The sequence below is a fragment of the Streptomyces sp. NPDC051105 genome (assembly GCF_040682795.1).
GTDB lineage: Bacteria > Actinomycetota > Actinomycetes > Streptomycetales > Streptomycetaceae > Streptomyces.
In genome coordinates, this window is record NZ_JBFBBR010000005.1 from 443,521 (window position 1) to 498,474 (window position 54,954).

General features: G+C 71.1%; 54 protein-coding genes (2 of these 54 cut by a window edge). 28 read left to right on the forward strand and 26 right to left on the reverse strand.

Features of this window, described 5'->3' with window-relative positions; all coding sequences use genetic code 11:
• Together AB0N16_RS15675 and AB0N16_RS15680 are read right to left on the reverse strand one after the other, a co-directional pair.
• A protein-coding gene (locus tag AB0N16_RS15675; protein WP_365796889.1) for an AMP-binding protein crosses the window boundary here: on the reverse strand, positions 1-396 show its beginning. Its footprint begins 1,281 nt before the window's first position; only the first 396 of its 1,677 coding nucleotides appear in the window; its start codon is at positions 394-396; its stop codon lies beyond the left edge, outside the window.
• Entirely contained in the window at positions 393-1,157 is a 765-nt protein-coding gene (locus AB0N16_RS15680) for an SDR family oxidoreductase (protein WP_365796891.1), read from the reverse strand. Before AB0N16_RS15680 ends, AB0N16_RS15675 begins: the two co-directional genes overlap by 4 nt.
• Positions 1,158-1,338: 181 nt before the next feature.
• Between AB0N16_RS15680 and AB0N16_RS15685 the strand changes: the two genes are divergently transcribed.
• Together AB0N16_RS15685 and AB0N16_RS15690 are read left to right on the forward strand one after the other, a co-directional pair.
• Positions 1,339-2,586 carry a DUF1343 domain-containing protein gene (locus AB0N16_RS15685; RefSeq protein ID WP_365796893.1) on the forward strand — a complete coding sequence of 416 codons (1,248 nt, stop codon included), beginning with the start codon at positions 1,339-1,341 and terminating at the stop codon, positions 2,584-2,586.
• An 80-nt stretch (positions 2,587-2,666) separates the two neighbouring features.
• Positions 2,667-3,986, forward strand: a complete 1,320-nt coding sequence (locus AB0N16_RS15690; RefSeq protein WP_365796895.1) for a serine-threonine protein kinase — start codon at positions 2,667-2,669, stop codon at positions 3,984-3,986.
• Between the two features lie 24 nt (positions 3,987-4,010).
• Here AB0N16_RS15690 and AB0N16_RS15695 read toward each other — a convergent pair whose 3' ends face one another.
• A complete protein-coding gene (locus AB0N16_RS15695; protein ID WP_365796897.1) occupies positions 4,011-6,800 on the reverse strand; it encodes a penicillin acylase family protein in 2,790 nt (929 codons plus the stop codon).
• 268 nt (positions 6,801-7,068) lie between these two features.
• Here AB0N16_RS15695 and AB0N16_RS15700 point away from each other — a divergent pair, with 268 nt between their 5' ends.
• Positions 7,069-7,671, forward strand: a complete 603-nt coding sequence (locus tag AB0N16_RS15700) for a hypothetical protein (protein WP_365796899.1) — start codon at positions 7,069-7,071, stop codon at positions 7,669-7,671.
• 103 nt (positions 7,672-7,774) lie between these two features.
• Here the strand turns inward: AB0N16_RS15700 and soxR are convergent, their stop codons facing one another.
• Positions 7,775-8,233, reverse strand: coding sequence for a redox-sensitive transcriptional activator SoxR (gene soxR / locus AB0N16_RS15705; RefSeq protein WP_365796901.1), 459 nt, complete (start codon positions 8,231-8,233; stop codon positions 7,775-7,777).
• A gap of 113 nt (positions 8,234-8,346) precedes the next feature.
• On the opposite strand from soxR, the gene AB0N16_RS15710 reads away from it, so the two are divergent.
• Positions 8,347-8,808 (forward strand): MaoC family dehydratase, encoded by a 462-nt coding sequence (locus AB0N16_RS15710; RefSeq protein ID WP_365796903.1) that lies wholly within the window; start codon positions 8,347-8,349, stop codon positions 8,806-8,808.
• Positions 8,809-8,851: 43 nt separating this feature from the next.
• Here the strand turns inward: AB0N16_RS15710 and AB0N16_RS15715 are convergent, their stop codons facing one another.
• The 3 genes from AB0N16_RS15715 to AB0N16_RS15725 form a co-directional block, all read right to left on the reverse strand.
• Positions 8,852-9,478 carry a TetR/AcrR family transcriptional regulator gene (locus AB0N16_RS15715; RefSeq protein ID WP_365796905.1) on the reverse strand — a complete coding sequence of 209 codons (627 nt, stop codon included), beginning with the start codon at positions 9,476-9,478 and terminating at the stop codon, positions 8,852-8,854.
• 91 nt (positions 9,479-9,569) lie between these two features.
• A complete protein-coding gene (locus tag AB0N16_RS15720; protein WP_351699797.1) occupies positions 9,570-9,857 on the reverse strand; it encodes a YiaA/YiaB family inner membrane protein in 288 nt (95 codons plus the stop codon).
• Between the two features lie 59 nt (positions 9,858-9,916).
• Complete coding sequence (locus AB0N16_RS15725) at positions 9,917-11,068, reverse strand: acyl-CoA dehydrogenase family protein (RefSeq protein WP_365797137.1); 1,152 nt, start codon at positions 11,066-11,068, stop codon at positions 9,917-9,919.
• A gap of 65 nt (positions 11,069-11,133) precedes the next feature.
• Here AB0N16_RS15725 and AB0N16_RS15730 point away from each other — a divergent pair, with 65 nt between their 5' ends.
• Together AB0N16_RS15730 and AB0N16_RS15735 are read left to right on the forward strand one after the other, a co-directional pair.
• Positions 11,134-11,781 (forward strand): TetR/AcrR family transcriptional regulator, encoded by a 648-nt coding sequence (locus tag AB0N16_RS15730; protein ID WP_365796907.1) that lies wholly within the window; start codon positions 11,134-11,136, stop codon positions 11,779-11,781.
• 140 nt (positions 11,782-11,921) lie between these two features.
• Positions 11,922-12,854, forward strand: a complete 933-nt coding sequence (locus AB0N16_RS15735) for a DMT family transporter (protein WP_365796909.1) — start codon at positions 11,922-11,924, stop codon at positions 12,852-12,854.
• Positions 12,855-12,868: 14 nt separating this feature from the next.
• On the opposite strand, the gene AB0N16_RS15740 is transcribed toward AB0N16_RS15735, so the two are convergent.
• The 9 genes from AB0N16_RS15740 to AB0N16_RS15780 form a co-directional block, all read right to left on the reverse strand.
• Positions 12,869-13,957 (reverse strand): Zn-dependent alcohol dehydrogenase, encoded by a 1,089-nt coding sequence (locus tag AB0N16_RS15740; protein ID WP_365796911.1) that lies wholly within the window; start codon positions 13,955-13,957, stop codon positions 12,869-12,871.
• A gap of 13 nt (positions 13,958-13,970) precedes the next feature.
• Positions 13,971-15,359: an aldehyde dehydrogenase family protein gene (locus AB0N16_RS15745; RefSeq protein ID WP_365796913.1), complete on the reverse strand. Its 1,389-nt coding sequence runs from the start codon at positions 15,357-15,359 to the stop codon at positions 13,971-13,973.
• Between the two features lie 102 nt (positions 15,360-15,461).
• Complete coding sequence (locus AB0N16_RS15750; protein WP_365796915.1) at positions 15,462-15,914, reverse strand: DUF3574 domain-containing protein; 453 nt, start codon at positions 15,912-15,914, stop codon at positions 15,462-15,464.
• A 165-nt stretch (positions 15,915-16,079) separates the two neighbouring features.
• Complete coding sequence (locus AB0N16_RS15755; protein WP_365796917.1) at positions 16,080-16,724, reverse strand: class F sortase; 645 nt, start codon at positions 16,722-16,724, stop codon at positions 16,080-16,082.
• Positions 16,711-17,442 (reverse strand): hypothetical protein, encoded by a 732-nt coding sequence (locus AB0N16_RS15760; protein WP_365796919.1) that lies wholly within the window; start codon positions 17,440-17,442, stop codon positions 16,711-16,713. The genes AB0N16_RS15755 and AB0N16_RS15760 overlap by 14 nt, the downstream gene beginning before the upstream one ends.
• A 101-nt stretch (positions 17,443-17,543) precedes the next feature.
• Entirely contained in the window at positions 17,544-18,788 is a 1,245-nt protein-coding gene (locus AB0N16_RS15765; RefSeq protein WP_365796921.1) for an MFS transporter, read from the reverse strand.
• Positions 18,789-18,811: 23 nt separating this feature from the next.
• Entirely contained in the window at positions 18,812-20,266 is a 1,455-nt protein-coding gene (locus tag AB0N16_RS15770) for a citrate:proton symporter (RefSeq protein ID WP_365796923.1), read from the reverse strand.
• A 184-nt stretch (positions 20,267-20,450) separates the two neighbouring features.
• A complete protein-coding gene (locus tag AB0N16_RS15775; protein ID WP_365796926.1) occupies positions 20,451-21,068 on the reverse strand; it encodes a TetR/AcrR family transcriptional regulator in 618 nt (205 codons plus the stop codon).
• 64 nt (positions 21,069-21,132) lie between these two features.
• Positions 21,133-21,750, reverse strand: coding sequence for a hypothetical protein (locus tag AB0N16_RS15780; RefSeq protein ID WP_365796928.1), 618 nt, complete (start codon positions 21,748-21,750; stop codon positions 21,133-21,135).
• A gap of 157 nt (positions 21,751-21,907) precedes the next feature.
• On the opposite strand from AB0N16_RS15780, the gene hmgA reads away from it, so the two are divergent.
• Genes hmgA through AB0N16_RS15795 form a run of 3 tightly spaced genes read left to right on the forward strand, consistent with a single transcriptional unit; the run spans position 21,908 to position 25,203 of the window.
• Entirely contained in the window at positions 21,908-23,263 is a 1,356-nt protein-coding gene (hmgA, locus tag AB0N16_RS15785; protein WP_365796930.1) for a homogentisate 1,2-dioxygenase, read from the forward strand.
• Positions 23,264-23,289: 26 nt separating this feature from the next.
• On the forward strand, positions 23,290-24,039 hold the full coding sequence (locus AB0N16_RS15790) for a GntR family transcriptional regulator (RefSeq protein ID WP_365796932.1): 750 nt from the start codon (positions 23,290-23,292) through the stop codon (positions 24,037-24,039).
• Positions 24,040-24,051: 12 nt separating this feature from the next.
• Positions 24,052-25,203 carry a type ISP restriction/modification enzyme gene (locus AB0N16_RS15795; RefSeq protein WP_365796934.1) on the forward strand — a complete coding sequence of 384 codons (1,152 nt, stop codon included), beginning with the start codon at positions 24,052-24,054 and terminating at the stop codon, positions 25,201-25,203.
• 19 nt (positions 25,204-25,222) lie between these two features.
• Here AB0N16_RS15795 and AB0N16_RS15800 read toward each other — a convergent pair whose 3' ends face one another.
• The gene (locus AB0N16_RS15800) at positions 25,223-25,933 is read right to left on the reverse strand and encodes a TetR/AcrR family transcriptional regulator (RefSeq protein ID WP_365796936.1); all 711 of its coding nucleotides are present in this window, start codon (positions 25,931-25,933) and stop codon (positions 25,223-25,225) included.
• Positions 25,934-25,996: 63 nt separating this feature from the next.
• Between AB0N16_RS15800 and AB0N16_RS15805 the strand changes: the two genes are divergently transcribed.
• From AB0N16_RS15805 to AB0N16_RS15815, 3 genes are all read left to right on the forward strand, one after another.
• A complete protein-coding gene (locus tag AB0N16_RS15805) occupies positions 25,997-26,932 on the forward strand; it encodes an ATP-binding cassette domain-containing protein (RefSeq protein ID WP_365796938.1) in 936 nt (311 codons plus the stop codon).
• A complete protein-coding gene (locus tag AB0N16_RS15810) occupies positions 26,929-27,705 on the forward strand; it encodes an ABC transporter permease (protein ID WP_365796940.1) in 777 nt (258 codons plus the stop codon). Before AB0N16_RS15805 ends, AB0N16_RS15810 begins: the two co-directional genes overlap by 4 nt.
• Positions 27,706-27,798: 93 nt before the next feature.
• Complete coding sequence (locus tag AB0N16_RS15815; RefSeq protein WP_365796942.1) at positions 27,799-28,995, forward strand: CaiB/BaiF CoA-transferase family protein; 1,197 nt, start codon at positions 27,799-27,801, stop codon at positions 28,993-28,995.
• A 15-nt stretch (positions 28,996-29,010) separates the two neighbouring features.
• Here AB0N16_RS15815 and AB0N16_RS15820 read toward each other — a convergent pair whose 3' ends face one another.
• The 3 genes from AB0N16_RS15820 to AB0N16_RS15830 form a co-directional block, all read right to left on the reverse strand.
• The gene (locus AB0N16_RS15820) at positions 29,011-29,280 is read right to left on the reverse strand and encodes a hypothetical protein (protein WP_352220104.1); all 270 of its coding nucleotides are present in this window, start codon (positions 29,278-29,280) and stop codon (positions 29,011-29,013) included.
• A gap of 126 nt (positions 29,281-29,406) precedes the next feature.
• Positions 29,407-30,210 (reverse strand): anti-sigma factor, encoded by an 804-nt coding sequence (locus AB0N16_RS15825; protein ID WP_365796944.1) that lies wholly within the window; start codon positions 30,208-30,210, stop codon positions 29,407-29,409.
• The gene (locus AB0N16_RS15830; RefSeq protein ID WP_365796946.1) at positions 30,207-30,749 is read right to left on the reverse strand and encodes a sigma-70 family RNA polymerase sigma factor; all 543 of its coding nucleotides are present in this window, start codon (positions 30,747-30,749) and stop codon (positions 30,207-30,209) included. The genes AB0N16_RS15825 and AB0N16_RS15830 overlap by 4 nt, the downstream gene beginning before the upstream one ends.
• Before the next feature lie 206 nt (positions 30,750-30,955).
• Between AB0N16_RS15830 and AB0N16_RS15835 the strand changes: the two genes are divergently transcribed.
• The 4 genes from AB0N16_RS15835 (at position 30,956) to AB0N16_RS15850 (ending at position 37,610) form a co-directional block, all read left to right on the forward strand.
• Positions 30,956-32,479: a DUF4331 domain-containing protein gene (locus tag AB0N16_RS15835; RefSeq protein WP_365796948.1), complete on the forward strand. Its 1,524-nt coding sequence runs from the start codon at positions 30,956-30,958 to the stop codon at positions 32,477-32,479.
• Positions 32,480-32,665: 186 nt separating this feature from the next.
• Positions 32,666-34,072: a tetratricopeptide repeat protein gene (locus AB0N16_RS15840; protein WP_365796950.1), complete on the forward strand. Its 1,407-nt coding sequence runs from the start codon at positions 32,666-32,668 to the stop codon at positions 34,070-34,072.
• Between the two features lie 29 nt (positions 34,073-34,101).
• Positions 34,102-35,955 carry a nickel transporter gene (locus AB0N16_RS15845; RefSeq protein ID WP_365797139.1) on the forward strand — a complete coding sequence of 618 codons (1,854 nt, stop codon included), beginning with the start codon at positions 34,102-34,104 and terminating at the stop codon, positions 35,953-35,955.
• A 44-nt stretch (positions 35,956-35,999) separates the two neighbouring features.
• A complete protein-coding gene (locus tag AB0N16_RS15850; protein WP_365796952.1) occupies positions 36,000-37,610 on the forward strand; it encodes a serine/threonine-protein kinase in 1,611 nt (536 codons plus the stop codon).
• A gap of 32 nt (positions 37,611-37,642) precedes the next feature.
• On the opposite strand, the gene AB0N16_RS15855 is transcribed toward AB0N16_RS15850, so the two are convergent.
• A complete protein-coding gene (locus tag AB0N16_RS15855) occupies positions 37,643-38,440 on the reverse strand; it encodes an SGNH/GDSL hydrolase family protein (RefSeq protein WP_365796954.1) in 798 nt (265 codons plus the stop codon).
• A gap of 330 nt (positions 38,441-38,770) precedes the next feature.
• Here AB0N16_RS15855 and AB0N16_RS15860 point away from each other — a divergent pair, with 330 nt between their 5' ends.
• From AB0N16_RS15860 to AB0N16_RS15885, 6 genes are all read left to right on the forward strand, one after another.
• On the forward strand, positions 38,771-39,979 hold the full coding sequence (locus AB0N16_RS15860; protein WP_365796956.1) for a S8 family peptidase: 1,209 nt from the start codon (positions 38,771-38,773) through the stop codon (positions 39,977-39,979).
• A 139-nt stretch (positions 39,980-40,118) separates the two neighbouring features.
• On the forward strand, positions 40,119-40,565 hold the full coding sequence (locus tag AB0N16_RS15865) for a hypothetical protein (protein ID WP_365796958.1): 447 nt from the start codon (positions 40,119-40,121) through the stop codon (positions 40,563-40,565).
• A gap of 422 nt (positions 40,566-40,987) precedes the next feature.
• Complete coding sequence (locus tag AB0N16_RS15870) at positions 40,988-41,809, forward strand: glycosyltransferase family 2 protein (RefSeq protein ID WP_365796960.1); 822 nt, start codon at positions 40,988-40,990, stop codon at positions 41,807-41,809.
• Positions 41,806-42,819 (forward strand): glycosyltransferase family 2 protein, encoded by a 1,014-nt coding sequence (locus AB0N16_RS15875; protein WP_365796962.1) that lies wholly within the window; start codon positions 41,806-41,808, stop codon positions 42,817-42,819. The genes AB0N16_RS15870 and AB0N16_RS15875 overlap by 4 nt, the downstream gene beginning before the upstream one ends.
• Positions 42,812-43,609 (forward strand): polysaccharide deacetylase family protein, encoded by a 798-nt coding sequence (locus tag AB0N16_RS15880; protein ID WP_365796964.1) that lies wholly within the window; start codon positions 42,812-42,814, stop codon positions 43,607-43,609. The genes AB0N16_RS15875 and AB0N16_RS15880 overlap by 8 nt, the downstream gene beginning before the upstream one ends.
• Entirely contained in the window at positions 43,602-47,414 is a 3,813-nt protein-coding gene (locus AB0N16_RS15885) for a lipopolysaccharide biosynthesis protein (RefSeq protein ID WP_365796966.1), read from the forward strand. The genes AB0N16_RS15880 and AB0N16_RS15885 overlap by 8 nt, the downstream gene beginning before the upstream one ends.
• Before the next feature lie 60 nt (positions 47,415-47,474).
• Here AB0N16_RS15885 and AB0N16_RS15890 read toward each other — a convergent pair whose 3' ends face one another.
• Positions 47,475-48,896, reverse strand: coding sequence for a xylan 1,4-beta-xylosidase (locus tag AB0N16_RS15890; protein ID WP_365796968.1), 1,422 nt, complete (start codon positions 48,894-48,896; stop codon positions 47,475-47,477).
• Positions 48,897-49,070: 174 nt separating this feature from the next.
• Between AB0N16_RS15890 and AB0N16_RS15895 the strand changes: the two genes are divergently transcribed.
• The gene (locus AB0N16_RS15895) at positions 49,071-50,165 is read left to right on the forward strand and encodes a DUF5925 domain-containing protein (protein ID WP_365796970.1); all 1,095 of its coding nucleotides are present in this window, start codon (positions 49,071-49,073) and stop codon (positions 50,163-50,165) included.
• Between the two features lie 15 nt (positions 50,166-50,180).
• Entirely contained in the window at positions 50,181-50,951 is a 771-nt protein-coding gene (locus AB0N16_RS15900) for a DUF72 domain-containing protein (RefSeq protein ID WP_365796972.1), read from the forward strand.
• Positions 50,952-51,048: 97 nt separating this feature from the next.
• On the opposite strand, the gene AB0N16_RS15905 is transcribed toward AB0N16_RS15900, so the two are convergent.
• Complete coding sequence (locus AB0N16_RS15905; protein ID WP_365796974.1) at positions 51,049-51,417, reverse strand: GntR family transcriptional regulator; 369 nt, start codon at positions 51,415-51,417, stop codon at positions 51,049-51,051.
• 70 nt (positions 51,418-51,487) lie between these two features.
• On the opposite strand from AB0N16_RS15905, the gene AB0N16_RS15910 reads away from it, so the two are divergent.
• Together AB0N16_RS15910 and AB0N16_RS15915 are read left to right on the forward strand one after the other, a co-directional pair.
• Positions 51,488-52,417, forward strand: a complete 930-nt coding sequence (locus AB0N16_RS15910; protein WP_365796976.1) for a GNAT family N-acetyltransferase — start codon at positions 51,488-51,490, stop codon at positions 52,415-52,417.
• Entirely contained in the window at positions 52,398-52,898 is a 501-nt protein-coding gene (locus AB0N16_RS15915; RefSeq protein WP_365796978.1) for a DUF402 domain-containing protein, read from the forward strand. Before AB0N16_RS15910 ends, AB0N16_RS15915 begins: the two co-directional genes overlap by 20 nt.
• An 82-nt stretch (positions 52,899-52,980) precedes the next feature.
• Here AB0N16_RS15915 and AB0N16_RS15920 read toward each other — a convergent pair whose 3' ends face one another.
• Positions 52,981-53,595, reverse strand: a complete 615-nt coding sequence (locus AB0N16_RS15920; RefSeq protein ID WP_365796980.1) for a class I SAM-dependent methyltransferase — start codon at positions 53,593-53,595, stop codon at positions 52,981-52,983.
• Positions 53,596-53,735: 140 nt separating this feature from the next.
• On the opposite strand from AB0N16_RS15920, the gene AB0N16_RS15925 reads away from it, so the two are divergent.
• Positions 53,736-53,870: a hypothetical protein gene (locus tag AB0N16_RS15925; protein WP_089102986.1), complete on the forward strand. Its 135-nt coding sequence runs from the start codon at positions 53,736-53,738 to the stop codon at positions 53,868-53,870.
• A 25-nt stretch (positions 53,871-53,895) separates the two neighbouring features.
• Here the strand turns inward: AB0N16_RS15925 and AB0N16_RS15930 are convergent, their stop codons facing one another.
• Positions 53,896-54,345: an N-acetyltransferase gene (locus AB0N16_RS15930; protein ID WP_365796982.1), complete on the reverse strand. Its 450-nt coding sequence runs from the start codon at positions 54,343-54,345 to the stop codon at positions 53,896-53,898.
• A gap of 213 nt (positions 54,346-54,558) precedes the next feature.
• Here AB0N16_RS15930 and AB0N16_RS15935 point away from each other — a divergent pair, with 213 nt between their 5' ends.
• Positions 54,559-54,690, forward strand: a complete 132-nt coding sequence (locus AB0N16_RS15935) for a hypothetical protein (protein WP_365796984.1) — start codon at positions 54,559-54,561, stop codon at positions 54,688-54,690.
• A 75-nt stretch (positions 54,691-54,765) separates the two neighbouring features.
• Here the strand turns inward: AB0N16_RS15935 and AB0N16_RS15940 are convergent, their stop codons facing one another.
• Positions 54,766-54,954 carry the final stretch of an alpha/beta fold hydrolase gene (locus AB0N16_RS15940; protein ID WP_365796986.1) on the reverse strand. 672 nt of this gene lie beyond the right edge of the window, so only the last 189 of its 861 coding nucleotides appear in the window; its start codon lies off the right edge, out of view; the stop codon is at positions 54,766-54,768.

The window sequence follows — 54,954 nt, forward strand, 5'->3', positions numbered from 1 at the left end:
CAGCGCGGTCACCTCGCCGTCCCGCAGGACATGGGAGACCTCCCCCGACTTGTACATCGGGTTGACGGGCACGACGGTCGCGCCCGCCTTCCAGGCGCCGAGCAGCGCCAGTACGAAGTGCGGCGAGTTCTGCAGGATGACGGCCACCCGGTCGCCGCGCTCCAGGCCGCGCTCGGCGAGGTGGGCGGCGACCGAGTCGCTCAGCTCGTCGACCTCGCGGAAGCTGAGGCGGGCGTCGAAGTAGGCGAGACAGGTGCGGTCGGGTGCCTCGGCCACGGCGGTGCGCAGGGCGTGCACCAGGGAGTCCGGGGGGTCGACCGGACCGCGCTGGGCGTCGTTGAGCAGTGCCACCCAGGGCCGGGCGGCGTAACTGGACTCGGTCTCCGACTGGGTCACCGGGTGGCCTCCCACTTCTGCTGGATGTGGTTCATGTTCGTCAGCCAGCGGTCCGGGTCGGCGGCCCGCGCCTGGTAGAAGTCGGCGACCTCGGGATGCGGCAGGATCAGGAACCGGTCCTCCGCCATCCCCTTGAACAGCGCGTCAGCGACGGCGTCCGGCTCGATGGCGGTCGGCTGGAGCACCAGGTCGCCCGCGGTGCCGGTGGCGGCGAGCATGTCGGTCCGGACGCCCTGCGGGCAGATCGCGTGCACCTTGAGCCCGCGGTGCCGGTACGTCAGCGACAGCCACTCGGCGAAGGCGTAGGCGGCGTGCTTGGTGACGCTGTACGGCGCGGCCCCGATCATGGTGAGCAGCCCGGCGGCGGACACGGTGGACACGAACCGCCCGCTCCCCCGCTCCAGCCAGCCCGGCAGCAGTTCCTGCGCGGCCCGCACGTGAGCCATCACGTTGACGTCCCAGGCGGAGGACCAGACGGCGTCCTCGGCCGCCTCGGACCCGCCGGAGCCGAGGCCGGCGTTGGCGCAGTAGACGTCGACACTCCCGCCGAGCGCGTCCCGGGCGGCGCCGACGATGCCGGACGCGTCCCCCGGAACGGCGATCCCGCCGATCTCCTCGGCGACGGCGGCCGCCTTGTCCCCGTCCAGGTCGTTCACGACGACGCGGGCGCCTTCGGCGGCGAACCGCCGGGCGAGGGCGGCTCCGATACCGCCTCCCGCCCCGGTGACGACGACTCGGGCATCTTGCACGGCTCCCACCATCGGTCTCCTTCGACACGACGCGACCAGACTCGGCTCAGCACGGACACACTAACCGGTCGGTATGTTTGAGAAAAGGGCAGCTGTCGCACCCCCTAAGCTGCAGCGCGCCCCAAAGGGGCGCGGGGAACTGCGCGACCAGCCCCATCCGGCCCGCACCCGGACGACCACGGAGGCCACCCCCATGCGCCCGTCCAGACGAAGTCTGCTCACCGCGGCCACGACAGCGGCCGTGACAGCGGCCGTGACAGCCGTCCCCACGGCAACCACAGCCGACGCCCACGGCAGCCTCAAGACCGGTTTCGACCGCCTCTCCGCCGACGGCTACGCCCTCCTCGCCGCCCAAAAGGCCGGCATCGTCACCAACCCCACCGGCATCACCACCGACGTCCGCCACATCGTCGACGTCATGCACGCCGACCCCCGGGTCGAGCTGACGGCGGTCTTCGGCCCCGAGCACGGATTCCGCGGCACCGCCCAGGCCGGCGGCTCCGAGGGCCGCTACGACGACCCGGCGACCGGCCTCCCCGTCTACGACACCTACCTCAAGAGCGGACAGCCCCTCGCCGACGTCTTCACCGCTTCCGGCGTGGACACGGTCGTCTTCGACATCCAGGACGTCGGCGCCCGCTTCTACACGTACATCTGGACGCTGTACGACTGCATGGAGGCCGCCCGGCTGGCGGGCCGGCGCTTCGTCGTGCTCGACCGCCCCAACCCGGTGACCGGCCGCACGGCCCTGGGCCCGGTCCTGCACAAGGAGTTCGCCAGCTTCGTCGGCCGGCAGCCGATCGCGCAGGCGCACGGGATGACGGTCGCCGAGCTGGCGAAGCTGTTCAACGCGGAGTACCTGACCGCCCCGGTCGAGCTGGACGTCGTGACGATGACGGGCTGGCGGCGCGACCGCTTCTACGACGCCTACGGACTGCCCTGGGTGCCGCCGAGCCCCAACATGCCCACCCCGGACACCGCCCTCGTGTACTCGGGAACCTGTCTGTTCGAGGGCACGAACCTGTCCGAGGGGCGCGGCACGACCCGCCCCTTCGAACTGCTGGGCGCGGAGGGCGTCGACGCGCGATGGGCGGCCGCCGTCAACGGGCTCGGGCTGCCGGGCGTGCGGTTCCGGGAGGCGTACTTCGCGCCCACGTTCTCGAAGTTCCAGGGCAGGACAGTCGGCGGGGTGCAGCTCCACGTGCACGACCGGGCCGTCTACGACCCCGTACGGACCGGGATCGCGCTCCTGGTCACCGCCAAGAAGGTGTGGGGCGGCTTCGCCTGGCGGCCGGACAACTGGATCGACAAGCTCACCGGATCCACGACCGTGCGCACGATGACCGACGCGGGCGCGGGCACGGACGAGATCGTCGGTGCCTGGCAGGACGAACTCGCCGCTTTCCGCCGTATCCGAAAGGAATTTCTGCTCTACAGGTGAGGCGCGTTGTATGGCCAACCTTGCCCTGCGGCGGGACGATGCGCGCACATCGCACCGGTTCGCGGGACGAGGAGCCTGGCATGGCGGACTCTGGGACGAGCGTGGCTCCCTACTGGGAGTTGACCTTCGACGCCGACGGCGACCCGGACGGCGCCGAACGCGACCGGCTGCTGGGCGAGGTCGCGGCTCACGGCCTCCATGACCTGATCGTCTTCGCGCACGGCTGGAACAACGACCGTTCGGGCGCGACCTCCCTGTACCGGCGCTTCTTCGCGCCGATCCCGAAGGTCGCGCCGAAGGCGAGGATCGGGTACGTCGGGGTGGTGTGGCCGTCGATGCGGTTCTGCGACGAGCCGATCCCGGACTTCCCGAAGTCCGTGGTGGCCACGGAGGCGGAGGAGAGACCGGCCCCCGTCCTCGACAAGGACACCCGGCACGCGCTCTTCGACGCGTTCCCGGGGCGGGCCACCGTGGTCGACCAGATCGCCCGGATGCTGGACCAGCGCCCGGGTGGCGAGTTGGAAGAGTTCGGCCGCCTTGTACGGCTGCTCGTCGAGGTCCTGCCGGGCGGGCCGCAGCCCCTGTTCGCGGCGGACACGGTCGCGGAGGGCGTCCCGCAGAGCGAGCCGGTGCTGTTCACCGGGGACACCACGGCCCTGTGCGCGGAATTCGCGCAGACGCTGGCCTCCCTCCGGCCGGGCCCCGGCACGGCGGAGTTCACACCGCCCAACCCCTGGGACGGCGCGAAGGAGCTGCTGCGGCAGGCGACGTACTACGCGATGAAGCGGCGCGCCGGGACCGTCGGGGAGCGCGGGCTCGGGCGGGTGGTCGGGCAGTTGGCCGGCGTCGCCCCGGGGCTGCGGGTGCATCTGGTCGGGCACAGCTTCGGCGGCCGGCTGGTGTCGTTCGCGCTGCGCGGGCTGCCGGACGGGGTGCGCACGGTGAAGTCGGTGACGCTGCTGCAAGGAGCCTTCTCGCATTACGCGTTCGCCGCCCGGCTGCCCCACGACCCGCGCGCCGGCGGGGTGCTGCAGGGCCAGGAGAACCGGATCGACGGTCCGCTGGTGTGCTGCTACTCCCGCTTCGACGGGGCGCTCGGCACGATGTATCCGCTGGCCTCTCGGATGGCGGACGACTGCGAGTCGGTGCTGGGCGTGGACGTGGGCGGGGCGCTGGGCGCCAGGTGGGGTGCGATGGGGCACGACGGGGTGCAGGCGGTGCCGGGCACCCGGTCGCTGGACCTGGCGGCGGCCCTGCGCGGCCCGCTCGCCGCGTCGGGCTGCGTGAACGTCGACGCGGCGGCGGTCGTGAAGCGGGGCGACCCGCCGTCCGGGGCGCACAGTGACATCGTGCACCCCGAACTGGCGCGGGTGGTGCTGGCGGCGGGGCGCATCGCGTGACCCCGCCGCCGTGGACGTATCAGCTCAGCGGTGTGACGTGAACTCCACGACCTGCTGGAAGGTCGGGCGGTTCTGCCAGCTGATGTTGTAGTGCTTGATGCCGCCCAGGGTGCGCTGGACGATCGAGTCGGCACACCACTGGTCGCCGGCCGAGCACAGGGAGTCCCCGGGGTAGACCGTGGACGCGCTGGTACCGGCCGCCGTCTTCAGCGTGCTGATCAGGATGTCCCGGCAGGAGCTGAGACTGCCGCCGCCGCAGTACTGCTCGGCCAGCGGCCCCGACACGCTCTGTCCGAGCACCGAGCGGATGTCCTTGTCGACATAGCTCCACCAGCCGTACTGGAAGGAGCTGCCGGCGTGCGAGCCGGTCGGTCCGTGTGCGGCCGACGGGGTCTCGTCGATGTACAGGTTGTTGGTGAACGCGGTGTACAGGTCGGCACCGAGGCCGGGCTGGAACTCGGCCTTCACCAGGAGCGGCCACCAGGCGTCCAGGATCCGGACGGCGTCGGCGTTGGCGTAGGTCTTCGAACCTGCCGACGTCTCCGTGCGCTTGCCGCCCGCGGTCAGCCAGGTCTGGAGCTTGGTGACGGCGGCGGCGGCCGTGGAGTCGGTCACCGTACTGCTGTTGACGACCTTCAGCAGGTCCGGCAGCACGTCCTCGGCCCGCAGGTCGGTGAGCGACGCGTCTGCCATGGCCTTGACGAGCGAAGAGCGGGTGACTCCCCCGGCCGCGACGAGTTTCTTCACCCGGTCGTCGAGCAGGTTGCCGCGGTGGACGGAACCGTCACCCCAACTCGCCGTCGTGTAGTTCAGCGCCTGTTTGTTGTTCCAGGAGATGTAGTAGTCCTGGTCGATGGAGTTGGGGTGGGCGGAGGCCGGGGTGTAGTCGGCCGTGTTGGTGGTCGGGTTCCAGTTCTGCCACTCGTAGGCCGCCTGGCCCCAGACCGGGAACTCGGGGTCGACCCCGCTCGCCCGTACCGGGTTGTTGCCGCTGTTGTAGTACGCGGTGTGCGAGGAGTCGGCGTAGAACCAGTTGAACGTGAAGTTGATGTGCTGGACCGCGCTCTGGAAGGTCGCCGGGCTCTTCACGTAGTCAGGGTCGTTGAGCATCTGGAAGCCGATGATCGAGTCGGCCTCGTGCATGTAGGAGGAACGCAGGGTGGTGTAGGCGACCTTCTTCCCGCCGACGGTCGCGCGGTATTGGACGGGTCCGTACTTCGTCTTCCACACGCGCATGGTGTACGAGCCGGCGGCCGTGCCGTCGGCGGTCGTCGGCTTCCAGGAGTTCTTCTGCTCGACCTCGTCCATGGCCGTGCAGGTGCCGTGGTACAGGTAGTGGTAGTCGTCCTGGCAGAGCTCGACGGCGTAGCTGTCGATGATGTCCTGACCGGAGGTGGTGGCGGACCAGGCGTAGTCCTGGCCGCGGCCCAGTTCGACGTACATGCTCAGGCCGGCGAAGGAGGCGCCGCGGGCGCTGATGCCCGGGCCCTGGATCTCCTGGAGCATGAGCAGTTGCGGGGCGAAGTAGCCGGTCTGCGGTCCGAACACGGCGATCGGGTGGCCGCTCGCGGTGTACTTGCCGCTGACCACCAGCGCGTTGGACATCCCGCGCTTGGCCGAGCTGAGGGCGGTCGCGGTCGCCGCGGCGGAGGCCGCGCTGGCGCTCTGGTCGGCGCCGGTGCCGGTGGCGTCGTAGACCAGTGGCTCGGTCGTCACCGAACCGGAGTCCGGCAGTGCCTCGCCCTGCGGGTCGGACGGCTTGGTGCCGTACGGGAAGCTCTCGCCGTTGTGGACGGTGAGCGCGGCCTCGGGGTCGTTGCGCTCACGGAACGACTCCCAGACCTTGGTGCCCTCGGTCACCCCGTACTTCTCCTGGGCGGCGAGCAGCGAGATCGCGTTGTTGACCTCGCCGCCGCCGCCGGAGCCGAACAGCGTGCCGATCACGGAGGCCAGCGCCACCAGGTCGGTGATCTTGAAGTGGTCGATGGTGCCGGCGTTGGTGATCGAGTCCTTGTGACCGGTCAGGACGTACTCGCCGGGGAAGTAACGGCCGCTGTCGGAGGCGTCTATGTAGGAGTTGATGCCGGCGAGGTAGGCGTTGGCGTCGGCGAGGGCCTGCTGGCCGCGGGCGCCGTTGCTGGCGACGGCGTTGTCGATCTGCGCCTGGAGGTCGGCCTCGGTGTACGGGGCGTTGCGGTAGAACTCCTGCTCAAGCCCCTGGTTGGAGGCGACGCCCCCGGCGAAGGTGGTGAGCTGGCCGCGGCCGACGTGCCGGAACACGTCCATCAGCCACAGCCGGTCCTCAGCGGCGGCATATCCCGCGCCGAACTCGGTGCCGTATCTGGTGGTACCGGTGATGTGCGGTACGCCCGTCTTCTTGTCGCGGACGATCGTCACATCGCTGCGACCCGCCGGACTCTCCGTGGAGGCGACTTGATCGGAAGCGACCCCGAACGACGAGTCGTTGAAGAACGTGTTGATCTTCGCGTCGGTGAGGCTGGAGTAACCCGTGGCCAGGTTGTTGTAGGGGCCGAGCTGGTCCTCGGCGTGGTCGGGCTGGATGCCGAAGGCCTGGTTGAGCAGGACCTGGGCGAGCGTGGCGTTGCCGTTCTCACCGGGCGGCAGGATGTCCGAACACTGGCCGCCGCAGTAGTCGTTGGAGGCCGTGGCCGCCGCGGCCGGGGTCGCCTGGGCCAGCGGGGAGAGCAGACCGGCGACGAGGACGCATACGGATGCCGCTTTCAGGAACCCGGGGAGCTTGCGGGGAGTTCTCAGTTTGTCGAACAACGCGTGATGTCTGGTACGCCGGGGCATGGCGACTCCTCACGACGGGGGTGGTGCCGGACGTTACCGCCGGTATCCCCGAGATTGAAGATGAACATGCGTCAAGTTTTGGAGTGGTCCCCCGCGTCGGCGGTGTCACCGGCCGTCGGTCAAGGCGGGCGGCCTTATGGACGGCATCGGAAATCGGATGGAGCCGATTCGAGTGTCGATACGTCTATACGGCAACGCCGCGCGAAGTCCGTGCGACGCCGCCGAAGTGACCGAAGTACAGGTGCAGGTGTGACGGAGGTGCAGGGCGATGGCCGGTTTCCGGAGTCTGGCGAGACAGGTGCGAGACCCACGGTGCGATCTGGCGCTACGGCGTTATTCACTGCGCAAGTGCCTGGAGCGGTTCGCCCCTTACGGGCACCGTGCGACCTGGGACCATCTCTGCTCGCGGGCCGGGTTCGGTCCTGAGGACCGGTCCCCCGATCCAGCGCGTCTCGTGGGCGCACTGGAGGAGTTGGAAGAGGCGCGGACGGTCTGGCTGGCCTACGAGGTCGAGTTCGCCGAGCGCCGCAAGAAGGAGAAGCACGACGGGCTGCGCCGCCCGGGCAGCGTGGACGACTGGCACCGGCTGACCTGGGGCGGATTCGGAGTGGCCTGGTGCGACGACCCACGGGTCCACCCCGACGAACCGCTGGCCGAGGTGCTGCGACGGCTGATCGCCGCCCTGGAGCGCGAACCGGGCGCGGTCTGCCCGGTGTGCGCGGGGGAGCGCCTCATCTGGAAGTACGACCTGGACCACGAGCCCTCCGCCGGTCCGGTCTGCGCGGACTGCGGGATTCTGGTGCCGCGTCCGGTGCTCACCCCCGAGGCCCTGGCCTACGCCAGGCGCGGGCGGCTGCTCATGTCGGCCTGACCACATGGGGGTGCGCAGGGGATGCCGCACCCCCCAACTGCCGGATGGACCGGCCGCTGCCAGAGACGGCCGCCACCCTCACGCATGCCGTCGCAGGCCAGGTTCAGGGACGCTCCGGCAAGAGACGTGAACCCGCCCGGCGTTGACCGAAGGCGTCGTCCGGGTTGGACAGCACGCAGGTGTCCAGCGAGAGACAGCCGCAGCCGATGCAGTCGGTGAGGTGATCGCGCAGCCGGTTGAGGTGCTTGATGCGTTCGTCCAGTTCGGCCCGCCACGTCTGCGAGAGACGGGCCCAGTCCTCCCGGGTCGGGGTGCGTTCCTCGGGGAGTTCGGAGAGGGCCTCGCGAATGGTGGCCAGGGGGATGCCGACGCGTTGTGCCGCCCGGACGAAGGCCACCCGGCGCAGCGTGTCGCGGGTGTAGCGGCGCTGGTTGCCGGTGGTCCGCCGACTGCTGATGAGACCCTTGGCCTCGTAGAAGTGGAGTGCGGAGACGGCGGCGCCGCTGCGCGCGGACAACTGGCCGACGCTCAGCTCTTGGATCTTCTCGGGAATCTGCGGCACCCCGCAGAGCCTACCGACCCACGCGGGCCGTGCTCCGTTGACAGGGAGCCCGCACCCGACCATGCTAAGCAGTTGCTTAGATATGGACGCGCGACCGCGAGAGGGCCGGGAACATGGCAGAACCGAGGATCTTCACCTCCCCCGACGAGCTGAAGACGGCCGTGGGCGAGCAGCTGGGCCACACCGACTGGCTGGAGGTCGACCAGAAGCGGATCGATCTGTTCGCGGAGGCGACGGGCGACCACCAGTGGATCCACGTCGACCCGGAGAAGGCGGCCACGGGCCCGTTCGGGACGACCATCGCGCACGGTTATCTGACGCTGTCGCTGCTCCCGCTCTTCGGCCCGCAGCTGATCAAGGTCGAGGGCGTGAAGATGGGCGTGAACTACGGCACCAACAAGGTCCGTTTCCCCGCTCCCGTCCCGGTCGGCTCCCGGCTGCGCGCCACCGCCACGATCACCGACGTGGCGGACGTCACGGGCGGCGTCCAGGTGAGCGTCGCCTTCACCGTGGAGCGCGAGGGCGGCGACAAGCCGGTCTGTGTGGCGGAGTCGGTGTCCCGGTACTACCTGTAGGACGACCTGCAGGTGCACCTGTAGGACGACTCGGCCCGCAGGGCTACTTGGCGGCTCCCACCATCCGCAGCACGAGGTCGGCGTAGAGCGCGCCGACCTGCTCGGGTGTGCGGGGGCCGTCCACGTTGAACCACCGGGCGACGTCGATGCAGAGGGAGAGCACCGCGAGGGTGGTGCCGTGGATGTCGATGACGTCGAACTCCCCTGCCTCGACGCCCTCCTGGATGATCCCGCGCACCTCGGCGTCGACCTGGCGGCGCAGCCCGAGGATCTCGGCGCGGGCGTCGGGGCCGAGTGCGTCCAGTTCGTACTGCACCACCCGGGCGGTGGTGCGCCGCCCGGCGTGCCAGCGGACGAAGGAGCTGACGCCGTCGGCGAGCCGCTCGGCGGCGGTGCCCTCGCGCCGGGCCGCCGTCTGGAGGATCTCCAGGGCCTTGTCGTGACCGATGCGGCTGATCCGGTGGAGCAGCTCTTCCTTGGTCTTGTAGTGGATGTAGAGGGCGGCGGGGCTCATACCCGCGCGGCCCGCGATGTCCCGGGTGGTGGTGGCGTGGTAGCCGCGCTCGGCGAAGGCCTCCACGGCGGCGACCAGCAGCCGCCGGGCCGCGTCAGGGGTGACCTCTTCCCACGGCTCGACCTCGCCGCCGGTCGTCTCCTCCGCCGTACTCATCGCTCGCTCGCCCCTCTCGATACCGGAGCTCCACCATACCGCCGAAGCTGAGCGAGCGCTTAGTGTGCCCGCTCAGAGGTTGTCCCGCAGCTCAGAGCTTCTCGAAGGGGTCGTGTTCGGCGAGCAGCTTCTCCAGCCGGGCCTGGTCGACGCGGCTGACGATCTGCCCGGCCTCCTGGCGGTCGCGGATGACCTTCGCGAGCGTGAAGGCGGAGGTGACGAGGTAGAGGACGGCGATGCCCAGGAAGCCGCGCACCCAGGCGTCGGCGTGCAGCCGGAAGATGCCGATGACGGTGGCCGTCATGGCGATGGCGAAGGAGGCGACGGCCTGGCCGTAGTAGGCGGCCGTGTTCTGCTGTCTGACCGGTGTGTCATTCATGGTTCGATCATCGGCGGACGTGGCCCGCGCCACATCCGTCCGGATACTCAGGGACCTACTCAGAACGCCGAAACGCCTGTCAGCGCCCGCCCGATGAGCAGTTTCTGGATCTGGCTGGTGCCCTCATAGAGGGTCATCACCCGGGCGTCGCGCAGGAGTTTGCCGACCGGGTACTCGTCGATGTAGCCGTAGCCGCCGAAGACCTGGAGGGCGTTGTTGGCGGCGCGCACGGCGGCCTCGGAGGCGAAGAGCTTGGCCTTCGAGGACTCGGTGGCGAACGGCAGGCCGCGGTCGATCAGATCGGCGACCCGCCAGGTCAGCAGCCGGGCCGCGTCCACGTCGACGGCGATGTCGCTGATGAGCTCCTGGACCAGCTGGTGGCCGGCGATCGGCGTGCCGAACTGCACGCGCTCCCCCGCGTACGCCACGGCCGCGTCCAGCGCCGCCTGGGCTATGCCGACGCAGCCGGCGGCGACCGACATCCGCCCCTTGGCCAGCGCCGCCATGGCGACCGAGAAGCCCTTGCCCTCCGGTCCCAGCATCGCGGCGGCGGGGACGCGGACGTCCTCCAGGACGAGTTCCGCCGTGGCCTGGCCGCGCAGTCCGAGTTTGCCGTGGACGGCACGCCGGGTCAGGCCGGGCGTGTCGGTCGGCACCAGGAAGGCGGAGACGCCCTGGTGGCCGGGCGCGTCGGTGGAGCGGGCGAAGAGGAGGACCACGTCGGCCCAGGTGCCGTTGGTGATGAACATCTTGGCGCCGTTGACGACGTAGTCGTCGCCGTCACGGACGGCGCGGGTGGTGAGGTTGCCCGCGTCGGAGCCGGTGCCGGGTTCGGTGAGGCCGAAGCAGCCCAGGTACGCGCCGGAGGTCAGCCCCGGCAGCCAGCGCCGCTTCTGCTCCTCGCTCCCCCAGGCGGCGACGGACTTGGCGACGAGGCCCAGGGAGACCGACACGATTCCACGCACGGAGGAGTCGGCGCGGCCGAGTTCCTCGGTGACCAGGCAGTACGACAGGTGGTCGCCGCCGGAGCCGCCGTACTCCTCGTCGACGGTCAGACCGAGGAAGCCGACCTCGCCGAGCTTCTTCACGATCCCCCGGTCCACCTCCTCGGCGCGGTCCCAGGCGATCACGTGCGGGGCGATCTCGCGCTCGACGAAGTCCCGGGCGAGCTGCCGTACGGCGGCCTGCTCCTCGCTGAGTCCCAGGTCCACCACGCGATCACCCCACATTTAAATTAGCACTGCTAGTTTATTGGTGCAGCCCTACTATGTGCGCCATGGCCCGACCGCGCAAGCCCCTCCTCAGCACCGACCGGATCGTCCGGGTGGCACGGGAACTCGTGGACGCGGAGGGTCTGGCTGCCGTCTCCACCCGCCGGCTCGCGGCCGAGCTGGGGGTGAGCGGGCCCTCGCTCTACAACCACTTCCGCACCAAGGACGAGATCCTGGAAGCGGTCGCGGACTCGGTGAGCGCGCAGGTCGACCTGTCGATGTTCGAGGGCGGGGACGGGCTGGACTGGCGGACCGCGCTGCACGACTGGGCGGTGTCGTACCGGGCCGCGCTCCGCGACCACCCGAACATCGTCCCGGTGCTGGCCAGGGGCCCCGGCCGCCGCCCCGCCGGGCTCCGGCTCGCGGACGCGGTCTACGGCGGGATGGTGGACGCGGGGTGGCCGCCGGCGCAGGCGACGTCGATCGGGGCCATGATGCGGTACTTCGTCATGGGGTCGGCACTGGGGTCGTTCGCCGGGGGGTTCGTGGACGACGCGAGTGCCTACGATCCGGCCGACTATCCCCATCTCGGGCAGGCGCATCTGCTGGCGGAACAGCAGGAGAAGATCGACGAGCGGGCCTTCGAGACGGGGTTGCGGGCGTTGCTGGACGGGTTGGCTCAGCAGTTCGCGGGAGCAAAAGAAACCGCGTAGAGGGCGGCGGGCCGTCCTGCGACCGGCCCGCAGCCACGACGTGCCCCGCGAGGCGCGCGGGGAACTGCGCGACCAGCCGCCCACCCGGCCGTCCGAAATCCGCCAGCCCCGCCCCGTCCCTCCTCTTTAACCTCGGTCCCATGACGAATTCCGCGCCCCGCCCGCTCCCCGCCCTCGCCGCCGTCGCCACCGTCGTGCTGTGGGCCTCCGCCTTCGTGGCCATCCGGAGTGCGGGGGACTCCTACTCCCCCGGTGCCCTCGCCCTCGGCCGGCTGTTCTCCGGGTCCCTCGCGCTCGGGCTGCTCTGTCTCGTGCGGCGCGAAGGGCTGCCGCCCCGGTCCGCCTGGCGGGGTATCGGGATATCCGGCGTGCTGTGGTTCGGCTTCTACATGGTCGCCCTGAACTGGGGCGAGCAGCAGGTGGACGCGGGGACGGCCGCCCTCGTGGTGAACGTCGGCCCCCTGCTGATCGCCCTGCTCGGGGCCCGGCTGCTCGGTGATCCGATGCCGCCCCGGCTGCTCGCGGGGATGGCGCTGTCCTTCGCGGGTGCGGTGACCGTGGGGCTGTCGATGGCCGGCGGGGGTGGTTCCTCGGTACTGGGCGTGGTGCTCTGCCTGCTCGCGGCCGTCGCCTACGCGGCCGGTGTGGTCTCCCAGAAGCCCGCCCTGGCCCGGGCGAGCGCGCTCCAGGTGACGACGTACGGGTGTCTCGTCGGCACCGTGGCCTGTCTGCCGTTCGCCGGGCAGCTGGTGCGCCAGGTCGCCGACGCACCGCTGTCCGCGACCCTCGACATGGTGTATCTCGGGGTCTTCCCGACCGCGCTCGCCTTCACGACCTGGGCGTACGCCCTGGCCCGGACCACCGCGAGCCGGATGGGTGCGACGACGTACGCCGTGCCGGCGCTGGTCGTGCTGATGTCCTGGCTGGCCCTCGGCGAGGTGCCGGGGCTGGTCACCCTGGCCGGCGGGGTGCTGTGCCTGGCCGGTGTGGCGGTGTCCCGGTCGCGGACGCGGACGCGGGCTCCCCGTGCCGTACCGGTGGCCGGGGAGCCGCACTCCGAACAGGTGCCGTGACGGCCGCACGGGGGTCAGAAGACGACCAGCGCCCGGCCGCCCTTGCCCGCCAGCATGTTCTCGAACGCCGCGGGAATGCCGTCCAGGGCGATCCGTTCCGTCACCAGCATGCCCAGGTCCAGGCGGCCGGCCCGGACGTGTTCGGCGAGCACCGGCAGGTCGCGGCCCGGGTCCGAGTTGCCGTAGACGCAGCCGGAGAGGGTGCGGCCCCAGTGGAAGAGCTCCAGGGCATTGAAGGTGACCTGCTCACTCTTGCCGCCGATCCCGACCACCGTCGTACGACCGCCCCGGCGGGTGGACTCCCAGGCCGCGCGGATGCTGACCGCGCGGCCGGCGCACTCCACGGAGACGTCGACGCCCTGTTTGCCGGTGAGGGCGCGGATCGCGCGGGGTGTGGTGTCGGAGGCGACCAGGTAGTCGGTGGCGCCGGCGGCCCGGGCCAGCTCCTCCTTCGCCGGGGAGACGTCCACCGCGACGATCCGGGACGCGCCCGCGATCCGGGCCGCCTGTACGGTGGCCAGGCCCACCCCGCCGACGCCGAACACCGCGACCGTCTCGCCCTCCCGGACCCGCGCCGAGTTGTGGACGGCGCCATAGCCCGTGAGCACCGCGCAGCCGAGGAGGGCCGCGTCGGTGAGCGGGATGCCGTCGGGAAGGGGGAGGACGCAGGACTCGGCGACCACCGTCTCCTCGGCGAAAGCGGCCACGTTCAGGCCGGGGTGCAGGTCGGTGCCGTCCGCCGTACGGGCGTGGACCTCGGCGGCGCCGGCCAGCGCGTTGGCGCACAGCCAGACCTCGCCGAGGGAGCAGGCGTGGCACTTTCCGCAGGAGGGAGCCCAGTTGAGGACGACCGGGTCACCGGGGGACAGCCGGGTGACGCCCTCCCCCACGGTGACCACCGTGCCCGCGCCCTCGTGGCCGAGGACCGCCGGCACCGGCACCCGCATGGTGCCGTCGGACAGGGAGAGGTCGGAGTGGCAGACACCGGCGGCGGCGAGCCGGACCCGGACCTGGCCGGGGCCGGGGTCCGGGAGGTCGATGTCGGTGACCGCGAGCGGGGCGCCCACGGCGGGCAGTACGGCGGCTCGGACCTTGGCAGCCATCAGAGCAACCTCCTCAGAACTGAAGGGACTTGGTCTGGAGGTACTCGGCGAGGCCGTGCGCGCCGAGTTCCCGGCCGACGCCCGACTGCTTGTAACCGCCGAACGGCGCCAGGGGGTTGAAGCGTCCGCCGTTGATGTCGACCTGCCCGGTCTCCATGCGCCGGGCGAAGGCCACCGCCTCCGCCTCGTCCCCGGCCCAGACGGCGCCCGCGAGCCCGTAGACCGTGCCGTTGGCGATCCGGAGCGCATCCTCCTCGTCCACGTACCGCAGGATCGACAGCACCGGGCCGAAGATCTCCTCCTGCGCGACGGTCATCTCGGGGGTGACGTCGGCGAACACGGTCGGGCTGACGAAATAGCCCCGTTCGCGCGGGGATTCGGGCCCGCCGGCGACCAGCCGGGCGCCCTCCGCGAGGCCCTTCTCGATGTAACCGCGCACCCGCGCCCGCTGCTTGGCGCTGACGACCGGTCCGATCCGTCCGCCGTACTTGGCGGCGGCCGCCGCCGCCAGCTCCACCGCTTCCGCGTACTGGTCGGTGTGCACCAGCATCCGCGTCCAGGCGCTGCACGTCTGGCCGGAGTTGGACATCACGTTGGCCACCCCGACGTTGACGGCCTTGGCGAGATCGGCGCTCGGCAGGATGACGTTGGCGGACTTGCCGCCCAGTTCGAGGGCCACCTTCTTCACGGCCGCGCCGGCCACCGCGCCGATCCGCTTGCCGACGGCCGTGGAGCCGGTGAAGGAGACCAGGTCGACCCCCGGGTGCTCGGCGAGGGCCTGCCCGGCGACCGGCCCCAGGCCGGTGACCAGGTTGAACACACCGGCCGGGAAGCCCGCCTCGGCCACCGCCTCCGCGAACAGCTGGGCGGTCAGTGGGGTGTCCTCGGCAGGTTTGAGTACGACCGTGCAGCCGGCGGCGAACGCCGGCGCGACCTTGGCGACGATCTGGTGCAGCGGGTAGTTCCAGGGCGTGATCGCACCGACCACGCCGACCGGCTCCTGGTGGACGGTCGAGTTGCCGACCTTCTCCTCGAAGGGATGGGTCGCGGCCAGCTCGGCGTACGAGCCGGCGACCGCGATCGGCACGTCCGCGTGCACGGCCTGCGAGAACTGCGGCGGCGAGCCCAGTTCCGCGGTGACCGTCTCGGCGATCTCGTCCTTGCGGGCCACCAGGACGTCGCGGAGCGCGCCGAGCCGGGCGGCCCGCTCGGCGGGCGGGGTGGCGGCCCAGGCCGGGAGGGCGGCGCGGGCGGCGCGCACGGCGGTGTCGACATCCAGCGCCCCGCCTGCCGGGACCCGGCCGATGACCTGCTCGTCGACCGGGTTCACGACCTCGATCACGTCCTGGCTCTCGGCGGCGCGCCAGGCGCCGTCGATGTACAGGCCGTCGTGTGCCTTCATGCTGCTTCCTCCTGGCGGGCTGGCTCTCCGGCCTCACAAACTAGCGGCGTTAGTTTTTCGGCGCCAGAGATCGGCGCCGGAGACACGTGCGCGGCAGGAGCCTCAGAAGTCGACCTGGGCGCGCTCGTCCACCCGCCCCACACTCTCCTGCGCGAAGGTCTTCTCGTAGGCCCGCCGGATCTCCTCGATCTTGCGGTCGCCGCCCTTCGCCGCCGACTCCGGATACAGCAGGATCAGCTCGTAGGACCGCTCCTTCTCGATCGTGCCGTGCGCGTCCCGCCACTGCCCGCGCCCGCTCTGCACGGTGAGCCCGTCGGGGAAGTCGGGGGTGACCTCCTTGTCGACGAAGGCCGTGAACTGCCGGTCGGTGACGGCGGGTCCGCCGTCCGGCCGCGCGGTACCGAAGAACAACCGGGTCTCGACGTAGGCCTTTCCGCGCGTCGGCACGGCCGGGGGCCGGTCGTCGGCCAGCGCGGTGTACGCGGCGGGGGTGCCGGCCAGCAGAACTCCGGCCAGCGCCAGGGCCGACCGATTACGGAGCGAATGAGTACGCATGCCCCTTTCTTACTTGTCTGCCCCTCCCCAGTCCCGGCTTCCCGCCGGGATTCACTCGTCCAGGTCGGACAGCTGCGCTCCCTCAGGGGCGTGGGGAACTGCGCGACCAGCCACGACGGCGCGGCGGCCGCACACCACACGTCGGCGGTGCGGGCCACCGCCCGGTCACTCCGTCGCGGTCAGGTGGGCGAAGACCACCACGTTGCTGGTGTAGCCCGTCTTCCGGCTGAAGAGGCCACCGCAGGTGATGACGCGGAGTTCGGGACGCCGGGTCTGTCCGTACACCTCTTGGCTCGGGAAACCGGTCTTGTCATAGACCTTCACCCGGTCCACGGTGTACACGGCGGTACGGCCGTCCGCGCGCTTGGCCTCGATGTGTTTGCCGGGCTTCACCTGGGCGAGCGCCGCGAAGACGGCGGGCCCCGTCCTGGTGTCGCGGTGGCCGACGGCGACCGCGAGGCCGGACTCGCCCGGCGTGGCGCCGCCCTGGAACCAGCCGATCAGCTTCGGGTCGTCGACCGGCGGTGTCTCCAACTGCCGGTCCCGGTCGAGCCGGACCCCGATGACCGGCGCGTCGACGCCCAGGAACGGGATGCGCATCGACGTCGGCCGGGACCGGGGCAGCGGGCGGGGCGGCGGGCCGGGCCGGGCCCCGGCCCGGCCCGCGCCGGCGGCCGTCGAGGTGTCCGACCCGTCGGTACCCCCGCACCGGACCACTGTCACCAGGATGATCGCCAGCAGGGCCGTTCTGGCGAGGCGGTAGGCGCGGGTCCGGTACCAGGGCCTGCGTCTGCGCCTACGCGGCGCCATGGGGCCGACGGCGGATCAGCCGGACGTACACCACGCCACTGGCCGCGACCAGGCCCACGGCCGTGGCCGCGGCCACGGGCGAGAACGCGGCCGTGCCTGCGAGGCCGCCGCCGCCCGCGTGCACACCACCCTGCGGGCCGTTGTGGTCGTCGCCCTGCCCCCAGGCCGCGTCACCACGCTGGTTGTCCTCGATCTGCCCGTTCGGACCGTTCGGACCGCTCTGGCCGTTCTGGCCACCCTGGTCGTTGTGGCCGTTCGGGTCGTTCTGCCCGTTCGGGCCCTGCGCCCCGTCCTGCTTGCCGTCATGGCAGTTGAGCCGGAAGACCTTCTCCTTCAACGCGCCGGACACGGTCCACGAGAGCTTGTACTGTCCGTCCGCCAGCCCCAGCGGGTCGGTGTGGCCGGCGCCTCCGGCGAGCTGGATGGTGCCGGCGACGGTGGCGGCGGTGGGCAACGGGGGCTGTGGCGTGATGGTGTAGGCGATAGCGGGGAGGACGTCGAAGTTGACGGCGTCGAGATAGAACCTGCAGACCACCGGGTCGTCCTTCGACACGCCGAAGGGCACGCCCACCCGGTGGATCCTGATGTCGCCGTTCTCCCCTACGGCCGCCGCGTTCGGCGCCGCCACCCACGACGCGCCCGCCGCGGCGAGGGCGGTGAGGACGACGGTCGCGCCCGCACGGGGTCCGGTGGTGCGTGGAAGTGTGAGCGTGGGCATGCAAGCTCCTCCGAGTTAGACGATTTTCATACAAATCGACCTTTCTTCTGGACTGTCACCCATGCACTCCACGGCCCGTGGCATCAACCTTCGACGCGCCGTCAGATATCGCTCGTGCGGCGCAACGCCGCGCCCTTGCGCCGCGTCCGCGGCACCGGACCGGCACCCTCGGACCGCCCCACCGCCCTCGGCGAGCGCACCGCCACCCCCGCCGAGACCAGCAACAACGCGCCCAGCATCACGAACGGCGCGGCCACCCCGGCCACCCCCGCCACCAGCCCCGCCCCGGCCGGCGCGGCCACTTGGCCCAGCCGGTTGCCGGTCAGCCGCAGGGCGAGCGCCGTGGACCGGGCGCCCTCGGGTGCGGCCTGGACGACCGTCGTCATCGACAGCGGCTGCCCGACCCCCAGACAGAAGCCGAGCGCGGCGAGCATCAGGGCCAGCACCCACACCGGCGCCGGAAGCGCGATCCCCGCGCACAGCACGGCCGCCAGGAAGCACGTCAGGGTCAGCAGCACCGGGCGGCCGAGCAGTCGCAGCAACGGCGTGAGGACCAGCCGGCAGGCGATCGTCGCCCCGGCCCGGACACTGAGCAGGACGCCGATCACCGCCGGTGCGATACCCCGGTGCTCGCCGACCACCGGGAGGTACGCGGTGAGGATGTCGGTCGCGGACAGGACCGAGAGGCTGACCAGCATGCCCGCCGGGACGCCCCGGGCGCGCAGGATGCCGCCCACCGGGACGCGGTCGCCCTGCCCGGGACGGGACGTCATCGCCGTACGGTCCTCGATGCGCCACAGCGAACTGAACGCGACCGCCGCTCCCGCACCCGCCACCACGAGGGCGAGCGCGCTGCTGCCCGCCATGTCGGGGCCGCCGATCAGCGCACCCGCGGCGATCGGGCCCATCAGCTGGCCCAGCGACGCGCCGATGGTGAAGTGACCGAAATTGCGGTCCTGTTCGTGCGGGGCCGACTGCCGGGCCACCAGCGACTGCGCACCGATCACGAAGCAGAGGTGGCCGAGACCCATCACCCCGCTCCACAGGGCCATCGTCCAGAGGGAGTTCGCGAGGCCGCTGAGCGCACAGCCGCCGGATATCAGCACCACGCCGACCGGCAGCAGGGGTGCGCAGCGGCCGTGGTCGGTGCGGCGGCCGAGCGGTACGGCGGCGAAGAGCGGGAGCAGGGCGTAGACACCCGCGATGACACCGACGGCCCGTTCGTCGGCGCCGAGCGCGAGGGCCCGGTAGGAGACGGCGGGCCGGGCCATCGACACCGCGCCCTGCGCGAAGCCGAAGGCGATGACGAGCCGGAGCAGCCAGCCGCGGTTCCTGCCGGGCGCCATGGTGAAGTCCTCCAACGGATCGGTCAGATGATTCCGAACAGGATTCCTGCCCCCAGCACGACCAGGGATGTCAGCGCGGCCCACTTGACGACGAAGCGGGTGTGGTCGCCGAACTCGACCTTGGCCATGCCGACGAGGACGTAGACGGCGGGCACCAACGGGCTGGACATGTGGAGCGGTTGGCCGATGATCGAGGCGCGGGCGATCTCCAGGGAGGAGACTCCATGGGCCTGGCCGGCTTCGGCGAGGACCGGGAGGATGCCGAAGTAGAAGCCGTCGTTCGACATGAAGTACGTGAGCGGGATGCTGAGCACGCCGGTGACGAGGGCCATGTGCGGGCCCATGCCGTCGGGGATGTTGCCGACGAGCCAGGTGGCCATGTGGTCGACCATGCCGGTGCCCTGGAGGACGCCGGTGAAGACGGCGGCGGCGAAGACCATGCCGGAGACGTTGAGGACGTTCTCGGCGTGGGCGGCGAGGCGGGCCCGCTGGGCGGGCATCTGCGGGAAGTTGACAGTCAGCGCCAGTGCCGCGCCGAGCAGGAACAGCACCGGGATCGGCAGCCACTCCATGATCATGGAGGTGAGCAGGGCGACCGTGAGCAGCGCGTTGAACCAGTACAGCTTGGGGCGCAGGGTCGCACGGTGCGGGTCGAGGCCCTGGAAGCCGTCGTTCTCCGCCGGGCGGTCCGCCTCGGTGCCGGACCCGGTTCCGGTGCCGCCGCCGCGCACCGCGGACTTGCCCGAGCCCGAGCCCGCAGCCGCACCCGCACCCGCACCCGCACCCGCACCCGCACCCGCACCGACCAGTACGGTCTCCGTTTCCCGCTCGTTCTCCTCGACCAGCGCCTCCTCCAGCGTCAGCACGCCGAGCCGCTTGCGCTCGCGGCGGCCGAGGACGTAGGCGAGGGCGATCACGAAGAGGAGGCCGACGGCGAGCGCCGGGATCATCGGCACGAAGATGTCGCCCGCGTCCAGCTTCAGCGCGGTCGCGGCACGGGCGGTGGGGCCACCCCAGGGCAGCGTGTTCATCACGCCGTTGGCCATCGCGGCCACCCCGGTCATCACGACCAGGCTCATCTTCAGCCGCTTGTACAGCGGGTACATGGCCGAGACGGTGATCATGAAGGTGGTGGACCCGTCGCCGTCGAGGGAGACGATCGCCGCGAGCAGGGCCGTACCGACGACGATCCGCAGCGGGTCGGCCTTGCAGAACTTCAGGATCCCCTTGACGATCGGGTCGAAGAGGCCGACGTCGATCATCACACCGAAGTAGACGATCGCGAACATGAGCATCGCCGCGGTGGGCGCGAGGGTGGTGACGCCGTCGATGACGTAGTCACCGAGCTTGGCGCCCTTGCCGACGAACACACAGAACAGCGCGGGGATCAGCACGAGCGCCGCGATCGGCGACATCTTCTTCAGCATGATCAGGACCAGGAAGGTCGCGATCATGGTGAAGCCGAGGATGGTCAGCATGAGTGGAATACCTAACGTTCGCCCTTGAACTCCCACCAGGGCCGGCGGTGCGATGACGTTAGGTCGCGTCAAACGTCGTTAACAAGACGTTGACACGCGAGCAATAAGCGCAAAACTCCAGGTCACGAGGTTGGCGGCAGCCGTGGTGACGCCCATGGTCGCTCCATCGGCAGCGGACTTGGACTCAGTCCAGGACGCGCGCCAGATAGGCCCGCAGCAGCTCCCGGGTCTCCGCGATGATCGTCTCGTCGCCCTCCGGGTCCATCCGGAAGGACAGGTGGACCAGGGTGTCGGCGGTCTCCACGGCCACCAGGAACGTGCGGCGCAGGGCCTCGTCCGGGGCGCGGCCGAGGTAGTCGGAGAGCAGGCCGGTCAGGCGGTCGGCGACTCTGTGGTTGGGCTCGGCGTGGCGGGCGCCGACCGGGATCTGGTTGCCGAAGTCGACGAGCGAGAAGCCGGGGGCGGTTCGCTTCATGGCCAGGTACTCGTCCAGCACCGCGTCCATCGCCGCCCGCCAGTCGCCCTTCGGCGCGTCCTTCAGCCGCTCGGCGACCCGCTCGGTGAAGCGCTCCAGGTTGCGCTGGGCGAGGGCGTCGGCCATCTGCCGCTTGTTGCCGAAGAAGCGGTAGACCGAGCCGATGGGCACCCCGGCGCGCACCGCGACGGCCCGGGTGCTCAGCTCCTCGTAGCCCACCTCGTCGAGGAGGTCGGCGCAGGCGTCGAGGATCCTGGTCAGCCGTTCCGCACTGCGGCGCTGGACGGGAGCTTTGCGAAGCGAGGGCGCTGGGGGCACGGGCTTCATGATGCCTTTCCGCAGGGATCAGGTGAACCTCGCCCCCCAGTACGGAGACGGGTGGCCCATGCACTCATCCGGGCGGTGTGCCGCCGTCGCCGGCCGCGGCTCCCGTGTCCCTGGGGGAAGCCCCGCTCTCCGGAGGGTCGGCCGTCGGTGTCGGTGTGTCCGGCGGGGCCGCCTTCGCCGTCTCCGTACCCGACGCCGTGACGTCCGCGGTGCTCTCGACCGGTTTGCCGTGTACGACCCACACCGTGCCGTCGTCCGCGTAGAGCCGGGCGGTGATGTGGTGGGTGCCGTGCGGGACGAGCCGGGCGGGAAGGTGGTACGCGGGGGTGCGCAACCGGGTCACCAGGCCGCCGTCCACGAAGAGGTAGGCGAGGCCGCGCCCGGCGACCGCGCGGGCCGCGCTGCCGGTCCGGGAGAAGCGGAAGCGGTGCACGTCGAGCCGTACGTCCCAGCCTCCGGCGCGGTCGGGCGTGACCACCGTGTCCACCTCGGGCGCCTGTTTCTTGTCGATCTCCCGGTAGTGGCGTCCGCTCTCGTCCGTGTCATCGAGGATCTTGCCCACCGGTGAGGGCGACCCCGTCTCCCGCTGCTCGTGCGCCTCCCCGGTCCCGCAACCCGCCGCCGCGACCAGCAGCAGCACGCAGACCGCGAGCGCGCCCGGCAGTCCACGCGTCCACGACATGCCCGGGAGCGTAGAACAGCGCGCCGGGGACCGGATCCCCCTGAAGTCGGGTTCTCACCATCCCTCGCTGGGATGATCCCGGTCCTCTTGCACCCGCCCCCACTCAATCCTACGGTGATACATAGGAATCAAGGACTCACAGGCCCAGGGAGCGATCATGAGCGATGGGGGTACCTCCCGCGCGAGCGTGTTCGAGCGTGAGGGAGCGCGGAAGACCGCCGAGGGACTGACATATCTGTCGGGGTTCGGCAACGAGCACTCCTCGGAGGCGGTGCCGGGCGCCCTGCCCGAGGGCCGCAACTCCCCGCAGCGCGCCCCCCTCGGCCTGTACGCGGAGCAGCTCAGCGGTACGGCCTTCACCGAGCCGCGGGCCCACAACCGCCGCTCCTGGCTGTACCGGATCCGCCCCTCGGCCGCCCACCCGGCGTTCACCCGGGCCGCCGGCGAAGGGGCGCTGCGCACCGCCCCCTTCACGGACGTCGCCCCGGACCCGAACCGGCTGCGCTGGAACCCGCTGCCGGAGCCGGCACCCGGTACGGACTTCCTCGCGGGCCTGTGGACCCTCGGCGGCAACGGCGACGCGACCCAGCGCACCGGCATGGCCGTGCACCTCTACCACGCCACCTCCTCGATGGAGCGGGTCTTCTCCGACGCGGACGGCGAGCTGCTGATCGTCCCGGAGCACGGCGGACTGCTGCTGCGCACGGAGTTCGGCCTGCTGCATGTGGAGCCGGGACATGTGGCGCTGATCCCCCGTGGGGTCCGCTTCCGTGTGGACCTGCTGGAGGCCACGGCCCGGGGTTATGTGTGCGAGAACTACGGCTCGCCCTTCCGCCTGCCCGACCTGGGCCCGATCGGCGCCAACGGCCTCGCCAACGCCCGGGACTTCCAGGCCCCCGTCGCCGCCTACGAGGACGTGGAGGGCCCGGTGGAGGTGGTCAACAAGTTCTGCGGCAACCTGTGGACCGCCACATATGACCACTCCCCACTGGATGTGGTGGCCTGGCACGGCACACATGTGCCGTACCTCTACGATCTCCGCCGATTCAATGTGATCGGCAGCATCTCGTACGACCACCCCGATCCGTCGATCTTCACGGTCCTGACGTCCCCGTCGGACACTCCCGGACTGGCGGGCGTCGACTTCGTGGTCTTCGCCCCGCGCTGGCTGGTGGGCGAGAACACCTTCCGGCCGCCGTACTTCCACCGGAACGTGATGAGCGAGTACATGGGCCTGGTCGAGGGCGCCTACGACGCCAAGGCGGAGGGCTTCGTGCCGGGCGGCGGTTCCCTGCACAACATGATGTCGGCGCACGGCCCGGACCGGGAGACGTTCGACCGGGCGAGCACGGCCGAGCTGCGTCCGCAGAAGATCGACGACGGCCTCGCCTTCATGTTCGAGACCCGCTGGCCGGTGACGCTCACCCCGCAGGCGGCGACCGCCGAGCATCTGCAACAGCGCTACGACGACGTGTGGCAGGGCCTGGAGCGCCACTTCCGGCCCTTGCACTGAAGATCCCCTACCGGTACGGATGGCCCGTGACCTCCTTCGCCCCGGACTCGATCGTCCTGAATCGAAAGCTGCCGCTCTGGTATCAGGTGTCGCAGTCGCTGCGCGCCTCGATACTCGGCCGCTCGCTCCGGGACCCGCTCCGGCTGCCCACCGAGGAACAGCTGGCGGAGCACTACGGCGTGAGTGTGCTGACCATGCGGCAGGCGCTGAAGGAGCTGGAGGACGAGGGCCTCATCAGCCGGCACCGCCGCCGCGGCACCTTCATCGAACCGGACGCCCGGCGGGCCACCCCGGTACGCCTCCTCGGCTCGGTGGACGCGATCGTGGCCCAGCAGTCCGGCATGACGGCCGAGTTGCTGGACCACGGCACGGCACCCGTGACGGGCGAACTCACCGAGTACTTCCCGGATCTCGACGAGGTGGCGACGTACCATCGCCTGCGCAGCGACGAACAGACGGGCGAGCCGACCAACCACGCCCGCAACCACGTCCGCCCCGAACTGGCCGAGCGCATCGACCCGGAGGACCTGGCCCGGCAGCCCATGACCAAGGTGCTGCGCGACGTCGTCGGCGCGGACATCAGCCGTATCACGGACACGGTCGAGGCCCGGCTGGCCGACCCGGAGACGGCCCGGCTGCTCCAGGTCCCCCTTCTGAGCCCGATCCTGCACTACACGGGAGTCACCTACGACACCGCCGGCCGGGTCCTGGACCTGGCGGTCATCCACTACCGGGGCGACCGTTTCTCCTTCACGGTCACCCTCGACGCCACCTGAACTCGTCGTACGATGCCGGGCGTGACGCACGACGACGCTCCGCTGCTGGCGGACCTCATGCCGTGGTCCGTCGCACCACTCCGGCTCGGCCGGGGGTGGCCGACGGCCCCCGACCCGGCGACCCTCAAAGCCCGCTGGGACGCCCTCCTCAAGGCCGAGGGCGGCGACCGCGAGACCCTGTTCGAACCGACGCGCGCCCGGACGGTCCACTCGGCGGTGGCGCAGCTCCCGGGCCGGCCCACCGGCACGGAGCGGCTGGAGCAGGCCTCGTCCCCCTGCCCGGACCCGGTCCGGGTGCTCTCGGCCCCCTTCGACGAGCAGTGGCTGATCCCGGACCACCGCCTGATCGACACGGCCCGCCCGGAGTTGTGGCGGACGGCGGACGACCAGCAGATCTTCGCGGTGGAATCGGCGGAGGGCATGCCGTTGCTGGCGACCTCCCTCCTCCCCACCCTGCGCGCCGGCCGCGTCCGCCCCCTCTACCGCCGGCCCGGCGGCACGGAACCGAACCTGGCACCGGGCCTGCTGAGGCACCTGGCCGACCGCCTGGACCTCGCTCTCACCCCGCCGGACGTCCTGGCCTGGACCCTGGCGACGATCCGCCCCGACCACACGGTCCCGCTGACCGGGGACCCCGGCCTCTGGGCCCAGGGCGTGGAGTTGGGCCACCGGGCCCTGTGGCTGCTCCGGCGCGACGGCGGCCGCCCGAAGCTCCCGGGCGGCCGGCGCCCCTACGTCCGGGCCCCTCTCCCCGCCCGCCCGCTCACGATCCGCTACGACCCCGAGGAGGAGGCCCTGCACATCGACGAGGGCCTCATCTCCCCGGTGCCGCCGGAGGCCTGGGAGTTCGCGATGGGTGAGGTGAAGATCCTGGAGGCATGGTTCGCGGCACGGACGACCCCGGCAGAACCGGGAACTCTGGCGGCGATCGTTCCGCGGGCCTGGCCCCAGTCGTGGACGTCGGACCTGCTGGAGCTGATCACGGTCCTCGCCTTGCTGGCGGACGTGCGTGTCCAGCGGACCGAGTTGGAGATCAAGTCACCGATCACCGCGGCGGAACTGACGACGGCGGGCGTACTCCCACCGCCGGAGACGTCCCGCAGACCGGCGTCGATCCTGGAACACACGGAAGAAGGCCCGGCGGGTCAACTGACGCTGCTGTGACCAGCCTTCTCGGGAGCGCCTACGACGACGCGAACCCGTCCAGAACTCTCTCCAGCGCCCGCCGGAGCACCCCCTCCAGATCGATCGGCCCGGCATCCTCGGCGAACGCCGCTGCCATCCGCGGATACGCCCCCGACGCGATCTGTCCCCCGAGATAGGCGATCCGCACCGCGTTCTCCTGCTCCTCCGACCACGGCAGACTCCGGGCCCGCTCGGCCGTGTCGAGTTCGTTCCGGACATAGGTGGTCACCACGCCGTTCACCATGGCGATCAGCTCCAGCTTCGTCCCGTACGGAGCGTCCAGCGGATCCAGGCAGGCCAGACAGTGCTCCAGGTACCGCAGCGCATGGGGGCTGAACCCATAGACCGGCGACATGAGACGTGGCATCCAGGGATGCCGGTACATCAGCTCCCGCGTCTGCTCGGCGACCCGCACCATGTCGGCCCGCCAGTCCCCCGTCGGCTCCCACAGCTCGTGCTCCGCGCCGACCGCGTCCACCATCAGCTCGTACAAGTCCTCCTTGCGGGGGACGTAGTTGTACAGGGACATCGTCCCGCATCCCAACGCGGCCGCCACATGCCGCATCGACACGGCGTCCAGCCCCTCCGCATCGGCGATCCGCACCGCGGCCGCCGCGACGTCGGCGCGCGTGAACGCGGGCCTCGGCCCCCGCCCCGCCCGTTCGGGGCGGGCCCAGATCACCGCGGGTTCGGCCCCTCGGACTGACATCGGTCATCACCTCGCCCACCATGCTAGTTACGTACACCGTACGTAGTGCGCTATGGTCGATCCGTGGATACTACGTACGCTGTACTTAGTGAAGGTCTGGAGAAGCGCTTCGGCGCTGTGCACGCCCTGCGCGGCCTCGATCTGGCCGTCCGGCAGGGCTCGGTCTGCGGACTGCTCGGGCCGAACGGAGCGGGGAAGACGACGGCCGTACGGCTGTTGACCACGCTCCTCCGGCCGGACGCGGGCTCCGCCCGCGTCGCGGGGCACGACCTCGTACGGGAGGCGGCGGCCGTGCGCCGCGGCATCGGCGTCACGGGGCAGTACGCGTCGGTCGACGGCGATCTCACCGGCCGCGAGAACCTGCGCCTGTTCGCCCGGCTGCACCGGGTGCGGGGACCGAACGACCGGGCGGCCGAACTGCTCGACCGCTTCGGCCTCGCCGAGGCCGCCGACCGCAAGGCCGCCACCTACTCGGGCGGTATGCGCCGACGTCTCGACCTCGCGGCGAGCCTGGTCCGCCGGCCCGAGGTGCTGTTCCTCGACGAGCCCACCACCGGCCTCGACCCGGTCAGCAGGAACGGCGTCTGGGAGGCGGTACGGGAGCTGGCGGCCGACGGTACGACCGTACTGCTGACCACGCAGTACCTGGAGGAGGCCGACCGACTCGCCGACGACATCGTGCTGATGGACGGGGGCCGGGTGGCGCAGACCGGCACCCCCGCCGAGCTCAAGGCGCTCATCGGCTGGTACGCGGAGGCGGTGGTCGCCGATCCGCACGCGCTGGCGAAGGCCGCCGCCGTTCTCGACCACCTCACCGGAACCGAGCCGCGGGTCGACCACGACCGGCACACCGTCGGCGCCCTCACCACCGACCCGACGCTCACCCTCCCCCGGCTGGTACGCGAACTCGACGCGGCGGAGGTGCCGTTGCTCGACGCGAGCCTCAGACCGCCGACCCTGGACGACGTTTTCCTCCGGCTGACGGGAAGTCCCGCATGAGCGCGCTCGCGTACGACGGTGCGGCGATGGTGGGCCGGCAGCTGCGCCGGGTCCGCAACAGCCCCGGACTGGCGGTCCTCACCCAGATGATGCCGGTGAACATGCTGCTGTTCTTCGGCTACGTCTTCGGCAGCGCGCTGGCGATGCCGGGCCCGGAGTACCGTGCCTTCCTCGTGCCGGGGCTGCTGGTGGCGACCGCGGCCGGCGGCGTGATGACCGGGATGTTCCAGGCCGCCCAGGACACCCACCGGGGGGTGATGGACCGCTTCCGGACCATGCCGGTGAGCCGGGCCGCCGTACCGCTGGGTCAGGCCGTGGCCGATCTCGTCGTCACCACGGCGGGTAGCGTGCCCCTGCTCCTGGTGGGTCTCGCCGTGGGCTGGCGCGTCGAGGGATCGGCGGTCGCGGCCGTCGGCGCGGTGGGGCTGCTGCTCCTGTTCCGGTTCGCCTGCACGTCCGTCGGCGTCTTCCTCGGTCTGCTCAGCCGCAGCGAGGAGGCCGCGGGTCAGCTCGGCGCGGCGTCCTTCGTCCTGCCGCTGCTCTCCAACGCCTACATCCCCACCGGCAACCTCCCGGGCTGGCTGCGCACGGCGGCCGAGTGGAACCCGATCAGCGCGGTGACGACGGCCCTGCGCGACCTCTTCGGCAACGCGCCCGTCCCGGAGGGCGCCGCCTGGCCGGTGGCCCACCCGGTCGCGGGCTCGCTCGCCTGGAGCGCGCTCCTGATCGCCGTCTTCCTGCCGCTGGCCGTACGCCGGTACAGCCGCGACTGACACAACCCGCGCTACCACCGCCGACACGACCGACCGGCCCGGTCGTAGCGGCGCTGCTGACAGAACCGGTAGTCACGGGACATGATCCGGTCCATGGACCGTCTCCCGCTGCCCCTGGAGGGCATCACCGTCGTCGCCGTCGAGCAGGCCGTGGCCGCGCCCTTCGCCACTCGGCAGCTCGCCGATCTGGGGGCCAGGGTCGTCAAGGTCGAGCGGATCGACGGCGGTGACTTCGCGCGCGGTTACGACACCGCCGCCCAGGGGCTCGCCTCGCACTTCGTGTGGTGCAACCGGGGCAAGGAGTCCATCGCGCTGGACCTGAAGGACCCGCGTGGCCTGGACGTCGTGAGAAGGCTCGTCGCGGACGCGGACGTCTTCGTGCAGAACCTCGCGCACGGGGCCGCCGCCCGGCTCGGTCTGGACGCGGCCACACTGTGCGCCGCGCACCCCCGTCTGGTCGCCGTGGACATCTCCGGATACGGGGCGTCAGGACCGTACGCCGGCAAACGCGCGTACGACATGCTGGTGCAGTGCGAGGCGGGGCTGGTGTCGGTCACCGGGACGCCGGAGCAGCCGGTGAAGGCCGGGATCCCGGCGGCGGACATCGCGGCGGGCATGTACGCCTTCTCGGGCGTCCTCGCGGCGCTGGTGCGGCGCGGCACGACCGGCCGGGGCGGGCCGGTGGAGGTGTCGATGCTGGACGCGCTGGCCGAGTGGCTGGGGCATCCGCTGCATCACACCCTGCACGGCGGGACCCCGCCGGAACGCACCGGCCTGGCGCACGCGGTGATCGCGCCGTACGACGCCTACCCGACCGGGGACGGCGGGCGGGTGCTGCTGTCGGTGCAGAACGACCGGGAGTGGCGGCGACTGGCCGAACAGGTGATCGGGCGGCCGGAGTTGGGTTCGGATCCGGCGTTCGCGACGAACCCGGCGCGGGTGGCGAACCGGGCCCGGACCGATGAGCTGGTCGCGACGGCCCTCGGGGCGGTCGGCACCGACGAGGCGGTGGCGCGCCTCGAAGCCGCGGGCATCGCGTGCGCGCGGCTGCGGGATCTGCGCGAGGTGGCGGAGCATCCGCAACTGGCGGCCCGGGAGCGGTGGCGGGAGGTGGGGTCGCCGGTCGGGCCGCTGCGTGCGCTGCTGCCGCCCATCACGCTGCCGGGCGGGGACGAGGCGCGGATGGGGGACGTACCCGCGCTCGGACAGCACACCGAGGCGCTGCTGCGTGCCGTGGGGATGACGGACGCCGAGATAGCAGCGCTGTGCCGGGACGGTGTGGCTGCCTGAGCGCGAGCCTGGCGGTCAGTGCTTGTTGCCGCCGAACAGCGAACGGCGCAGCCGACGCAGTGGCGCGAAGAGGGAGACGCGGCTGACCCGCGCACCCCGGTCGCTGCGCTGCGCGGGTTCACGCGCGGTCAGCTCACGCATCAGCGACGTCGCCTCGACCGCCTGCTGCTGCGGTATGGCGGGACCCGCCAGTACCGACAGATGGCGATCGAGGCGCGAACTGGTCGCGCTGCTCCCGCAGGTGATCGCAGGAACCCTCGCCCTGCTGCGTGTTATCTGTTCCATGTCACTCCCCACCCGTACGAGTCCACCCGGCCCGGGCAGGGTAACCCTATCGCCCCGATGGGGCACTCGTGTATCGCGGTCACAGGATTCACCTTCCCCGCAAGGCTGTTGACGACCCCTCGTCGACTACTCTCCGAATCCGACCGATTTCAGGGCGAGTTGGACAACCGGCTGGCTGGTAGGCTGCGCCGACCCGCCCGCGGGCTCGACGGTTACGGCGAGTGACGTGGCGGACTTGTCGAGCCCCGTGGCGACCAAGGGCGTGTCGGCCTTGAAAAGCCCGAGGGAGCGCGGTTGCACATGGGGGCGCATCAGCCAGAGCTGGTGCACACGCCCCTTCGACAGGGCGCCGTATCCGCTGAGCGTGACGACGGCCTGCCCCTCCGACGCGGAGACCACCGCCCCGATACTTCGGCCTTGGGCGTCCTTGCCGCTGGTCGCACGGGCGTCCGTCGCGGCCAGAACGTGGGCGATCTCACGCGACTGGGCCCGCTCCGCGTCCAGTTGGTCCTGGGTCCGGCCGGCCTGCACCGCGAAGAGGGAGGCGACGACCAGCGCGGCGGCCGCGGTGGCGGTGGCGAACGGCACGAACAGGGGACGCTGCCGTCTGCGCGGCGGCGGGGGCTGGCCGCCCCAGACATGCGGCGGCAGATTGGGGACGTGTTCGCGGGCGGGGGCCGGCGCCTGCGGGGTGGCGCGTACGGCGGCCAGCACCCGGTCGCGCATCGCGAGGGGCGGCGGGGCGGCCGTGGACCAGGCCAGCCGTACCGCGTCCTCGGTCAGCGCCCGGACCTCGGCGGCACACCGGTCGCAGTCCTTGAGGTGCTTCTCGAAGCGGCGCCGTTCACCGGGCTCCAGGGCGTCCAGGGCGTAGGGCGCGGCCAGCGAGTGCAGGTCCTCGCGGTGCAGCAGGCGGCCGACCAGGCTCATGCGGCACCTCCCAGGCAGTCGCGCAGCCGGGTGAGTCCGTCGCGCATCCGTGTCTTGACCGTGCCCAGCGGCAGTTTGAGCCGCTCGGCCACCTCACGGTACGTGTAACCGTCGTAGTAGGCGAGGGTGACCGACTGGCGCTGGAGGGCGGTGAGCCGGTCCAGGCAGCGGCGTACCCATTCGCGCTCCAGCCCGGCCTCCACCTCCTCCGCGACCTGGTCGAAGGCGGGTTCGCCCGCGCGCAGTGCCTCGCGCTGTTCGCGTTCGCCGGCCGCGCGGGCGCTGCGTACCCGGTCGACGGCCCGGCGGTGGGCGAGGGTGAGGATCCAGGAGAAGGCACTGCCCCGGCCCGGGTCGAACTTGGGTGCGGAGCGCCACAGTTCGAGGAGTACCTCCTGGGCCACCTCCTCGGACTGGGCGGGGTCGCGCACCACACGTCGTACGAGGCCGAACACCGGACCGGACACCAGTCCGTAGAGGTCCTCGAACGCCTTCTGGTCGCCGGCCGCGACGAGCACCAGCAGTTCGTCCGCCTCCACCCCGTTCCCCCTTCTGTGGCCGCACCCGGCCCGTCCTCCCACACCAGGCATTCGCAACTGACGCACCTCCGGCAGAAGTACGTATGCGGGAGGCGAAAACGCGGGTCGAGCAGGAAGAAAAGATTTTTTTCTTCGGACCAATCCAAACGGCCCTCCTGCTCCGTATACCCGTCCGTCAAGCAAGTTGGGACCGAGGGACGGACGGCATGACACCTCTAATCTCCAGGAGCGGCGCGGGGCGCAAGGGCCTTGTCTCGCTCATCTGTGGGGCACTGGCCACCGGCGGGATCACAGCCGCCAGCGTCGCCGCGCTGGAACCGGGAGCGGCCTCCGCCTCCTCCCACCGGGAAGCCCCGCTCATCTCGGGCACCCCCCAGTACGACAACACCGACCTGTACGCGTTCGTGAGCCCGGACAAGCCCGACACGACGACGATCGTGTCGGACTACATCCCCTTCGAGGAACCGGCCGGCGGCCCGAACTTCTACCAGTTCGCCGACGACGCCCAGTACGACATCCACATCGACAACGACGGTGACGCGCTGGACGACCTGATCTTCCGCTACACCTTCCACACCCAGATCAAGAACAAGAAGACGTTCCTCTACAACACGGGAGTGGTCGACAACCTGACCGACCCGGACCTGAACGTCACGCAGTCGTACGACATCGACCTCATCAAGCTGAAGAAGGGGAAGGAGCAGTACAAGACGAAGGTCGCCGACGACGTCCCGGCGGCCCCGTCGAACGTCGGCAAGGCGTCGATGCCGAACTACGCGAAGCTGCGCTCCCAGGCCATCTACAAGACGTCGAACGGCGGCGCGACCTTCGCCGGGCAGGCGGACGACCCGTTCTTCGCCGACCTGCGCGTCTTCGACCTGCTGTACGGCGGCAACCTCTCCGAGGTCGGCCGGGACACCCTCAAGGGCTACAACGTCAACACGATCGCCCTCCAGGTGCCGAACTCCCTGATTCGGCAGTCGGCGTCGCGTCCGACCGTCGGCATCTACACGACGACCCAGCGCAGGAACGCGCAGGGCTACTACGCGCAGGTCTCGCGCCTCGGCAACCCGCTGGTCAACGAGGTCGTCAACCCGCAGAAGGACAAGGACAAGTTCAACGCGTCCCAGCCCAAGGACGACGCGCAGTTCCTGAAGAACGTGACCAACCCGGAGCTGCCGAAGCTCATCGAGGCGATCTACCACATCAAGGCGCCGTCCGAGCCCCGCAACGACCTCGTCAGCGTGTTCCTGACGGGCGTCAAGGGCCTCAACCAGGAGCAGCCGTACGCGACGCCGTCGGAGATGCTGCGTCTGAACACGTCCATCAAACCCACCGCCAAGCCCAAGCGGCTCGGTGTCCTGGACGGTGACAACGCGGGCTTCCCGAACGGCCGCCGGCTCACCGACGACGTGATCGACGAGGCGCTGCAGGTCGTCGAGGGCGAACTGGTCGGTTCCAAGAACGACCTGGGCGACGCGGTCGACAAGAACGACAGGGGCTTCGAGAAGTACTTCCCGTACGTGGCCGAACCGACGTCCGGTTCGCGCGGCGCGCTCGCCAAGGCCGCCGGGAGCAGCACGAAGAGCGCCCTGGGTGACGCCCTGACCAGCTCCGACAGCAGCAACACGACGCTGATCGCCGGGTCCGCGGCCGCGGGTGCGGCGGGCGTGCTGCTGATCGGTACGGCGTTCGGCTGGTGGCGCCGCCGGATGCAGCGGCCGTACTGAGCGCTGTTGCGACTGGGGTAGGGGGGTGACTGCGGGCCGGTTGTGGCTGGTCGCGCAGTTCCCCGTGCTCCCCGCGCTCCTTGTGGGGCGCTGAATGCCCCCCATTGACTGGCGCGGCCCGCTTCCCACTCAATCCCCCACGGCAGCGGGCCGCGCCACCCCGTGCGACATCTATGAGGAGAGGGCATGGCCCCGGCTACGAACGACAAGCAGCCCGCCAACCCGAAGGACGACGAGCGGGTCACCGCCCTGCGCCGCTTCGCCGCCGCGGGGCGGAACTGGCGGCGCGCCCAACTCGCGGGTTCGGCCGTGCTGTTGGCGATCGCGCTGACCGGCGGAGCAATCGCCTTCGGGGCGTCCGGGGACGGCGGTACGCCGATGGCCGCGTCGGGTGCCGTGTCACCGGCGCTGCTCGCGAGCGGGGATCTCGACACCAGCATCGCCTCCCTCCAGGCCCATCTCCGCACCCAGCCGAAGGACTCCGACAGCTGGGCCACCCTGGGCCTGGCCTATGTCGAACAAGCGCGCACCAAGGGCGATCCGTCCCGCTACCCGCAGGCCGAGAAGGCCCTCGAGCGCGCGCTCCAGATCACCCCGGACAACGACCAGGCGCTGGCCGGCCAGGCCGCGCTGGCCGCCGCCCGGCACCAGTTCGCGGCGGCGCTCACCTACGCGGACCAGGCCCTCAAGCAGAACCCGTACAACGCCGGAGCCCTGTCCTCCCGTATCGACGCCCTGGTCGAACTCGGCCGCTACGACGATGCGGCGAAGGCGGCCGACCTGGCCGACCAACGCAAGCCGGGGGTACCGGTGTTCACCCGGTACGCGTATGTGCGGGAGCTGCGGGGTGACGTGAAGACGGCCCGGCAGGTGCTGCAACAGGCGCTGTCCACGGCCACCTCGAAGGGCGACATCGCCTACGTGGCCGCGCAGCTCGGTCTGCTCGCCTGGAACCAGGGCGACTACAAGAGCGCGCTCGACTACTACGCCCGCGCGCTGACCGCCGACGAGACCTACCTCCCCGCACTGGAGGGCCGGGCCCGCGCCCAGGCGGCGAGCGGCGACCGGGCCGCCGCCATCAAGGGCATGGAACTGGTCGTCTCCCGCTATCCACTGCCCCAACCGCTCGTGGAGCTCGGCGAGCTGTACGAGGACCGGAACGCCAAGGGCGACAAGGCGAAGGCCGAGGACCAGTACGCGCTGGTCGAGGCCTGGATCGCGCTCGCCCGCGCCAACGGCGTCAACGCCGACCTCGACACCGCGCTCGCCGCCGCCGACCACGGCGACAAGGCCGAGGCCCTCAAGGCCGCCCGCGCCGAGTGGGCCCGCCGCCACACCGTGCACACGGCGGACGCGCTGGCCTGGGCGCTCCACGTGAACGGCAAGGACAAGGAAGCACTGCCGTACGCCCGCCGGGCCGCCGCCACCGGCTACCGCAACGCCTCCTTCCGCTACCACCTGGGCATGATCGAGCTGGCGAAGGGCGACAAGGCGGCCGGCCGGGCCGCCCTCACCAAGGCCCTCAAACTCAACCCCGGCTTCTCCCCGCTGGGTGCCCGTACGGCCCGTAAGGCGCTGGAGGCCTCGAAGTGAACCGCCGCCGCGCCGCCGCCCTCTTCGTCATGGCCTGTGGCTTCACGCTGCTGCCGGCCACGGCCGCGAGCGCCCACCCGCTCGGCAACTTCACCGTCAACAAGTACGACGGTCTCGTCGCCGCCCCCGGGCAGCTCCGCGTCGACCATGTCGAGGACCTGGCCGAGATCCCGGCGACCCAGGCCAAGCCCGATTTGAAGCGGCTGGGCACGGCCGGGTGGGCCGAGCAGCGCTGCGCGACCGCGGCCGACGGCAGCACACTCACCGTCGAGGGCAAGGCGACCGCGCTCACCGTCGCGACCAGCCACGCCGAACTGCGTCCCGGCCAGGCGGGTCTGAACACCCTCCGCGTGGAGTGCCGGTTCACCGCCCCTCTCCCCAAGGGCAGCACGGCCACCCTCTCCTTCCACAGCGCGGGCACCGACACCGGTCCCGGCTGGCGGGAGATCACGGCCCGCGGCGACCGGATGACGCTGACGAGGACGGACGTACCGAAGACGTCCGTCTCCCACGAACTCACCAGCTACCCCAAGGACCTGCTCTCCTCCCCGGCGGACATCACGACCGCCGCCGTGCGCGCACGGCCGGGCGGCCCGGCCCTCGCCGAGGAGCGGCAGGACGCCCCGGGCGCCGCGATCCTCCCCCGGGGCGTCGACCACTGGACCCAGGCCCTCACCGACCTGGTCGCCCGCAACCACCTCACCGTCGGCTTCGCGACGCTGGCGCTGTTCATCGCGATCGGCCTCGGCGCGATGCACGCGCTGGCGCCGGGCCACGGCAAGACGCTGATGGCGGCGACGGCGGCGGCCCGCGGCGGCCGCGCCCGCCTCCGCGACGTCCTCCCGCTGGCCGCGTCGGTCACGGTCACCCACACGCTGGGCGTGGTGGCCCTGGGCGTCCTGGTCACGGCGGGCTCGGCGGCGACGCCTTCGGTGATCGCGTGGCTGGGCATCGCCAGCGGTCTCATGGTGCTGGCGGCAGGCGCGAACCTGACCCGGAGGGCGTGGCGGAACAGGGCCCACGAGCAGGCGCACGCCCACGGTTATCACCACGAGCACGACCACGACCACGCGCACGCGGCGGCCGAGAAGCGAGAGCTCGTCCTGGTCGGAGCACACGAGCAGGGCCACGTACACGCCCGCACGCACGACCACGGCCACAGCCCTTCTCGCAGCCATGGCCACGACCACGACCACGACGACAGTCACGCACACGAGCACGGTCATGTGCACCCGCACGACCACGGCCGCAGCCCTTCTCACGGCCACGACCACAGCCACGCCGGCGCTCACAGCCACGCTTACAGCCACGCTGACAGTCACGCTGACCGTCACAGCCATGGTCACGACGCCCAGTCACATGCGTGCGCCGCCACGGCGGGTGAGGCCGATGGCCGGTCCGCACCCCGCACAGCCCGTCCGGCGATCGAGGACGAGGCCGTTCGGGCCGAAGGGGCGTCCGGGGGCGCAGCCCCCGAGAGCGGTCACGCCGACGTGCCGCACAGTCACGGCGGGTTCACCCACACCCACTCCACGGCCCCCACCCTCCGCGGCACCATCCTCCTCGGCTTCGCCGGGGGCATGGTCCCCAGCCCCTCCGCCGTGGTCGTGCTCGTCGGTGCCGCCGCCCTCGGGCAGGCCTGGTTCGGGCTGCTTCTGGTCGTCGCCTACGGCGTCGGTCTCGCGCTGACCCTGACCGCCGCCGGGTTCGCCGTCGTCAAGCTGGGTACGGGAATGACCCGGGTGTTGGACAAACGCCCTCGCTGGACCACCCATCCCATGGCCACACTGGTCCGCAGGACCACCCCGCTCGCCTCGGCGCTCGTGGTCGTGGCCCTGGGCGCCGGATTGGTACTCAAGGGCGCCGCATCCGCACTGCTCTGAGTTACGTTTGTGATGAATAGCGCGAGCTGCCGTGGGGAGCACCCGTGACCGAAGAGCCGGGCCGTGAGCGAGTGATCGCGGGCCGCTACAGACTGTTGTCCCCGCTCGGCGAGGGCGGCATGGGCACCGTGTGGCGGGCCCGCGACGAGGTGCTGGGCCGCGAGGTCGCCGTCAAGGAGGTGCGGGCGCCGGCCGGGCTGCCCGGCCCCGACGTCGAGCGGATGTACGCCCGTCTGGAGCGCGAGGCCTGGGCCGCGGCCCGGGTCGCGAACCGCAATGTGGTGACGGTGTACGACGTGGCGATGGAGGGCGGACGGCCCTGGGTCGTCATGGAGTTGATCCGCGGGGTGTCCCTCGCCGACGTACTGGACACCGAGGGCCCGATGTCCCCGCAGCGGGCCGCGGGCATCGGCGCCGAGGTGCTGTCCGCGCTGCGGGCCGCGCACGCCGCCGGGGTGCTGCACCGGGATGTGAAGCCGGCCAACGTGCTGCTGTCGAACGACGGACGGGTGGTGCTCACCGACTTCGGGATCGCCACCGTCGAGGGCAGCTCGGCGCTGACCATGACCGGTGAGGTGATCGGCTCACCCGAGTTCCTCGCCCCGGAACGGGCGTTGGGGCGCGCGTTCGGCCCCGAGTCGGACCTCTGGTCGCTCGGGGTGCTGCTGTACGCGGCGGTGGAGGGCACCTCCCCGTTCCGGCTGGACACCCCGTTGAACACGCTCCGTGCCGTGGTGGACGAGGAGTTGCCCCCGTCGCACCGGGCGGGGCCGCTCACCCCGGTCCTCGAGGGGCTGCTCCGCAAGGACCCGGCCGACCGGCTATCGGCCGAACAGGCCGACCAGGACCTGCGGTTGGTCGCGGCAGGCGGTACCCCTTCCTTCGGCGGCACGCCCCCCACCGCCGCCACCGTCCCCGTTCCGGGGCGGTACGACGCCCCGACCCTCGTCGCCCACCAGCGGCAACCGTCGTCCTCCACACCGCCGTTGCCCACCCCCACGGACGCCCGGCCGCCCGCGGCCGGCCGCGACGGCACCCGGAGCGCCGGGACGCTGCTGATCGTCGGCCTGGTGCTGGTCGTCCTCGCGCTGGGCGGCCTGACGTACGCCCTGCTCAACCGCGACAACGGCGACGGCAGCGGCGACGACAACGCCGGCGCCGGCCAGTCGGCCAGCAACCTCAACTCCCCGGCGCCCAGCCGAAGCAGCAAGGGGGAGTCCAAGTCCCCGTCGCCGTCCGCGAGCAGCAGCGCGCCCGCGCAGAGTGTGAAGGTCGGTGTGGCCGGATCCCGCACCGACTACTCGGGGAGCTGTCCGCCGTCGACCGCGCAGGCCCCCGCCTTCACGGCGACGTTCACCGTCGGGAGCGTGCCGGCGGAGGTGCAGTACCGCTGGGTGCTGAAGAAGGGGTCGCTCGACGACCAGGGGTGGAAGACGCTGTCCTTCCCGGACGGCGGCGGGAAGACCCGGCAGACCGGGGTGACCGTGACGACCTGGTCCGACAGCGGGACGCTCAATGACGCGATCGCCGTCGAGGTGCGCAGCCCGGTGACGGGTACGTCCAACTCGGTGCCGTTCTCGGTGACCTGCACCAAAACGACGGAGACCCCGACCGGCGGGGCCTCCTCTTCGCCGTCACCCACCAGCTCGTCCTGAGTACGGACGAGCTGCCGCTGACGTACCGATGGTCACGCGTTGCTGGTCAGGACCGGCAGATAGCCGCCGGAGTGGCCGGCCGCGGTGGGGTGGTACGACTCGCCGATGTCCAGCCAGTTGACGCTGTGCAGCCAGGAGCTGCTGGAGCAGATCTCGTGGCCGGAGAACGTGGTGCGGATGTCACCGAAGACGAAGCCGTGGTCGGCGGCGCGCTTGGCGATCGCGGCGTCGATGTAGTCGGCGGCGTTGTTGATGGCAGAGCGCTTGGCCGCGGAGAGGCCGAGGCAGGTGGTGCCCAGCTTGTAGAAGCGGGGGTAGCCGAGGACGACGACCTTGGCGTTGGGGGCCTTGGCGCTGATGGCGTCGTACACGTCGTCGAGCTTGCCGGGGAGTGTGGAGTCGACGTAGGCCTCGGCGGTGCTGATCCGGGACAGGCAGGTGCTGTCGGAGCTGAGCACACAGGTCGTCATGACATCGGCGAAGCCCGCGTCGTTGCCGCCGATGGTGATCGAGACCAGGGCGGTCGAGGAGCTGAGGGTGCCGAGCTGGCCGGAGAGCACGTCGCCGGTGGTCGCGCCCGAGCAGGCGAGGAACGAGAACGAGGACGGGCTGTGGGCCGCGTTCCACAGGTAGGGGTAGGCGTTCGTGCTGCGGTCGCAGCTGCCGCTTGAGCTGATGTAGCTGCCGGCGCCGACGCCGGACGAGTACGAGTCGCCGAGCGCCACGTAGCCGCCGGTCGCGGCCTGCGCTTCGGTCGCGGCCCCGGCGAGAGCGAGGCCGGTGGCGAGGAGGAGTGAAGTCACGTATGCCGTAATTCGGGAACGTCTCATGGAACCTCCCTTTAGCAGGATCTCTGCCACAACTGTCGTACCAACTACGCGTGTTGACGGGAAGTGTCCATGCCAAAACTTTTCGGGCCCTCAACCAGTCCTCACCGGACCGATCCTGTGCGTTGCCGATGCGTTTGATTGCGTGTCCATGACAGCTCTGTGACAGGTCGTCAACTCCCTTGTCCTTTGCCTCGGGAAAACCGATTCTTTACTCGGCCCGGGAGCGGAACGCGACGCTGCCAGGGCCGTGTGCGCGAAGCCGCGCGCACACCCCCACATCCGCGCGCGCCCGACCCCGGCGCGCGCTGCCTGGAGGAGGACTCCCTCGTAATGGCACATCTGCGTACCCAGAAGCTGCGGTTCGCCGCCGTCACCACCGTGGCGGCCGCCGCCCTCGTCGGCGGACTCACCGCACTCCCCGCCCAGGCCGCACCCGCCACCGGCAGGGTGCTGCACGCCGGCTCCCCCACGGCCGTCAAGGGCAGCTACATCGTCACCCTGAAGAACAGCGCCGGCTTCAAGGCCTCCTCGACCGAGGGGAAGGGCCTGATCAAGGAGTACGGCGGCACGGTCCGCACAACGTTCGGCAAGGCGCTGAACGGCTACTCCGCCAAGCTCTCCGCGACCCAGGCCGCGAGACTGGCCGCCGACCCGTCGGTGGCCGCGGTCGAGCAGGACCAGACGGTCCACCTCACCGACACCACCCAGTCCAGTGCCCCCTGGGGCCTGGACCGCATCGACCAGGCGAGCCTCCCGCTGTCCGGCACCTACACCTACCCGGACACCGCGGGCAGCGGGGTGACCGCCTATGTGATCGACACCGGTGTGCGCATCACCCACACCCAGATCAGCGGACGCGCGTCCTACGGCTATGACGCGGTCGACGGTGACACCACCGCCTCCGACGGCAACGGCCACGGCACCCATGTGGCGACCACCATCGCGGGCTCGACCTACGGTGTGGCCAAGAAGGCCAACATCGTGGCGGTGCGGGTGCTGGACAACAGCGGCTCGGGCACCACGGCCGGCGTGATCGCGGGCATCGACTGGGTGACCTCGAACCACACCACCCCGGCGGTCGCCAACATGTCGCTCGGCGGCTCGGCCTCCACCTCACTCGACACCGCGGTCGCCAACTCCATAGCCAGCGGGGTGACCTACGCGATCGCGGCCGGCAACAGCAGCGCCAACGCCTCCTCGTACTCCCCGGCCCGGGTCGCGACCGCGATCACGGTCGGCGCCACCACCAGCTCCGACGCCCGGGCCAGCTACTCCAACTACGGCTCGGTCCTGGACATCTTCGCGCCCGGCTCCTCCATCACGGCGGGCTACAACACCAGCGACACCGCCACCGCCACCCTGTCGGGCACCTCGATGGCCACCCCGCACGTGGCAGGGGCGGCCGCCGTATACCTCGCGGGCCACACCTCGGCCACCCCGGCCCAGGTCGCCACGGCACTGGTCAACGGTGCGACGTCCAACGTGCTCACCAGCGTGGGCACCGGGTCGCCGAACAAGCTCCTGAAGCTCACGTCGTAACGGAAAACGAACGACTTGTTCCCCGGAGACACCAGGTGTCCCCGGGGAACGGTCATGTCCGGAGGCCCGCTTGACGCCCCCCGTTCCGCTGCGCCAGATTGAAGTCCGGCATCCGACGCCTTGGGGGGCAAAGTCGGCCATGCAGACCATACGGCTCAAGACACCGTCACCAGAGGGCGGCCAACGGGCACGGCCAGGACCGGGGAGGGACCTGGGACCGCTGCTCGCGGGCGCCGCGACCACCGTCGCCGGTACCGGCGCGCTGCTCGCACTGACCGACTCGGGCTCGCCACTGCGCGGCCCCTTCACCCTGCTCTTCCTGATCGCCGCGCCGGCCGCGGCGATCGGTCTGGCGCTGCGCGGGCTCGATCCGTTCGCCCGGGTGCTCACCGCACTGGCGGGCGCGGTCGCCCTGGACATGCTGCTCGCACAGGGCATGCTCGCCACACACCACTGGTCCTGGCGCGGGGGAGTCGTCGCCGTGACCGCATTCAGCGTTCTGCTGCTTCTGCTGGTTCGGCTGCGGCCAGTGGAACGAATTCCCGAACGGACATCCCGACGGACCGGGAATATCCGTTCGAATTAAAGAACAAGGTCGGCCCGCATTACGTAACGGCCAAACCAACAAAAACGTGAGGCCCACTTCCAGGCCTTGCCATACTGGTCCAATCATCAATACCGTCGTACATCTCACCCGCATCGGATCGTCAGCAAGCGGCTCCAGGGGAGGGCTCAAGGACCGCGATGTTCCGGAGCGGGGCGCGGTAGGGGGGTGCCGTGCTCGGTGACCGCAACGGCCACTGTCGTTTCGAGTGTGACCACTGTCGTTTCCGAGCCGTGCCGCGCGACCGGCTGCCGTTTTCCGGCAGACCGGCCAGCTTTGCCAGCTCACCTGCGGATACGGAGAGCCGTTTTCCGTGCCACGGGTGATAACCCCCCTTTCGAACCGGACACAGAAGCGGGCCGCCCAAGGGGCGGGCGGTCCACCGGACGAGAGGGACAAGACTCATGAGTTCTGTTCTGCGCACACCGGAATCGGGCCAAGATCCGTTAATGGCGCCCGAATACCGGCCGATCTCCTCTCACCTCGCGATCACACCACCGGTGAGCGTGGTGATCCCCGCCATGAATGAGGCGGAGAATCTCCCTTACGTCTTCAAGACACTTCCCGGCTGGATACACGAAGTGGTCCTTGTGGACGGCAATTCCACCGACGACACCGTGGAAGTGGCCCGCGAGCTGTGGCCCGGCGTGAAAGTCGTCGAACAGAGCGGCAAGGGCAAGGGGGATGCCCTGATCACCGGGTTCGAGGCGTGCACCGGCGACATCATCGTCATGGTGGACGCGGACGGCTCGGCCGACGGCCACGAGATCGTGTCGTACGTCTCCGCCCTGGTCTCGGGCGCCGACTTCGCCAAGGGTTCACGCTTCGCCAACGGCGGCGGCACGGACGACATGACCTTCATCCGCAAACTCGGCAACTGGGCGCTGTGCACGATCGTCAACCGCAAGTTCGGCGCCCGATACACCGACCTCTGCTACGGGTACAACGCCTTCTGGCGGCACTGCCTCGACAAGATCGACCTCGACTGCACCGGCTTCGAGATCGAGACCCTGATCAACATCCGGGTGGTCAAGGCGGGCCTGAAGGTCCAGGAGATACCCAGCTACGAGTACCTCCGCATCCACGGCACCAGCAATCTGCGCGCCGTGCGGGACGGGTTCCGGGTCCTCAAGGTGATCCTCGGGGAGCGCTCCAACCGGCGTGCGCTGCGCCGGCGGGTACGGCGCTCCCCGATGCTCACCACGGGCCGGGGAGAGTCGTCTTGAGCGATCCCGGCATCTCCGTCGTGATCTGCGTGTACACCGAGGACCGCTGGGAGGACATCCTCGCGGCGGTCGCCTCGGTGCGCGCCCAGTCGTACCCGGCGCTGGAGACCCTGCTGGTCGTCGACCACAACCCGGCGCTCCTGGAACGCCTCACGAAGGAGTACGAGGAGGCCACGGAGGTGCGGGTGCTCGCCAACGCGGGCCCCCGCGGCCTGTCCGCGGGCCGCAACACCGGTATCGCCTGCTCCTACGGCGAGGTGATCGCCTTCCTCGACGACGACGCCGTGGCCGAACGGGAGTGGCTGCGCCGCTTCGCCGAGGGGTACGCCGACCCGACGGTGATGGCGGTCGGCGGCCGGACGATGCCCGTCTGGGCCTCCGGCCGCCGCCCGCACTGGTTCCCGGAGGAGTTCGACTGGGTGGTCGGCTGCACCTACCGGGGGCTGCCGGCGGGCCGGGTCCGGGTCCGCAACGTCCTCGGCGGAAACGCTTCTTTCCGGCGTACGGCGTTCGACGCGGCGGGCGGCTTCGCCACCGGCATCGGACGCGACGGCGACAAGCGCCCGCTGGGCTGCGAGGAGACCGAGCTGTGCATCCGGCTCAGCCGGGCCCGCCCGGACGCCGTGCTGCTCATCGACGACCGCGCGGTGATCCACCACCGGGTGCCAAAAGCCCGTGAGCACTTCGGCTACTTCCGCAGCCGTGCCTACGCCGAGGGCCTCTCCAAGGCTCTGGTCGCCCGGAGTGTGGGCACCGGCAAGGGACTCGAGTCCGAACGCCGGTACACCACACGTGTGCTGCCCGCAGGGGTCGCTCGTGGCCTGCGGGACGCACTCCTGGCCCGGCCGGGGGGCGCCGGCCGGGCCGGGGCGATCGTCACCGGGGTACTGACGGCGGCGGGCGGCTACCTGGTGGGGAGCGTGCGGGCGCGGCGGGTCGGGGCGACCTTCACCGTCGCCGCGATCGAGGCGGATCTCATGGCCGAAGCGGAGGGGGGACCTCATGGCTGAGGCGCCGGTGCCGATCCTCATGTACCACTCGGTCGCGACCGCGCCGAACGAGGCCACCCGCGCCCTGTCGGTGGCCCCGGAGGCGTTCGCCGAGCAGATGGCACTCATCGGCGACCTGGGCCTGACCCCCGTCAGCACGGCCGACCTGGCCGCGGGCTGGCGATCCGGCGGCCCGCTCCCCGACCGGCCCGTCCTGATCACCTTCGACGACGGCTACGAGGGCGTGCACCGGCACGCCCTGCCCGTCCTCGCCAAGCACGGTTTCGCGTCCACCCTGTTCGTCTCGACGGGCTGGATCAGGGGCGCGTACGACACCGGAGGCGCCCTGGACGCCATGCTCGACTGGGACCAGGTGCGCGAACTCGCCGACGCCGGCTGCGAGATCGGCGGGCACAGCCACACCCATCCGCAGCTCGACCAGCTGGCCGACGACCGGCTGTGCGAGGAGCTGGTGCGGTGCCGGGCGATCCTCACCGAGCAACTGGGCACCGATCCGGCCTCGTTCGCCTATCCGTACGGCTACTCCAGCCGCCGGGTCCGGCAGGCCGTGCGGGACGTCGGATACTCCCAGGCGCTCGCCGTCGAGAACGGCCTCGCCCGCCGCCGCCAGGGTCCGTACGCGCTGCACCGCGTCACCGTACGCCGCGGCACGGACGCCACGGAGTTCGCACAGCTGCTCGAAGGCCGTGCGATCGCCCGCAACTTCGCCAAGGACCGTGCCCTCACCAAGGGATACGCCGTTCTCCGCAGAGCCCGCCAGGTCCGGAAGGCCATCCGTTCCCGTGTCTGACACGACGACCACCACAACCGAGGCCACGACCCACGACGCAGCGGCGCCCGAGCAGTCGGGGCGCCGCCTTCGGCTGCCCGGCAGAGGCAGCTCGCCCGGCGGCAGCCCGCTCTTCCGGAACGCCTACGCGCTCATGCTCAACACCGGCATCTCCGCCGTGCTGGGCCTGGGCTTCTGGCTGGGGGCGGCCCGCTACTACTCAGAGTCGGCGGTCGGCCAGGGCTCCGCCGCGATCGCCGCCATGAAGTTCCTCGCCGGGCTGACCGCGGTCACCCTCACCGGCGCGCTGGCCCGCTTCATCCCGGTGGCCGGACGCCGTACCGGACAGCTCATCTTCCGTACCTACGCGGGCAGTTCGCTGATCGTGGCGATGGCGGCCGGCGTCTTCCTCATGACGCTCGGGGTGTGGGGGCCGTCGTACCGCTTCCTGCACGGGCCGGTCAACGGGCTCGGGTTCGTCATGGCGGTGATCGCCTGGAACCTGCTCACGCTCCAGGACGGCGTACTGACCGGGCTGCGCAGCGCGCCCTGGGTGCCGGTGGGCAACACCGTGTTCTCGGCGGTCAAGCTGGGCCTGCTGGTCGCCTTCTCGGTGGCGATCCCGCTGACCGGCGTCTTCGTCTCCTGGGTCGCCGCCATCGCCACCTCCGTCGTACCGCTGGGCTGGCTGGTGTTCCGGCGCCTGGTGCCCCGGCACATCAAGGCGACCGAGGACCATGCCAAGCCGCCCACGCTGAAGGAGATCGGCAGGTTCCTGGCCGGGGACTACACCGGCTCGCTGTTCTCCCTCGCCGTGGTCTACCTGATCCCGGTGATCATCGCCTCGCAGGTCAGCTCCGAGGACAACGCGTACTTCTACATCACCACCACGATCGGCGGCACCACCAACCTGCTCGCCATCAACATGGGCGCCTCGCTGACCGTCGAGGGCTCGCACGACCCGGCCCGGCTGGCCGCCAACACCCGGGCCGCACTGAAGCGGATGGCCCGGATCATGATCCCCATCTGCGCGCTGCTGTTCTTCGGGGCGCCCTGGATCCTCGGCCTGTTCGGCCCCGGCTACGCGGACGCGGCCACCCCGTTGCTGCGCTGGTTCGCGGTCGGCGCGCTGCTCCGGGTCGTGATGGAGACGTACTTCGCGGTGCTGCGCGCGCAGAGCCGTACCGCCGGACTGGCCTGGCTGCAGGGCCTGCTGTGTGTGCTGGTGCTCGGGCTGACCCTGCTGCTGCTGCCCCGGATGGGGCTGACCGGCGCGGGCGTGGCCGAGATCTCCAGCCTCGCGGTGATCGTGACGATCGCGGCGCCCAGGCTGTGGCGGACGCTCCGGGCGGTCCCGGCCGACGTCCCGGAGGACGCGGCACCGGACGGGGACCTCGCCGACCTGGGGGCGCGCGAGGTCCCCGCCGCCACCGCGGCACCGCGCAGGCGGGGGCCGGCCTGGGCGCTGGACACCGACACGCTCGCCCTCGGCATCCATGTGGACTTCGACCACGTGGAGCGGCGGCCGGACGTCCGCCCGGGGCCGGGATCCCCGCCCACGGGGACGCCCGTCGTCCTGCCGGACGACCGGCCCACCCGGGCGCTGCGGCCACCGCGGAACCTGGGGCTGCCGGTGGAGGAGAGGGAGCCCGGCGCGGAGGCGTCGCTCGGGCCGGCCGAGGCCTCGCTGCTGCAGGAGGCGGAGGTCGACGCCCCGTTCGGGGAGACGGTCGTACCGGAGGAAGAACCAGTGCCGGCCGAGCCTGCGCGGGAACCGGCGGCGGAGCCCGCGCTGTCGCTGCGGGAGCGGCTGGTCCCGACCCGCCAGGGAGTCGTCCTCGGCTGTCTGCTGAGCGCCGCGCTCCTGCTCTACTGGGTGCCGGCCGCCCGCCTCGGCGACGCCGACCTGGACCGGATGGGCGGGCTCGGGCTGATCTCGGTGCTGCCGCTGCCGACGCTGGTCGGGGCGGCGCTGCTGGTCACGGTGTTCGCCGCGCTGCTCTGGCTGCGCCGGGAGCACAAGGCGCTGCTCCTGGTCACCCTGCTGGCGACGGTCGTATCACTCCATGCGCTGCCCGCCGTGATCGAGACGGAACCCCGCTTCCCGACCGCCTGGCAGCACCTCGGGTTCATCGACTACATCGACCGCACCGGCTCGGCCGTACCGGACCTGGACGCCCGCTGGAGCTGGCCGGGCTTCTTCGCGGCGGCCGCGTTCATCGGCAGGGCGTGCGGGGTCACGGACTTCACCGAGGTCATCCGCTGGTGGCCGACCTTCGTCCAACTCGCCTATCTGGCACCGATGTTCCTGCTCGTACGGTCGCTGCGGGCGAGCTGGCGGGCCAAGTGGACCGGCATCTGGATCTTCGTGCTGTGCGGCTGGGTCGGCCAGGACTACTTCTCCCCGCAAGGCTTCACCTACCTCCTCTATCTGATGTTCGTGGCGATTTTGCTCGTCTGGTTCCGCGCCCCGCATGTCGTCTGGACGGGGTTCCGGCCGGGCGAGGCGGAGGTCGAGCCGACCGACCGACGCCAACAGGCCGTGCTGTGCGCGGTGTTGATCGGTCTGTACGCGGCGACCGTCCCGGCGCACCAGCTGACCCCGTTCGTGATGCTGGGCGTGCTGGCGGCCCTGGTCCTGACCGGCAGGTCCGAACTGCGCGGCCTGCCCCTCCTGTTCGGGGTGGTCGCGGCCGTCTGGCTGGGCTTCATGGCCGAGCCGTACTGGTCGGGCCACTTCAACGACCTGTTCGGCGGGGTGGGCGGGGTCGGCAGCAATGTCTCGACCTCGGTCTCCGGCCGTATCCAGGGGGGCAGTTCGACCCACAAGCTGGTCCTGTACGTCCGGGTCCTGCTGGCCGGCGGCATGATGGCCTTCGCCGTCTGCGGCTGGTGGCGCCGCCGCTTCCACAAGTACCGCGAGCGGTCCCTGCTGGTCCTGACCTTCGTCCCGTTCCTGGGCTTCGGCATGCAGTCGTACGGCGGCGAAATGGCCCTGCGGGTCTTCATGTTCGCCCTGCCGGGCGCGGCCCTGCTGGCGGCTCTCGCCCTGTTCCCGCGCACCGGCGCCACGCCGAAGGAGCACGAGAAGGACCGGGTCAGCCTGGCACCGGCTGCCGCGCTCATGGCCGGATTGCTGCTCATGGGCGGCTTCCTGGTGGCGCGGTGGGGCAACGAGTCCTTCGAGCGGGTCCGGCCCGGCGAGGTCGCCGCGATGGACTACGTCTACGCCCATGACAAGCCGACCGTACGGCTGCTGTGGCTGAGCAACGACACCGTCGACGACGTGACCCCGGCGATTCCGTGGGGCGCGAAGGACATGGAGCGGGTCGACTATGTGCCGACGCAGGCGCCGACCGACCCGGTGCTGGTGTCGAGCTTGGTCAAGGCGCTCAAGGACGCCGGCCCGAACTCGTATCTGATGATCAACCGGAGTCAGGTCGTCTATCTCCAGATGGACGCCGGTTACTCGGCGACCTGGGAGAGCCGGCTGATCCAGAACCTGGACGACCGGCAGGATCTGACGAAGGTCCTGGTCAACGACGACGTGACCATGTACGCGCTGCGGACGCGGCCCGCGGGCACGGTGGAGAATCCGGATCCGGGGCCGATCGGGCCGCGGATCACCTGGACGCCGTGGTCGGTGGTCGGCGCTCTCGCCGCCGTGGCCCTGATCCTGCTGCTGACGGCACGCGAGGCGGTCCGGGTCGCGGTCCGGCCGGGGGTACGTCGGCTGCGGTGGCTGCAGGGCAGCCTCTGGTTCTCGCTGCCCCTGCTCACGGTGCTGCTGGCATCGCTGGCGCAGCGGTTCCTGACGCTCAAGTAGGCGGGGTGAAGTGGCTCACCCGGCTCACCGGGCTCACCGGGCTCACCGGGCTCACCGGGCTCACCGGGTGAGCCACTTCACCTCGTACCCCTTCAGGTCGAACCGCTTCCCGTCCACCTGCGCGCTGATCGTCCGGCCCAGGGTGTTGACGACGAGCACGGTCTTGTCGTCGGCGAGAACACGCACGTGGGGCGCGTCGTCCTCGGCGACCGAGACGGTCTGGTACCGGGTCCCCGGCGGGAACGCCTTCCCGAACCTCGACACCAGGTCGTACATGGGGAGTTGCCGTCCCCCGTCGGCGCTGTCGGTCGTGGTCCACAGACAGCCGGCGCAGTCGCCGCCCTTCTCGTCCTCCGGGTTCCAGTAGAAGCCGGAGTCGGCGCCGCCCCTGGCCATGGCGATCATGCCGGTGGCCTGGACGGCGACCCGGTGCGGTTCGGTCCAGCTGTCGCGTTCGTCGGCGCCGTCGGCGGGCTCGACGTAGTACTCGGCCCACCACAGCGGCAGGTCGTGCGTCTGCTTGCGCACCCACTCGCTGACGTACGTCAGCTTGTCCGTGGCCGCGAACTCGTCCGGCAGCAGGTCGTCGTCGTCGGTGTAGCTGGACCCGTCGACGACTACGAAATCGGCGCCCGCCTTGTGGGTGTTCCAGTAGTCGAAGGCGTCGATCACCCGCTGGTCCATGACGCCCCAGGGACCCTTGAGGGTGGGTGAGGCGTTCTCGGTCCGGCGCGGGTCGAAGCTGTCCATGACGAGGTAGGGCCCGCCGACCATGATGTCCTTGTCCACAGCCTTCAACGCCTTGTGGACGAGGTTGTACAGCTCGGTGTAGCCCTCGTAGTCCCAGCGGGCCTTGTCGTTGTTCCAGAAGCCCTTGAACTCGTTCCAGACGATGAAGTGCCGTACGTCCGGATAGCGCCTGGCGACGGTCGCGGCGAGGTTCGCGTAGTCCTGGTAGTGGTCGGGGGTGGGGGCGGTCTCCAGGGCTGCCTGGCTCCAGTCGGTGTTGTTCCCACCGGCCCTGCCGCCCTTCATCCAGTCCGGCGAGCAGCACAGGGTGATCACCGGGGTGCCGCCCGACCTGCGCATGAAGTCGACCCGGCGGTCCAGGGCGCCGAAGTCGTAACGGCCCTTCACCGGCTCGGGGTTGTCGGCGCCCCAGCCCATGACCGCCTGGTCCTGGGGCAGCCCGCCGTCCCGGGCCAGCAGGTGCTCGACCCGGTCGGTGGCGGTCGCACTGCCCTCGTCGGCGCTGTACTGGGTGTGGGTGAAGCCCCAGCCCACGTATGGCTCGGTCGTGTCCGGCGGGGTGGCCGGGGTGCCGTGCACCTTGTCGCCGTCGCGGGTGGCGCCCGCGGTGCTGCCGCCGCCGGGCAGCGTGTCGATCAGTGTCACGATCAGGGCGAGAGCGGCCACGCCCACACCGAGCAGGGCGGTGAGCCGCCACCGCCGAGCCCCCGAATTCCACTCATGACGTCCCATCAAGGACAACAGTAATGGCGTAAATCGCCCCGGGGGCAGGTATCGGGATCGACAGCCGTGTAACGGGGCCAGAGGGGCACTCCGGATACTCCGGAAGCTGGGCGCACACCCGACACTCTCCGCCCACTTCGGAAAACGGGTGCGCGGCGGGCCCCGGTGTCGGATCATGGCGGCATGTCTGTCAAGCCGCACGAGACGCTGCCGATCCGGCTCAACGTCGACGACTCCGACTCACCGTCCGACGTCGTCGACGCGCTGTTCCTCGGCCGCTTCGCGACGGGCGAGCAGCCGTACTCGCACGCGGCCAACATCGACCGGGTGCGCACCGGGGCGACCCTGCTGCCGAAGGAGGCGCGGGTGCTGCGGGTGGCCCGCGACGACGACCGCAGCGCGACGCTGGCGGAGGGCGACGGCTGGACCCTGCTGGTCTCCCGCTGGAACCGGGGCGCGGACGTCACCGTCACCGCGACCACCGCCGAGCTGGCCGCGAAGGTGCTGAACGAGACGACGGACGGCGCGGCGGACGAGCCGGAGCCCCAGCCGGACAACGTGACCATGGGGTTCTGGTACGTCTCCCCCCGGCGCGGCCCGCACCGCACCACCCGGCAGATCTCCGCCGGTACCTGGGGCGAGATCCGCCCCAACTACACGGCACCGGTGGCGGACGCGATGGACCGCCTGATGAAGACGACGCCCGAGGACATCGCCGGCCGTCTGCTGCTCCTGCACGGCCCGCCGGGCACCGGCAAGACCTCCGCCCTGCGCACGCTGGCCCGTTCCTGGCGGGACTGGTGCCAGGTGGACTGCGTCCTCGACCCCGAACGCCTCTTCTCCGACGTCGGCTATCTGATGGACATCGCGATCGGCGAGGAGGACGGCGCCGGCAAGGGCCGCTGGCGGCTGCTCCTGCTTGAGGACTGCGACGAGCTGATCCGCGGCGAGGCCAAGCACACGGCGGGGCAGGCCCTGTCGAGGCTGCTGAACCTCACCGACGGTCTGCTCGGGCAGGGCCGCAACGTCCTGGTGGGCGTCACCACCAACGAGGACCTGGAGCGCCTGCACCCCGCCGTGGTCCGCCCCGGCCGCTGCCTCGCCCGTATCGAGGTGGGCCCGCTGACCCGCCCCGAGGCGGTGAACTGGCTCGGCACGGCGGAGGGCCTGGGCCGCGAGGGAGCGACCCTGGCGGAGCTGTACGCATTGCGCCGGGGCACCACGCCGACGTCGGTACCGGGCGCACGGGAGGACGCGGACGCGGGGCTGTACCTGTAGTGCTTTGATGGGGTTATGCCGCTGTTCATCGGAACCTCGGGCTGGCAGTACAAGGACTGGCGGAACGTCCTGTACCCGGCCGACGTGCCCATGCGCCGGTGGCTGGAGGAGTACGCGGCGCACTTCACGACCGTCGAGCTGAACAACGCGTTCTACCGCCTGCCGAGCCGCGAGAACTTCGAGTCCTGGCGGGACCGGGTCCCCGCGGACTTCGTGATCGCGGTCAAGGCGAGCCGCTATCTCACGCACATCAAGCGCCTGAAGGATCCCGCGGAGCCGGTCGACCGCCTGATGACCCACGCGGCGGGTCTGGGCGACCGGCTGGGCCCGGTCCTGCTCCAGCTCCCACCGACCCTCAAGGCCGACCCGGCCCTGCTGGACGCCTGTCTGGCGTGCTTCCCGCGCGGTACGAGGGTGGCGGTGGAACCCCGCCACGACTCCTGGTGGACGCGGGAGACCCGCGAGGTCCTGGAGTCCCGGGCCGCGGCGCTGTGCTGGTCCGACATCCAGGCCCGCCCCATGACCCCCCTGTGGCGCACCGCCGACTGGGCCTACGTCCGCTTCCACGAAGGCCGGGCCGCCCCCTGGCCCCGCTACGGGCGCCGCTCCCTGGAGACCTGGGCCGACCGCATCGCCACGGCGTATGCCAAGAGGGCCGACATCTACACGTACTTCAACAACGACCCGGGCGGAGCGGCGGTGCGGGACGCGGCGGTGTTCGGGAAGGCCGCGGAGAGGGCGGGGTTGCCGGTGACGAGAACGCCGCAGCTGAGCACAACCGGCTGACGCCAGGCTTCGTCATCTTTTCCCGCCGCAACGGCGATCAGCCGCCGCGGTGCCTCTCGGCGGTGCCGAGCCCTGCTCGGCCCGAGGCCCGAAACCCCTACGCCCCGTAAGCCGCCCGCAGGGCATCCCGCACCGCGGCCAGTGCCTCCTCCTCGCCCAGTCCCAGACGTCGGACCCGCTCGACGTAGGCCTGCGCGGCCAGCGACGCCTCACGCTCCGCGGCCGAACCCGCCGCGGCCACGAACGTTCCGTTGCGCCCCCGCGTCTCGATCACCCCATCCGTCTCCAGCGCCCGGTACGCCTTGGCCACCGTGTTCACCGCGAGGCCCAGCGACTCGGCCAGCCCCCGCACCGTCGGCAGCCGGTATCCCACCGGCAGCACCCCGCCCCGCGCCTGCTCGGAAATCTGCGCCCTTACCTGCTCGTAGGGCGGCGCGCTGTCATCGATGTGGATCTTCAGAGTCACGGCCCGATTCTCCCGTATCCGCCGGAAAATGAGAGGCATCCCGCACTCGCCCCCGCATAGCGTGCGCCCCATGACAGTGATCGTGCGCGATCTGCGCCCCGACGCCCGGTCGGATGCCGAAGGCTATGTCCGGGTCCGGCAGCTGGCCCTCCCCTACATGCTGTTCACCCCGGAGTCCCTGGTCCACGACCTGACGCACACCCACCCCGACGCCCGCCTCCGCCTGCTGATCGCGGAGGAGGACGGCGAGATCATCGGCACGGCCCAGGTCGGCCTCGCCCACGAGAGCACCGAGCCGGGCCAGGGCTTCGCCAACGTGTACGTACATCCGGCGCGCACCGGCCGGGGCACCGGCACCCTCCTCGTCCGTACGGCGGAGGCGCACCTGTCGGACGCCGGCGCGACCACGTCGTACTCCTGGGTGCTGGACGCCCCGTCCAACCGGGCCTTCGCCGAGCGCCGCGGTTACACGGCGAGCCGCTCCGCCCACTTCCTCCGCCTCGACCTCGCGCACGGCGCACTCCCCCCGCTGCGGACCCCGCCCCCGGGCGTCGAGCTCCGTACCGCCGCCGACTTCGCCGACGACCCGCGTCCGCTCTTCGCCCTCGACGCGGAGACGACGCTGGACGAACCCAGCGACATCGACACCGAGTTCGCCGATTACGAGGCCTGGCTGGACGGGACCTGGCGGCATCCGCTGTTCAGCCACCAGCTGACCTCGGTCGTCCTGGTGGACGGCCGCCCGGCGGCGTTCAGCGCGGCGCGCACCGACGGCGGCAGCCGTTATGGCACCGTCATGACCGGCACGGCCCGTGCCTTCCGCGGCCGGGGCCTGGCCAAGCTCGCCAAGAACGACTCCCTGCACCGCGCCCGCGCCGCCGGCTGCACGGAGGCGTTCACGGGCAACGACAGCGGCAACGGCCCGATGCTGGCGATCAACAAGTGGTTCGGGTACGACATCTGCGCGACGGAGGTCAGATATGTCCGCGAACTCGGCTGAGCCGACGGCCACGGTGGACGTCGTCCTGGTGAAGGCGGGCCGCACGAAGATCCGTTACCCCGCCGAGCTGCTGCACGACGACGGCACCCGGATCGCCGTACGCGCGCCGTGGGCCGGTGACGTGGCCCGCGACTTCGGCTTCGTCCGCTTCGAACAGGGCGATGTCTTCACCGAGTTCTACTGGCGCGACCGCTGGTACGCGGTCAAGGAGGTCCGTGCCGCCGACGGCACGCTGAAGGGCTGGTACTGCGACGTCACCCGTCCGGCGACGCTCACCGGCGGCGAGCTGGTCGTCGAGGACCTCGACCTGGACCTGTGGCGGTCCGCCGACGGCACGGACGTCCGCCGGCTGGACGAGGACGAGTTCGCCGAGAGCGGTCTGGCGGCGCGGGACCCGAAGGCCGCCGCGGCCGCCGTCGCCGCGCTCGACGCACTGGAGACGTTGGCCCGCGAGTCGGACTTCACCGCCTTGCTGTCCTGAGGCCCCCCTGCTGTCCTCAGGCCCCCTGCTGTCCTCAGGCCCCCCTGCTGTCGTGAGGCCCCTGCTGTCCTGATGTACCCCCTCACACCGTCGCCACCACCGCGTACCGCTCGTCGTCCACCTCTTTGCCCCACAGCACCGCCCGCGCCGACAGCCGCTCCACCCGCACCTCCGCGGCGAGCGGCGCCAGCAGGGCGGTGAGCCGGCCGGCGGGTATGCCCACCGGGGTCACGGTCCCCCACACCCCCTCCACCAGCACGAACCGCCCTCCGGGACGCAGCAGGCCCCGCCAGTGCCGCAGCACACGTGCGGGGTCGGGCAGCGCCCACAGCACATGCCGTACGAGCACCGTGTCGAAGAGCCGCTCACCCACCGGTGGTGCCGCCGCGTCGCCGAGGAGGAACACCGCGTCACGGCCGGCGAGCTTGGCACGGGCCCGCTCCACCATCGCCGGGGAGCTGTCGACACCGGTGACGTGATGGCCCTGCTCGGCGGCGAGGAGGGCCAGGCTGCCGGTCCCGCAGCCGAGGTCGAGGAGGTCGGCGGGGCGTCCGGGCAGCCACGTCCGGAGCCGCTCCGCCCAGGCCGCGCGCACCTCGGGTGCACCCAGCCCGTGATCCGGCTCGGCGTCGAAGGTGGCGGCCTGCGCGTCCCAGTCGACACTCGCCGCAACTGTCCGGTCACTCTCGTTCGTCATGCCCCCAGCGTGACACCCACCACTGACACTCGGTCCGTGTGACAGCGACCACTGACAGACCCGTACCGATGAGGAACTCTCGCCCAAAGGGTCTACCTCCGTGCCACCACGGACCTCGGTAGGCACTGAAGGAGGCAGCCATGCGCCGCACAACTGTGCAGAAGCCCCTGAAGAGGACGGACAGCCGCCGGATCCGCGAGGAGGCCGACGAGCGCCCCGCCGGACGCCCTGAGGTGCGCAAGGACATCGCACGCACCTGGTGGCCGGACGGCTGAGCGCGCCGGTTCCCGCGCGCGCTCTTCAGCCCAGCCGCTTGCGGTAGTGGACGCGGTCGTACGGCCCGTCCACGCGCCGCCCGACGACTTCGTAGCCGTACTTCGGGTAGAGCTCCTGGTTCTCCCACATCAGCGCGTTCGTGTAGAGCCCGACCTCGAGCAGGCCGAGCGCACGCGCGCGTGCGTCCACGAACTCCAGCAGCCGCCGTCCCACCCCCTGCCCACGCGCGTCGGGGTGGACGGCGATGCTGTCGAGGAACAGATGGTCGTCGTGGGCCTCGATGACGACGAGTCCGATCACCGGCTCCCCGACGACGAACACCTTGCCCGCGGCCACGTTCGCCGTGTGGTCCGCCTCCATGGGCTGCGGCACCACCCCTATGCGCGCGATGTAGTGGTGGTACGCCATGTCTGTCACGGCCTTCACGGCCGGTACGTCGGCGGCCCGCGCGGGCCGGATCCCGTCGTTCGTCATGGCGGGAACGCTAGCTTCCTCAGCGCAGCCTGAGCACTCCCTTAAGACGACCATAAAGATCTCCTTCGCCCCCTCCCAGCAGGCGATTTCACGGTTTCTTGGGGCTAGCTTTCTGATCGCCCCCCACGGGATCCAGCCCGAGCGGATCCAGCCCGCGGGATACAGCCCGGCGGGACCGAGCCCGCCCCGAGGACCGTTCCGAGGAGTTTCCGCATGTTCGCTACGCGCCGTGGGGCCGCCGTCGCGCTCGGCGTGGGAGCGGTCGCGCCCGGTGTGGCGGCCGCCCTGGCCCTGGGCTCCAGTGCACTCTTCCTGTCCGTACGACGACGGGCGCACCGGGGCTGATCCCCCATGACTCCGGGGCCTGACCGGCGGCTCAGGCCGGACAGGCCCCGGCGGCGTTCAGTTGGGCAGCGCCGCTCAGCTGAACGCCGACGCACAACTGGTGGCGGTGGCGTGTGCCGGGTCGAGCGCGTTGGCCACCTCGTGGAAGGCGATCCGGTCGAAGAGCCCGATCGCCACGTGCTCGGAGAGGTCGAGCGGGCACAGGTCCTGGAGCAGCACGTTGTGGACGTCGGAGCCGCTCAGGTACTGGCTCTGCCAGGGAGT

Excerpts from the sequence above, each read along its gene's own strand:
- AB0N16_RS15695 (WP_365796897.1), bottom strand. The coding sequence starts at position 6,800 with ATGCCCCGGCGTACCAGACATCACGCGTTGTTCGACAAACTGAGAACT.
- AB0N16_RS15680 (WP_365796891.1), bottom strand. The coding sequence starts at position 1,157 with ATGGTGGGAGCCGTGCAAGATGCCCGAGTCGTCGTCACCGGGGCGGGA.
- AB0N16_RS15720 (WP_351699797.1), bottom strand. The coding sequence starts at position 9,857 with ATGAATGACACACCGGTCAGACAGCAGAACACGGCCGCCTACTACGGC.
- AB0N16_RS15820 (WP_352220104.1), bottom strand. The coding sequence starts at position 29,280 with ATGGAACAGATAACACGCAGCAGGGCGAGGGTTCCTGCGATCACCTGC.
- AB0N16_RS15700 (WP_365796899.1), top strand. The coding sequence starts at position 7,069 with ATGGCCGGTTTCCGGAGTCTGGCGAGACAGGTGCGAGACCCACGGTGC.
- AB0N16_RS15855 (WP_365796954.1), bottom strand. The coding sequence starts at position 38,440 with ATGAGACGTTCCCGAATTACGGCATACGTGACTTCACTCCTCCTCGCC.
- AB0N16_RS15690 (WP_365796895.1), top strand. The coding sequence starts at position 2,667 with ATGGCGGACTCTGGGACGAGCGTGGCTCCCTACTGGGAGTTGACCTTC.
- AB0N16_RS15730 (WP_365796907.1), top strand. The coding sequence starts at position 11,134 with ATGGCCCGACCGCGCAAGCCCCTCCTCAGCACCGACCGGATCGTCCGG.
- AB0N16_RS15845 (WP_365797139.1), top strand. The coding sequence starts at position 34,102 with ATGGCCTGTGGCTTCACGCTGCTGCCGGCCACGGCCGCGAGCGCCCAC.
- AB0N16_RS15835 (WP_365796948.1), top strand. The coding sequence starts at position 30,956 with ATGACACCTCTAATCTCCAGGAGCGGCGCGGGGCGCAAGGGCCTTGTC.
- AB0N16_RS15925 (WP_089102986.1), top strand. The coding sequence starts at position 53,736 with ATGCGCCGCACAACTGTGCAGAAGCCCCTGAAGAGGACGGACAGCCGC.
- AB0N16_RS15795 (WP_365796934.1), top strand. The coding sequence starts at position 24,052 with ATGCCGGGCGTGACGCACGACGACGCTCCGCTGCTGGCGGACCTCATG.
- AB0N16_RS15780 (WP_365796928.1), bottom strand. The coding sequence starts at position 21,750 with ATGTCGTGGACGCGTGGACTGCCGGGCGCGCTCGCGGTCTGCGTGCTG.
- AB0N16_RS15865 (WP_365796958.1), top strand. The coding sequence starts at position 40,119 with ATGCAGACCATACGGCTCAAGACACCGTCACCAGAGGGCGGCCAACGG.
- hmgA (WP_365796930.1), top strand. The coding sequence starts at position 21,908 with ATGAGCGATGGGGGTACCTCCCGCGCGAGCGTGTTCGAGCGTGAGGGA.
- AB0N16_RS15745 (WP_365796913.1), bottom strand. The coding sequence starts at position 15,359 with ATGAAGGCACACGACGGCCTGTACATCGACGGCGCCTGGCGCGCCGCC.
- AB0N16_RS15910 (WP_365796976.1), top strand. The coding sequence starts at position 51,488 with ATGACAGTGATCGTGCGCGATCTGCGCCCCGACGCCCGGTCGGATGCC.
- AB0N16_RS15840 (WP_365796950.1), top strand. The coding sequence starts at position 32,666 with ATGGCCCCGGCTACGAACGACAAGCAGCCCGCCAACCCGAAGGACGAC.
- AB0N16_RS15810 (WP_365796940.1), top strand. The coding sequence starts at position 26,929 with ATGAGCGCGCTCGCGTACGACGGTGCGGCGATGGTGGGCCGGCAGCTG.
- AB0N16_RS15760 (WP_365796919.1), bottom strand. The coding sequence starts at position 17,442 with ATGCCCACGCTCACACTTCCACGCACCACCGGACCCCGTGCGGGCGCG.
- AB0N16_RS15735 (WP_365796909.1), top strand. The coding sequence starts at position 11,922 with ATGACGAATTCCGCGCCCCGCCCGCTCCCCGCCCTCGCCGCCGTCGCC.
- AB0N16_RS15825 (WP_365796944.1), bottom strand. The coding sequence starts at position 30,210 with ATGAGCCTGGTCGGCCGCCTGCTGCACCGCGAGGACCTGCACTCGCTG.
- AB0N16_RS15935 (WP_365796984.1), top strand. The coding sequence starts at position 54,559 with ATGTTCGCTACGCGCCGTGGGGCCGCCGTCGCGCTCGGCGTGGGAGCG.
- AB0N16_RS15740 (WP_365796911.1), bottom strand. The coding sequence starts at position 13,957 with ATGGCTGCCAAGGTCCGAGCCGCCGTACTGCCCGCCGTGGGCGCCCCG.
- AB0N16_RS15710 (WP_365796903.1), top strand. The coding sequence starts at position 8,347 with ATGGCAGAACCGAGGATCTTCACCTCCCCCGACGAGCTGAAGACGGCC.
- AB0N16_RS15880 (WP_365796964.1), top strand. The coding sequence starts at position 42,812 with ATGGCTGAGGCGCCGGTGCCGATCCTCATGTACCACTCGGTCGCGACC.
- AB0N16_RS15800 (WP_365796936.1), bottom strand. The coding sequence starts at position 25,933 with ATGTCAGTCCGAGGGGCCGAACCCGCGGTGATCTGGGCCCGCCCCGAA.
- AB0N16_RS15870 (WP_365796960.1), top strand. The coding sequence starts at position 40,988 with ATGAGTTCTGTTCTGCGCACACCGGAATCGGGCCAAGATCCGTTAATG.
- AB0N16_RS15930 (WP_365796982.1), bottom strand. The coding sequence starts at position 54,345 with ATGACGAACGACGGGATCCGGCCCGCGCGGGCCGCCGACGTACCGGCC.
- AB0N16_RS15900 (WP_365796972.1), top strand. The coding sequence starts at position 50,181 with ATGCCGCTGTTCATCGGAACCTCGGGCTGGCAGTACAAGGACTGGCGG.
- AB0N16_RS15750 (WP_365796915.1), bottom strand. The coding sequence starts at position 15,914 with ATGCGTACTCATTCGCTCCGTAATCGGTCGGCCCTGGCGCTGGCCGGA.
- AB0N16_RS15915 (WP_365796978.1), top strand. The coding sequence starts at position 52,398 with ATGTCCGCGAACTCGGCTGAGCCGACGGCCACGGTGGACGTCGTCCTG.
- AB0N16_RS15765 (WP_365796921.1), bottom strand. The coding sequence starts at position 18,788 with ATGGCGCCCGGCAGGAACCGCGGCTGGCTGCTCCGGCTCGTCATCGCC.
- AB0N16_RS15775 (WP_365796926.1), bottom strand. The coding sequence starts at position 21,068 with ATGAAGCCCGTGCCCCCAGCGCCCTCGCTTCGCAAAGCTCCCGTCCAG.
- AB0N16_RS15890 (WP_365796968.1), bottom strand. The coding sequence starts at position 48,896 with ATGGGACGTCATGAGTGGAATTCGGGGGCTCGGCGGTGGCGGCTCACC.
- AB0N16_RS15685 (WP_365796893.1), top strand. The coding sequence starts at position 1,339 with ATGCGCCCGTCCAGACGAAGTCTGCTCACCGCGGCCACGACAGCGGCC.
- AB0N16_RS15770 (WP_365796923.1), bottom strand. The coding sequence starts at position 20,266 with ATGCTGACCATCCTCGGCTTCACCATGATCGCGACCTTCCTGGTCCTG.
- AB0N16_RS15920 (WP_365796980.1), bottom strand. The coding sequence starts at position 53,595 with ATGACGAACGAGAGTGACCGGACAGTTGCGGCGAGTGTCGACTGGGAC.
- AB0N16_RS15755 (WP_365796917.1), bottom strand. The coding sequence starts at position 16,724 with ATGGCGCCGCGTAGGCGCAGACGCAGGCCCTGGTACCGGACCCGCGCC.
- AB0N16_RS15860 (WP_365796956.1), top strand. The coding sequence starts at position 38,771 with ATGGCACATCTGCGTACCCAGAAGCTGCGGTTCGCCGCCGTCACCACC.
- AB0N16_RS15895 (WP_365796970.1), top strand. The coding sequence starts at position 49,071 with ATGTCTGTCAAGCCGCACGAGACGCTGCCGATCCGGCTCAACGTCGAC.
- AB0N16_RS15815 (WP_365796942.1), top strand. The coding sequence starts at position 27,799 with ATGGACCGTCTCCCGCTGCCCCTGGAGGGCATCACCGTCGTCGCCGTC.
- AB0N16_RS15715 (WP_365796905.1), bottom strand. The coding sequence starts at position 9,478 with ATGAGTACGGCGGAGGAGACGACCGGCGGCGAGGTCGAGCCGTGGGAA.